The sequence below is a fragment of the Herbaspirillum sp. CAH-3 genome (genome assembly GCF_009668275.1).
GTDB classification, from domain to species: Bacteria; Pseudomonadota; Gammaproteobacteria; order Burkholderiales; family Burkholderiaceae_D; genus Herbaspirillum; species Herbaspirillum aquaticum.
This window is the reverse complement of record NZ_VSWE01000019.1, coordinates 1-57,671: the sequence shown is the minus strand read 5'-3', so window position 1 is coordinate 57,671 and position 57,671 is coordinate 1. Positions and strand designations below refer to the sequence as shown.

At 61.9% G+C, this 57,671-nt stretch carries 45 protein-coding genes (1 of these 45 running past the window's edge); 16 read left to right on the top strand and 29 right to left on the bottom strand.

Translation table 11 applies throughout. The features are described from left to right. Positions 1-746, top strand: partial view of an AEC family transporter gene (locus tag FYB76_RS22355; protein WP_088756932.1) — the 3' portion only. 190 nt of this gene lie to the left of the window's left edge; only the last 746 of its 936 coding nucleotides appear in the window; its start codon lies off the left edge, out of view; it ends in the stop codon at positions 744-746. 69 nt (positions 747-815) lie between these two features. Here the strand turns inward: FYB76_RS22355 and FYB76_RS22350 are convergent, their stop codons facing one another. The 3 genes from FYB76_RS22350 to ribA all read right to left on the bottom strand — a co-directional run bounded on the left by FYB76_RS22350 (position 816) and on the right by ribA (position 5,900). Beyond that, positions 816-3,656, bottom strand: coding sequence for an EAL domain-containing protein (locus FYB76_RS22350; RefSeq protein WP_088756933.1), 2,841 nt, complete (start codon positions 3,654-3,656; stop codon positions 816-818). Positions 3,657-3,814: 158 nt separating this feature from the next. Beyond that, positions 3,815-4,993: a GTP-binding protein gene (locus tag FYB76_RS22345; protein ID WP_154135104.1), complete on the bottom strand. Its 1,179-nt coding sequence runs from the start codon at positions 4,991-4,993 to the stop codon at positions 3,815-3,817. 220 nt (positions 4,994-5,213) lie between these two features. Further along, on the bottom strand, positions 5,214-5,900 hold the full coding sequence (ribA, locus tag FYB76_RS22340; protein ID WP_154135103.1) for a GTP cyclohydrolase II: 687 nt from the start codon (positions 5,898-5,900) through the stop codon (positions 5,214-5,216). A gap of 235 nt (positions 5,901-6,135) precedes the next feature. Between ribA and FYB76_RS22335 the strand changes: the two genes are divergently transcribed. Both FYB76_RS22335 and FYB76_RS22330 read left to right on the top strand, forming a co-directional pair. Beyond that, positions 6,136-7,767, top strand: coding sequence for a GMC family oxidoreductase (locus FYB76_RS22335; RefSeq protein WP_370516395.1), 1,632 nt, complete (start codon positions 6,136-6,138; stop codon positions 7,765-7,767). A 33-nt stretch (positions 7,768-7,800) separates the two neighbouring features. Continuing rightward, on the top strand, positions 7,801-9,219 hold the full coding sequence (locus FYB76_RS22330; protein WP_154135102.1) for a coniferyl aldehyde dehydrogenase: 1,419 nt from the start codon (positions 7,801-7,803) through the stop codon (positions 9,217-9,219). Between the two features lie 6 nt (positions 9,220-9,225). Here the strand turns inward: FYB76_RS22330 and FYB76_RS22325 are convergent, their stop codons facing one another. Then, positions 9,226-9,873 (bottom strand): Fic family protein, encoded by a 648-nt coding sequence (locus FYB76_RS22325; RefSeq protein WP_229297065.1) that lies wholly within the window; start codon positions 9,871-9,873, stop codon positions 9,226-9,228. A gap of 347 nt (positions 9,874-10,220) precedes the next feature. On the opposite strand from FYB76_RS22325, the gene FYB76_RS27140 reads away from it, so the two are divergent. Next, positions 10,221-10,865: a biosynthetic peptidoglycan transglycosylase gene (locus tag FYB76_RS27140; RefSeq protein WP_154135100.1), complete on the top strand. Its 645-nt coding sequence runs from the start codon at positions 10,221-10,223 to the stop codon at positions 10,863-10,865. On the opposite strand, the gene FYB76_RS22315 is transcribed toward FYB76_RS27140, so the two are convergent. From FYB76_RS22315 to FYB76_RS22300, 4 genes are all read right to left on the bottom strand, one after another. Beyond that, complete coding sequence (locus tag FYB76_RS22315) at positions 10,773-11,447, bottom strand: hypothetical protein (RefSeq protein ID WP_154135099.1); 675 nt, start codon at positions 11,445-11,447, stop codon at positions 10,773-10,775. The two genes, FYB76_RS27140 and FYB76_RS22315, sit on opposite strands and share 93 nt — an antisense overlap. A gap of 98 nt (positions 11,448-11,545) precedes the next feature. Next, entirely contained in the window at positions 11,546-12,538 is a 993-nt protein-coding gene (gene lipA, locus FYB76_RS22310) for a lipoyl synthase (protein WP_008333855.1), read from the bottom strand. 40 nt (positions 12,539-12,578) lie between these two features. Further along, complete coding sequence (gene lipB, locus FYB76_RS22305; protein WP_088756938.1) at positions 12,579-13,271, bottom strand: lipoyl(octanoyl) transferase LipB; 693 nt, start codon at positions 13,269-13,271, stop codon at positions 12,579-12,581. Positions 13,272-13,306: 35 nt separating this feature from the next. Continuing rightward, the gene (locus FYB76_RS22300; protein WP_195724702.1) at positions 13,307-13,621 is read right to left on the bottom strand and encodes a DUF2917 domain-containing protein; all 315 of its coding nucleotides are present in this window, start codon (positions 13,619-13,621) and stop codon (positions 13,307-13,309) included. 196 nt (positions 13,622-13,817) lie between these two features. Here FYB76_RS22300 and gcvA point away from each other — a divergent pair, with 196 nt between their 5' ends. Further along, positions 13,818-14,768: a transcriptional regulator GcvA gene (gcvA, locus tag FYB76_RS22295; protein ID WP_154135098.1), complete on the top strand. Its 951-nt coding sequence runs from the start codon at positions 13,818-13,820 to the stop codon at positions 14,766-14,768. A 67-nt stretch (positions 14,769-14,835) separates the two neighbouring features. On the opposite strand, the gene FYB76_RS22290 is transcribed toward gcvA, so the two are convergent. The 3 genes from FYB76_RS22290 to FYB76_RS22280 form a co-directional block, all read right to left on the bottom strand. After that, positions 14,836-15,117, bottom strand: coding sequence for a DUF493 family protein (locus FYB76_RS22290; protein WP_008333859.1), 282 nt, complete (start codon positions 15,115-15,117; stop codon positions 14,836-14,838). 182 nt (positions 15,118-15,299) lie between these two features. Next, entirely contained in the window at positions 15,300-16,148 is an 849-nt protein-coding gene (locus FYB76_RS22285) for a D-amino acid aminotransferase (RefSeq protein ID WP_154135097.1), read from the bottom strand. A gap of 120 nt (positions 16,149-16,268) precedes the next feature. Beyond that, complete coding sequence (locus tag FYB76_RS22280) at positions 16,269-18,044, bottom strand: ABC transporter ATP-binding protein/permease (RefSeq protein WP_154135096.1); 1,776 nt, start codon at positions 18,042-18,044, stop codon at positions 16,269-16,271. A 428-nt stretch (positions 18,045-18,472) separates the two neighbouring features. Here FYB76_RS22280 and FYB76_RS22275 point away from each other — a divergent pair, with 428 nt between their 5' ends. After that, complete coding sequence (locus FYB76_RS22275) at positions 18,473-20,170, top strand: methyl-accepting chemotaxis protein (protein WP_154135095.1); 1,698 nt, start codon at positions 18,473-18,475, stop codon at positions 20,168-20,170. Between the two features lie 66 nt (positions 20,171-20,236). On the opposite strand, the gene FYB76_RS22270 is transcribed toward FYB76_RS22275, so the two are convergent. Beyond that, positions 20,237-20,893: an HD domain-containing protein gene (locus FYB76_RS22270; RefSeq protein WP_154135094.1), complete on the bottom strand. Its 657-nt coding sequence runs from the start codon at positions 20,891-20,893 to the stop codon at positions 20,237-20,239. A gap of 370 nt (positions 20,894-21,263) precedes the next feature. Here FYB76_RS22270 and FYB76_RS22265 point away from each other — a divergent pair, with 370 nt between their 5' ends. Continuing rightward, positions 21,264-23,120 carry an ABC transporter ATP-binding protein gene (locus FYB76_RS22265; RefSeq protein ID WP_154135093.1) on the top strand — a complete coding sequence of 619 codons (1,857 nt, stop codon included), beginning with the start codon at positions 21,264-21,266 and terminating at the stop codon, positions 23,118-23,120. Between the two features lie 110 nt (positions 23,121-23,230). On the opposite strand, the gene bglX is transcribed toward FYB76_RS22265, so the two are convergent. Further along, positions 23,231-25,585, bottom strand: a complete 2,355-nt coding sequence (bglX, locus tag FYB76_RS22260; RefSeq protein WP_284078962.1) for a beta-glucosidase BglX — start codon at positions 25,583-25,585, stop codon at positions 23,231-23,233. Between the two features lie 259 nt (positions 25,586-25,844). Between bglX and FYB76_RS22255 the strand changes: the two genes are divergently transcribed. Then, complete coding sequence (locus tag FYB76_RS22255) at positions 25,845-27,401, top strand: glucan biosynthesis protein G (protein WP_154135125.1); 1,557 nt, start codon at positions 25,845-25,847, stop codon at positions 27,399-27,401. 88 nt (positions 27,402-27,489) lie between these two features. On the opposite strand, the gene FYB76_RS22250 is transcribed toward FYB76_RS22255, so the two are convergent. From FYB76_RS22250 to FYB76_RS22185, 14 genes are all read right to left on the bottom strand, one after another. After that, complete coding sequence (locus FYB76_RS22250; protein ID WP_034335237.1) at positions 27,490-28,401, bottom strand: ParB/RepB/Spo0J family partition protein; 912 nt, start codon at positions 28,399-28,401, stop codon at positions 27,490-27,492. A 64-nt stretch (positions 28,402-28,465) separates the two neighbouring features. Further along, entirely contained in the window at positions 28,466-29,236 is a 771-nt protein-coding gene (locus FYB76_RS22245) for a ParA family protein (protein WP_088756949.1), read from the bottom strand. Positions 29,237-29,256: 20 nt separating this feature from the next. Then, a complete protein-coding gene (gene leuE, locus FYB76_RS22240; RefSeq protein ID WP_154135092.1) occupies positions 29,257-29,889 on the bottom strand; it encodes a leucine efflux protein LeuE in 633 nt (210 codons plus the stop codon). A 69-nt stretch (positions 29,890-29,958) separates the two neighbouring features. Next, positions 29,959-30,510: a lipocalin family protein gene (locus FYB76_RS22235; RefSeq protein ID WP_154135091.1), complete on the bottom strand. Its 552-nt coding sequence runs from the start codon at positions 30,508-30,510 to the stop codon at positions 29,959-29,961. Continuing rightward, positions 30,510-31,172, bottom strand: coding sequence for a 16S rRNA (guanine(527)-N(7))-methyltransferase RsmG (gene rsmG / locus FYB76_RS22230; protein WP_154135090.1), 663 nt, complete (start codon positions 31,170-31,172; stop codon positions 30,510-30,512). Before rsmG ends, FYB76_RS22235 begins: the two co-directional genes overlap by 1 nt. A 52-nt stretch (positions 31,173-31,224) precedes the next feature. Continuing rightward, positions 31,225-33,153, bottom strand: a complete 1,929-nt coding sequence (gene mnmG, locus FYB76_RS22225; RefSeq protein ID WP_154135089.1) for a tRNA uridine-5-carboxymethylaminomethyl(34) synthesis enzyme MnmG — start codon at positions 33,151-33,153, stop codon at positions 31,225-31,227. Between the two features lie 304 nt (positions 33,154-33,457). Further along, entirely contained in the window at positions 33,458-34,219 is a 762-nt protein-coding gene (locus FYB76_RS22220; protein WP_088756954.1) for a TSUP family transporter, read from the bottom strand. Positions 34,220-34,519: 300 nt separating this feature from the next. Continuing rightward, complete coding sequence (locus FYB76_RS22215; RefSeq protein WP_154135088.1) at positions 34,520-35,500, bottom strand: branched-chain amino acid ABC transporter permease; 981 nt, start codon at positions 35,498-35,500, stop codon at positions 34,520-34,522. A gap of 12 nt (positions 35,501-35,512) precedes the next feature. Next, a complete protein-coding gene (locus FYB76_RS22210) occupies positions 35,513-36,397 on the bottom strand; it encodes a branched-chain amino acid ABC transporter permease (RefSeq protein ID WP_034335261.1) in 885 nt (294 codons plus the stop codon). 140 nt (positions 36,398-36,537) lie between these two features. After that, a complete protein-coding gene (locus tag FYB76_RS22205) occupies positions 36,538-37,746 on the bottom strand; it encodes an ABC transporter substrate-binding protein (RefSeq protein WP_154135087.1) in 1,209 nt (402 codons plus the stop codon). A 187-nt stretch (positions 37,747-37,933) separates the two neighbouring features. Next, entirely contained in the window at positions 37,934-38,662 is a 729-nt protein-coding gene (locus FYB76_RS22200) for an ABC transporter ATP-binding protein (protein ID WP_034335281.1), read from the bottom strand. A 29-nt stretch (positions 38,663-38,691) separates the two neighbouring features. Further along, on the bottom strand, positions 38,692-39,462 hold the full coding sequence (locus tag FYB76_RS22195; protein ID WP_034335283.1) for an ABC transporter ATP-binding protein: 771 nt from the start codon (positions 39,460-39,462) through the stop codon (positions 38,692-38,694). Between the two features lie 212 nt (positions 39,463-39,674). Next, complete coding sequence (locus FYB76_RS22190; RefSeq protein WP_154135086.1) at positions 39,675-41,294, bottom strand: GMC family oxidoreductase; 1,620 nt, start codon at positions 41,292-41,294, stop codon at positions 39,675-39,677. Positions 41,295-41,389: 95 nt separating this feature from the next. Further along, positions 41,390-42,901, bottom strand: coding sequence for a CoA-acylating methylmalonate-semialdehyde dehydrogenase (locus tag FYB76_RS22185; RefSeq protein ID WP_154135085.1), 1,512 nt, complete (start codon positions 42,899-42,901; stop codon positions 41,390-41,392). A gap of 293 nt (positions 42,902-43,194) precedes the next feature. On the opposite strand from FYB76_RS22185, the gene FYB76_RS22180 reads away from it, so the two are divergent. Together FYB76_RS22180 and FYB76_RS22175 are read left to right on the top strand one after the other, a co-directional pair. Further along, complete coding sequence (locus FYB76_RS22180) at positions 43,195-44,079, top strand: LysR family transcriptional regulator (protein WP_154135084.1); 885 nt, start codon at positions 43,195-43,197, stop codon at positions 44,077-44,079. Positions 44,080-44,528: 449 nt separating this feature from the next. After that, positions 44,529-44,834, top strand: a complete 306-nt coding sequence (locus tag FYB76_RS22175) for a 2Fe-2S iron-sulfur cluster-binding protein (protein WP_154135083.1) — start codon at positions 44,529-44,531, stop codon at positions 44,832-44,834. A gap of 815 nt (positions 44,835-45,649) precedes the next feature. Here the strand turns inward: FYB76_RS22175 and FYB76_RS22170 are convergent. Beyond that, entirely contained in the window at positions 45,650-47,686 is a 2,037-nt protein-coding gene (locus tag FYB76_RS22170) for an AsmA family protein (RefSeq protein WP_195724701.1), read from the bottom strand. Between the two features lie 129 nt (positions 47,687-47,815). Then, positions 47,816-48,775 carry a LysR family transcriptional regulator gene (locus tag FYB76_RS22165; protein WP_034330421.1) on the bottom strand — a complete coding sequence of 320 codons (960 nt, stop codon included), beginning with the start codon at positions 48,773-48,775 and terminating at the stop codon, positions 47,816-47,818. Between the two features lie 168 nt (positions 48,776-48,943). On the opposite strand from FYB76_RS22165, the gene FYB76_RS22160 reads away from it, so the two are divergent. The 6 genes from FYB76_RS22160 to gyrB all read left to right on the top strand — a co-directional run bounded on the left by FYB76_RS22160 (position 48,944) and on the right by gyrB (position 57,336). After that, positions 48,944-49,177, top strand: coding sequence for a hypothetical protein (locus FYB76_RS22160; protein WP_034330420.1), 234 nt, complete (start codon positions 48,944-48,946; stop codon positions 49,175-49,177). 640 nt (positions 49,178-49,817) lie between these two features. Continuing rightward, the gene (locus FYB76_RS22155) at positions 49,818-50,135 is read left to right on the top strand and encodes a hypothetical protein (protein ID WP_088756963.1); all 318 of its coding nucleotides are present in this window, start codon (positions 49,818-49,820) and stop codon (positions 50,133-50,135) included. Positions 50,136-50,354: 219 nt separating this feature from the next. Further along, entirely contained in the window at positions 50,355-51,122 is a 768-nt protein-coding gene (locus FYB76_RS22150; RefSeq protein WP_088756964.1) for a class II glutamine amidotransferase, read from the top strand. Positions 51,123-51,517: 395 nt separating this feature from the next. Beyond that, entirely contained in the window at positions 51,518-52,918 is a 1,401-nt protein-coding gene (gene dnaA, locus FYB76_RS22145; protein WP_008333930.1) for a chromosomal replication initiator protein DnaA, read from the top strand. Positions 52,919-53,594: 676 nt separating this feature from the next. Next, positions 53,595-54,701, top strand: a complete 1,107-nt coding sequence (dnaN, locus tag FYB76_RS22140) for a DNA polymerase III subunit beta (protein ID WP_039782907.1) — start codon at positions 53,595-53,597, stop codon at positions 54,699-54,701. Between the two features lie 136 nt (positions 54,702-54,837). After that, entirely contained in the window at positions 54,838-57,336 is a 2,499-nt protein-coding gene (gene gyrB, locus FYB76_RS22135) for a DNA topoisomerase (ATP-hydrolyzing) subunit B (protein ID WP_154135081.1), read from the top strand. Positions 57,337-57,671 lie beyond the last annotated feature (335 nt).

Sequence of the window (57,671 nt, the reverse complement as noted above, 5' to 3'; positions counted from 1 at the left end):
GCTTCATCGCCGTCTTCGCCATCGGCGTGGCGGTGGTGTTCCTGGTCACGGCCGCGCTGCGCCTGCGCCAGAAGGCGGCCGCTCCTGACGTCATCATCGACAGCCTCGGCAGCTCCTACGCCAATACCGGCTTCATCGGCATTCCGCTGTGCTACCTGGCCTTCGGCAGCGACGGCTTGCCGCCCTCGGTGATCGCCATGGTGATGACGGCCTGCCTGCTCTTTGCGGTGGCCATCGTGCTGCTGGAAACCTGCCTGCATGCCCAGGCGGCATTCGGCCAGACCGTCGCCAAGGTGGGCCGCTCGCTGCTGCGCAATCCCATCATGATCGCGCCGGTGGCCGGCATCATCGTGGCCCTGAGCGGCGTGGCCATCCCCCCTGGCGTACAGCAACTCTTCAAGATCCTGGGCGGGGCGGCCGGACCTTGCGCGCTGGTCTCGCTGGGACTGTTCCTGGCCCAGCCGGTGCGCACGGCGGGTGGCTCGCCGGTGTGGCTGCTGGTGGCCTTCAAGCTGCTGCTACAGCCGGCCGTGACCGCCGTGCTGGCCTACTGGATCCTGCCCATGCCGCGCCTGTGGGCCGACAGCGCAGTGCTGCTGGCGGCGCTGCCCATCGGCACCGGGCCCTTCATGCTGGCCGAGCTGTACCAGCGCGAAGTCACCGCCATGTCGCGCGCCATCCTCTTCTCCACCACCCTCTCGCTACCGACCATCGCGCTCATCCTGGCCTGGATTGCGCATCATTGAGCCGCATATGAAAAAGGCCGCAGCGGCATTGCCGTGCGGCCTCATTCCAGAACAGCGCGTGAAGGAAAATTACAGGATCACCCGCTCCTCGCGCAGGATCTGCTCGAACTTCTCGGCGGCCACCGGCGGACTGAACAGGTAGCCCTGGATCTCGTCGCAGCCATAGTGGCGCAGGTAGTCCAGCTGTTCATCGGTCTCCACGCCCTCGGCGATGACGCGCAGTTTCAAGTGGCGCGCCAGCGAGATGATGGAGGCGGTGATGGCCGCATCATCGGCATCGATGGTGATGTCGCGCACGAAGGAACGGTCGATCTTGAGCACGTCGATGGGGAAGCGCTTCAGGTAGGCCAGCGAGGAATAACCGGTGCCGAAGTCGTCGATGGAAAGACGGATGCCCAGCTTCTTCATGCCCGCCAGGATGCCGATGGCGTGCTCGACGTCGGTCATCATGAGGCTCTCGGTCAGTTCGATTTCCAGCGAAGCCGGGGGCAGGCCGGTATCGGCCAGCACGTCGGCAATGGAAGAGACCAGGTCCTTCTGCAGGAACTGGCCCACCGAGAGGTTGACCGAGACGCTGATGTCGTCATGCCCGGCCAGCTGCCACTGGCGGCACTGGGTGCAGGCGGTGCGCAGGACCCAGGCACCGATGGGCAGGATCAGCCCGGTCTCTTCGGCAAGACCAATGAAGCGCGCCGGTGACACCATGCCCAGCTGCGGATGCAGCCAGCGGATCAGCGCCTCGCTGCCCACCACGCGGCCCGAGGCCAGGTCGACCTTGGGCTGGTAGTGCAGCAGGAATTCGCCGTGATCGAGTGCATTGCGCAGGTCGCCTTCGATGCGCAGGCGTTCCAGCGCCTGCTCGTTCATGGCCGGGGTGTAGAACTGGAAATTGTTGCGGCCGGTCTGCTTGCCGCGGTACATGGCGATGTCGGCGTGCTTGATGAGGGTCTCGCCATCGGTGCCATCGTTGGGATAGCAGGCCACGCCGATGCTGCAGGTCATGAAGAGGGTATGGCCCCCCAGCGTCACGGGTGCGGCCACCGCATCCATGATGCGTTGCAGGCTGCGGGTATCGAGCGTGAGTTCATCCTGCTCCGGCAGGATCATGATGAATTCATCCCCGCCCAGGCGCGCCACCGTATCGGCTTCGCGCACGGCTGCGCGCAGCCGCCCGGCCACGGTGCGCAGCAAGGTATCGCCGGCCTTGTGGCCCAGGGTGTCGTTGACGAACTTGAAGCGGTCCAGGTCGACGAACACCACCCACAAGGCCTGCTTCTGCCGCTCGGCCGCGCCGATGGCCTGCTCCAGGTGATGGCGCAGCATGTGGCGGTTGATCAGGCCGGTCAAGGTATCGCGGCTGGCCTGGAATTCCAGTTCGGCTTCATAACGCTTCATCGAGGTGATGTCGTAGAGCGCGGCCACGAAGTGGGTGACCATGCCGCTCTCATCGCGCACCGGGGCGATGTAGAAATCGTTCCAGAGCTCCGAGCCATCCTTGTGATAGTTGCGCAGCACGACGTTGTGCTCGCGCTGCTCGCGCATGGCGATCCAGACGGTCTCAAACCCTTCGGGATCGCTGTCCCGCCCTTCCAGGAAACGAATGCTCTTGCCCACCGCTTCGCCGGCGCTGTAGCCGGTGATGCGGGCGAAGGCCGGGTTGACGTATTCGATGGCGTACTCCGGCGCCTGGGCCGAGAGGATCAGGATGGCATTGGCGCTGGCCTCGATGGCCTGGTGGCGCAGGCGCAGCGCGCGCTCGGCCAGGCGGCGGGCCTTGATGTCATCCGACAGCAGGGCATTGGTGGTACGCAGCTCGGCGGTCTTCTCTTCCACCAGCTGCTGCACGCGATGCGATCGCATCGACAGCGCCCGCATGTAGGCCGCGCCCAGCAGCGAAGCGATCACGCCGACCAGGCCGATGAGCAGCGAGCCGTAGTGATCGGCAAAGACTGACCGCGGCGGGATGCTGATCTCCATGTGCCAGGTCTGACCGGCGATGTCGAAACTGGTGAGGGTGGAAGAAGGATGGCGGAAGAAGCTGCCCGGCTTGATGATCTGGTCCAGCCATTGGGTTGGCTGGGCGACGCTTTCATGGCGGTAGACCAGGTTGGCCGGATCGGCCTGCGGGCCGACGTAGATGCGCAGGCCGATCTCGTGGTCGGCCATCAGGCCGGCACCGTCGAGGATCTTCTGCACCAGTCCGTTCAACTCCAGCACCGCCGTGGTATCGCCCACCAGCAGCGCGCGCCGGGCGGCGGTATCGGTCGGTTGCACGCCGCCGCGATAGACCGGCTGGATCACCAGCAGTCCGCGCTCGTCCGGCCCGGACTGGGCCAGCCGGATTGGCGGGGTGGAGGACGGCCGGCCGCTGACCACGGCCGCATCGAGCGCGCCCGTGATGGCCGCATTGCGCGAGACATCCAGCCCCAGCGCGGCTTCATTGCCGGCCACCGGTTCCACGTAATCGACCACCAGGTAGGTGGGCTGCTGCGAAGCGCGCACGGGCCGGTCGCCCTCAAGGGCGGTGATTTCGAAGCCCGGCTTGGCGCCCTGGCGCAGGGCCTCGAACACCAGCCGGTCTTCGTCGGCCACGAAACGCTGCACGCTGAAGGCACGCACGTAGGGATAGCGTTCCAGCAGCGGGCGGGTGAAACTCTCGAACTGTTCGCGCGTGGGGTCGCCCACGGTGGCATAGAAGTGATTGACCACCGATTGCACCTGGACGGCCTCTTCCAGCCCGCGCTGGATGGTGAAGGCACGCAGCCCCGCCCGGCGCTCGAAGTCCAGGTGGACGGCATCCTCTTCCAGATGGCTGGTGGCGACGAAGACCGTCACGGTGGCACATACGCCAAGCATCAGCGTGAGCGATGCCGACAACGTTGCCCCCAGCTTGTTGATCACACGCTGCATATACGAATCGTTATATCCCTAAGGTGAGCCCGATCATAATCCGGCTTATCCCTCGTTATCGGCCCAAGCGCAGTTATTTTTAATCAGGCAAGTCCCTGGTACCTGCCCGCGAGTTGCTGCACGGGAACAATGCAGCCTTTTCCCCCCTGCATGCCGGCTCAGTAGACCGGCGGCGACTGCCGTTGCTGGCGCTGCTCGCGCTCGATGGCCTGGGCTTGCATGAAGGCATCGAAAGAGCGCTCGATGGTGGCCCGCTCGATATCGCGGGTGATGAAGACGATGCGGCTGCGACGGTCTTCCGAAGGCCACTGCGGCAGCGTGGCCGTGGGGTGGAAGATGTGCTGCACGCCGTGGATGACGGTGGGCTTGTCCTCGCCCTTGAGGTTGAGGATGCCCTTGATGCGCAGGATGTTGGGGCCCTTGAAGCCGACCAGCAAGCTCAGCCATTCATCGAAGAGCACCGGATCGATGGGCTCGTCGAAGGTAAAGCAGAAGGCGCGGATGTGGTCATCGTGACGGTTCACGTCATGGGCGTGATCGTCATGATGGTGGCCATGATGATCGTGATGATCGTGATGATCGTGGTGATCATGTCCGTGGCCATGATGATGGTGCGCATGATGCGCATGGGCCTCTTTCTCGGCAAAGGCTTCCTCGTTGAGCCAGCGCGCGACGTCGGGCATCTTCTCGCCGGGCTTGAAGAGGCCCGCATCGAGCAGCTCGGCTGCAGCGATCTGGCCGACCTGCGGCTGCAGCTGGCGTGCGCCCGGATTGAGCGTGCGCAGGCGTGCCTGCAGGGCCGACAGCGTATCGGCGTCGACCAGGTCAGTCTTGGTCAGCAGCAGGCGGTCGGCGACGGCGGCCTGCTGGATCGCTTCGGGATGATGGTCCAGGGTCGACATGCCATTGACCGCATCGACGGTGACGATCACGCCATCGAGCCGATAGCGTGCCGAGATGAAGGCATCGGTCATCAGCGTGTGCAGGATGGGCGTGGGGGAAGCCAGCCCGGTGGTCTCGATGACCACGCGGTCGAACTTGCGCTGGCCGCCTTCGGCGAAGCGCCAGGTGATGTCCTTCAGGGTCTTCTTGAGGTCGCCGCGGATGGTGCAGCACAGGCAGCCGCTGCTCATCTCGACGATGGTCTCTTCCTGGCTGTGGGCCACCAGCAGGTGATCCAGGCCGATCTCGCCGAATTCGTTGATGATGACCAGGGTGTTCTTCATCTCCGGCTGGGTGATGAGATGGTTCAGCAGCGTGGTCTTGCCGCTGCCCAGGAAACCGGTCAGGAGGGAAACGGGTATCGGTGCGGCGCCAGCAGGTACGGATGGGTTCATGGTGTGAAGACGGGAGAATGGTCGATCCAGCCGTCATGCTACCTGATGCGTCAAGAGGGCTGCCTGCGCAAGGCAAAAAAAAGACGGACCGCACCGGGTCCGTCCTGGCTGCAAGCCGCGCCGGGCGCGGGCCGGCATCTTTACCTGGTTTTACCGGCTGGCGGGAATTCATCACCTGAATAGCCGCCCGCCATGCATTCACCCGGGTGATGGATGTGCATTACTCGTTGTCGTGGGCGTCCAGCGGCACTTTTTCCGGTTTCTCTTCGGTCTTGGCCAGTCCCGGCAACAGGTGGCCCAGCTTGCGCGCCTTGGTGCCCAGGTAGCCGATGTTGAAGGGATTGTGGTTGGCGATCAGGGCGATGCGCTCGGCCACGGTGATGCCGCTGTCTTCGAGCGCCTTGACCTTGCGCGGATTGTTGGTCATCAGGCGCAGGCTGGTGATCTTCAGGTGCGCCAGCATGGGCAGCACGATGGTGTAGCGGCGCATGTCGGCGGGGAAGCCCAGGCGTTCGTTGGCTTCCACCGTATCGGCGCCCTGGTCCTGGAGGTGATAGGCGCGGATCTTGTTCAACAGGCCAATGCCACGGCCTTCCTGGCGCAGGTAGAACAGCACGCCACGGCCTTCCTTGGCGATCTTCTTCAAGGCGGCCTCCAGCTGGGCACCGCAGTCGCAGCGCTGCGAGAACAGGGCGTCGCCGGTCAGGCACTCGGAGTGCACGCGGCCCAGCACCGGCTCGCCGTTGCCGACGTCGCCCAGGGTCAGGGCCAGGTGTTCCTTGCCGGAAACTTCATCGTAGAAGGCGTGCAGTTCGAAGGTCGCCCAGGGCATGGGCAACTTGCACGAACTGACGAAGACCAGTTTTTCTTCCGGCGCGGCAGCGGCCGGTGCGATCGGTGAGGACATGACAACCTGCTTTCGAATCGAATGCTCAGAACCGCGTATCTTACCTTGCGCCCAGGTTTATTTCAGCGCGCGGGCCGCTCCGGTGAAGGCAATTGTCCAATTCGTGCAGGGAATTTGAACAGGCCGGGCCGGCCGCGTCATAATGCCAGCCAGTCCGGGACACACCGGACACGGCGCCAGCCCCCAGGGCGGCGCCCCCTTGCAAGCCGGTCAACGATAAAAAAGGGAGACAACCGTGCTGTTCGATTACGTCATCGCCGGTGGCGGCTCGGCGGGTGCCACGCTGGCCGCCCGCCTGTCGGAAGATCCACGCGTCACGGTCTGCCTGCTGGAAGCCGGCGGCCAGGGCGACAGCCTCCTGGTGCGCACCCCCGCCGCCGTGGTGGCCATGCTGCCCGGCTACGGCAAGCTCAACAACTGGGCGCTGCAGACCACCCCGCAGGCGGGCCTCAACGGCCGCCGTGGCTACCAGCCGCGCGGCCGCGCCCTGGGCGGCTCCTCGGCCATCAACGCCATGCTCTACATCCGCGGCCAGCGCCAGGACTACGATGGCTGGGCCCAGGCCGGCTGCCCGGGCTGGGACTGGGAGTCGGTGCTGCCCTACTTCAAGCGATCCGAGAACAACGTGCGCGGGGCCGATGCCTGGCACGGGGGCAGCGGCCCGCTGCAAGTCTCGGAACAGAATCGCCCGCGCCCCATCACGCGCGCCTTCATCGAGGCAGCGCAAGCGCGCGGCTATCCGCTGCGCACCGACTTCAATACCGGCGACAACGAAGGTGTGGGCCTGTACCAGGTCACGCAATTCCACACGCCCGGTCATCGCGGCGAGCGCTGCTCGGCGGCGGCGGCCTATCTGCATCCGGTGATGGGGCAGCGGCCCAACCTGACCGTGCTGCGCCAGGTGCGAGCACAGCGCGTCTTGTTCGAGGGCAAGCGTGCGGTGGGCGTGGCCTATCGCCAGCAGCAGCAAGAAGCGCTGGTGCGCGCCACGCGTGAAGTCATCATCGCCGCCGGGGCCTTTGGCTCGCCGCAATTGCTGCAATTGTCCGGCGTGGGCCGGCCCGAGGACATCCTGCCGCATGGCATCGCCCTGCATCACGCCCTGCCGGGCGTGGGCCAGAACCTGCAGGATCACCTCGATTTCACGCAGGGATGGACCACCCGCGACACCGACAACTTCGGCCTGGGCGTGGTCGGCAGCCTGCGCCTCTTGGGCCAGCTGCTGCCCTGGAAGCGGCATGGGGAGGGGCTCATCGCCACCCCCTTCGCGGAGGGCGCGGCCTTCCTCAAGACCCGTGCGGAGCTGGAGCGGCCCGATATCCAGCTGCATTTCTGCATCGCCATCGTCGATGACCATGCAAGAAAGCTGCATGCCGGTTACGGCTTCTCCCTGCACATGTGCATGCTGCGTCCGCATTCGCGTGGGCGCGTGGGGCTGCAATCGGCCGATCCGATGGCCGATCCGCTCATCGATGCCGGCTATCTCTCCGACCCGCGCGACCTGGCCACCATGATCGCGGGCGCCCGCATCGCGCGCCAGATCGTCATGACCGAACCGCTGCGCCGGTACTGCCGCAGGGAACTGTTCGGCGGCCGCGAGGGCATGGATGAGGCGCAATGGGAAGCCATGATCCGCCAGCGTGCCGACACCATCTACCATCCCGTGGGCACTTGCCGCATGGGCGAGGACCAGATGGCGGTGGTCGATGCACAATTGCGGGTGCATGGACTGCAGGGCCTGCGTGTGGTGGATGCTTCGGTGATGCCCACGCTGGTCAGCGGCAACACCAATGCGCCCACCATCATGATTGCCGAGAAGGCGGCCGACATGATCCGCGCCAGCCAGGCGCATGCCGACGCGGCCTGACACCGTTCGATCACACCATGCAAGGATGCATCAATGACTGACACCACCGCTGCAGAATTGCAGCAGCTTTTCAGCGCGCAGCAGCAGGCGTTCGCTGCCGACAGTGATCCCTCCCATGCAGTGCGCATGGATCGGCTGGCACGCCTGCAGGCCTTGATGGACGAGCACGAAGCGGCCCTCATCGCCGCCATCGACGCCGACTTCGGCGGCCGCTCGCACCATGAAACGCGCATGGCCGAACTGTTCGTTCTGCGCGCCGGAATACGTCATGCGCAGTCGCACCTGAAGCGCTGGATGCGCCCGCAGCGCGTGGCCACCGCCCTGCACTTCCTGCCCGGCAGCAACCGCCTGCTGGCCCAGCCGCTGGGCGTGGTCGGCATCATCTCGCCGTGGAATTACCCGCTGCAACTGGCGCTGGGTCCAGCGCTGGCGGCGCTGGCAGCGGGCAACCGGGTGCTGCTCAAACCCTCGGAACTGACGCCCCGCCTCTCGGCCCTGCTGGCCGAGCTGGTCGCGCGCACCTACGCCCCGGGGGAAATGGCCGTGGTCACCGGGGACGCCGGCATCGGACAGGCTTTTGCCTCGCTGCCGTTCGATCACCTGTTCTTTACCGGATCGACCCAGGTCGGACGCCAGATCGCGCAACTGGCGGCGGCCAATCTCACACCCGTCACGCTGGAACTGGGCGGCAAGTCGCCCGCCATTCTTGATGCCTCGTGCCGCATGACGAGCAGCCTGCAGCGCATCGCCTTCGGCAAGCTGCTCAATGCCGGCCAGACCTGCGTGGCACCGGATTACCTGCTGGTGCCGCGCGGCCAGGCGGCCGGGGTGGCGCAGCAACTGGCCGGGGCCATGGGCCGGCTGTATCCGCGCCTGCACGACAATCCGGACTACACCGCCATCATCAGCCCGCGCCATCGGGCGCGCTTGCAGGCGCTGGTGGAAGAGGCGCGTGCGGCAGGGGCGCAGGTGATCGAGGTGAACCCGGCAGGCGAAGACCTGGGCCAGAGCCGCAAGCTGGCACCCACGCTGATCCTGGGGGCGACGGCGTCGATGCGGGTGCTGCAGGAAGAGATCTTCGGGCCGGTGCTGCCCATCCTGGAATACGACACGCCCGAGCAGGCCATCGTCCATGTGCGGCAAGGTCCGCGCCCGCTGGCGCTGTACTGGTTCGGCGAGGATGCGGCGCGGCGCGAACAGGTGCTGCGGCAGACCCATGCGGGCGGCGTGACCATCAATGATTGCCTGTGGCACCTGGTGCAGGAGGAGCAGCCCTTTGGTGGTGTCGGCGAAAGCGGCATGGGGGCGTATCACGGACGCTGGGGCTTCGATACCTTCAGCAAGCGCAAGCCGGTGTTCCGGCAGGCGCGTTGGAACGGCGGGACGCTGTTGCATCCGCCTTATGGAAAAACGTTTGAATGGGTGATGGGGTTGATCAGGCGATTGAGCTGATGCCGATCATCCGGGCGCAGGCAGCAGGTCCAGGTACAAGCGCAGCGAACGCTGCACGCTCTCGGCCACAAGGGTGGTGATGGCGGCATGGTCGCCGCTGACGCTGGCTTCATCGAGGGCGTCGTAATACGCCAGGCGATCTTCCTTGCGGATGACCGCCGGGGGATAGCCGGATTTCATCAGTTCCAGGTTCAACAGCAGGCGACCGGTGCGGCCATTGCCATCGATGAAGGGATGGATCTTCACGAAGCACGTATGCAATTGCGCTGCACGCTCGACCGCATGCAGGCTGCCGGCCTGCTGATACCACGCCAGCAAGGCGCGCATTTCATCGTTGAGATGCAGGAAATCCGGCGGGGTGGTGCTGGCGCCGGCGATCACCACGTTCTCGCGGCGATAGCGGCCGGCTTCATCGGCATCGATCCCCTTGAGCACGAGACTGTGGATGTCCTTGATGTGCGCTTCGCTCAGGGGCTCGCAGCCGGCCACGAGCTGCTCGACGAAGAAGATGGCATCGCGGTGATTGATGGCCTCGAAGTGCTCGCGCAGCAACTTGCCACCGACGGTGATGCCTTCCAGCACTACCTTGGTTTCACGCAGGGTCAGCGTGTTGCCGCTTAACGCATTGGAATGGTGAATCCAATCTAGGGCCAACTTAGTTCGAACTGCTGCGGCAGTGTATCGTGGGATAAGGCTGGCGTTAGGGAGCTTCGCGCGTGAGGCATCGATTCTTATCAGCAAATCCAAAGTTTTCCCCATCGGTGTTTTCCGCGTTCGGCAGTTACTGAAAAGCACATCGCACCTTTTCTCTAGTAACTTCCTCTATTGAAATGCCATTAGAAAAAAGGGATAGCCTAGTCAAGGCTGAAATCCTAAGTTGCACGTCACCGAGATAAACTCGAAATTAGAGGACTAGCAAACTATATTAAATTCACGCTAGTCAATTTCGGCTTAGCACAAAATTTCTTCAAACCAAATCAATTAAAGCAGAGAGAACAGAGATGAGCGTTATCGATAACAAACCCAGATGGAGGCTCTTCTCTTTACGAGAGTTTTTGCTACGTGTGCATACTGATCTCTTACAAATCGAGAGATCAATCGATCGATTTTGCATCTACGGTGCAGAGCAACTATCAGCTGTCGAACAAATGGTGTTGATACTTGAGGACCGGCGATTTTTTAAACACGGTGGAGTAGATCTAAAGTCTGTATGTAGAGAAACCTTAAAAGCGTGCTTAGGAAAACGCCACGGTGGCGCTAGCACAATCGACATGCAGTTCGTACGAACAGTAACTGGCTACCGTGAGCGGACCATTAAAAGAAAAATCTATGAGATTTTTCTCGCCAGTCTCATCCAAATCAGATACAGCAAAATAGTTATCCTGCGATCTTATTTGGGCTGTGCCTTTCTTGGCTCACATTTGCGTGGAGTACAGTCGGCATCCTTGAGGATGTTCAATAAACCAGCAGCGGATCTGAATCTGCAGGAGGCATCTACCATTGCAGCGATGCTCGTATATCCTCGTCCGCTAAGACCTACCGAAAGCTGGAACTTAAGAATTCAACGTCGAGCGGATTACGGTCAGCGAATTTATATTTCGACTAAACAGCGCCTTGAAAAGAAACCAAGTAGAAAACCTGTGTAGATTTGCTTGGGTAAAGGGAATTGCTTCTCCTTCGTACAAAACCTTTTTTCGGTCAAGCGCGACGCATAATAAATGCTTATTAAAGTTCGTAGCTTTAGCTTGAAGAGCATAGGATGACTTAAGCGCTGCGCGCGCCTCTTTGGCCAGAACCTCCTTACTTTCTGATCGTTTTTTTAGTAGATCCGAAATCAGGTCAGACAACTTTTTCAGCGAATTTTGGATACTACTTTCCAATTTATTCGCTTCACCTTCGCCCATCAAAAGGGAAAGTCGTACATAAAACGACGTAAGGCGAATATTCCAGCGCTTGATGATGTCATCGTAATCCATAAGTTTGGATTCGAGTTTCTCGTCGGGATCTTCGGCAATAGACAAAAGAACTCTTTGACTGAGATAGATCCGTTCGCCGAGGAGCTGAGCGATCTCGTCTATTAATTCTTTCAGCGCAGCATATTCTTTTTCGTTGCCATTGAAACGCTGTTGCGAGATCCAGTTACGGTTCTGCCAATGTTGCAGCAGGCGGTTCCCAATTAGCCCGCTGAGAATAAATCCCGCTACCACTGGTATTAACGAGGTGAGCATAGCCTTATCGCATCTCTTAAATATTGGAGCACGACTGCTGCAATGGCAAAACTAAGCACACCGCTGGATCTGAACAGCGTGCCTGTTCTTCAAGAAAATTAGACCAAGCCGTGCGCCTGCTGATCCGCATGGTAGCTCGAGCGCACCATCGCGCCCACGGCGGCATGCACGAAGCCCATCTTGTAGGCCTCTTCCTCGTACATCTTGAAGGTGTCGGGGTGCACGTAGCGGCGCACCGGCAGGTGGTCGCCGCTGGGCATCAGGTACTGGCCGATGGTGAGCATGTCGACGTTGTGCGCACGCATGTCGCGCATGACCTGCAGCACTTCTTCGTCGGTTTCGCCCAGGCCCACCATGATGCCGGACTTGGTCGGCACTTCCGGATGCAGGTCCTTGAAGCGCTTCAACAGGCTCAGCGAATATTCGTAATCCGAACCCGGACGCGCTTCCTTGTAGAGGCGCGGTGCGGTTTCGAGGTTGTGGTTCATGACGTCCGGCGGGGCCATCTTGAGGATTTCCAGCGCGCGGTCCATGCGGCCACGGAAGTCCGGGGTCAGGATCTCGATGCGGGTCTCGGGCGACAATTCACGTACACGCTGGATGCAGGCCGCGAAGTGGGCAGCACCGCCATCGCGCAGGTCGTCGCGGTCCACGCTGGTGATGACCACGTAGGACAGGCGCAGCTGGGCAATGGTCTTGGCCAGGTTTTCCGGCTCGTTGGGGTCCAGCGGATCGGGGCGGCCGTGGCCGACGTCGCAGAAGGGGCAGCGGCGGGTGCACTTGTCGCCCATGATCATGAAGGTCGCGGTGCCCTTGCCGAAGCATTCGCCGATGTTGGGGCAGGAGGCTTCCTCACAGACCGTCACCAGGTTGTTGGCACGCAGGATGTCCTTGATCTCGTAGAAGCGGGTGGTCGGCGAACCGGCCTTGACGCGAATCCAGTCCGGCTTCTTCAGCTTTTCGGCGGCCACCACCTTGATCGGGATCCAGGCGGTCTTGCCGGCGCCCTTCTGCTTGTCCAGCGGATTGGCGCGCGCCGAGCCGGTGGCATTGGAGGAAGAATCTGCTGCGGGAGTGAGTTCGGTAGTCATGTCGGTCGTTCCGGCCCCGGGCGCACGCGGCGCGTGGGGCTCAAGCCATGCCCGCGAAGCGGGCGATCAGTTGGTCGGCAAGCAAGTCCTGGACAGCGTCCAGCCGGGCGTGGGCAGCCCCGAGGGTCTGCATGTCCACGGTGGCCAGGCCTTCGTAGCCGCAGGGGTTGATCCAGGAAAACGGTGCCAGGTCCATCGCCACATTGAGCGAAACACCATGGTAAGTGCAGCCGTTGCCCCGTATCTTCAAGCCCAGCGCGGCCACCTTGGCGCCCTGCCAGGGGCCGTCGGCGGCGTAGATGCCGGGCGCCCCCTCCTTGCGTACACCGGCCAGATTATACGCCGCCAGCGTGGCGATCACCGCCTCTTCGATGTTGTGCACGAATTCGCGCGCGAACAGGCGCGCCCCGCTGCGGTTGCGGCGCAGGTCCATCAGCAGGTAGATCACCACCTGGCCGGGGCCGTGGTAGGTGACCTCGCCGCCGCGGTCGGTCTGGACAATGGGGATGTCGTGCGGATTCAACACATGGGCGCGGTCAGCGCCCAAACCCAGCGTGTAGACAGGGGGATGCTCGACGATCCAGAGCTGGTCGGGGGTCTCGGGGGTGCGCGTATCGGTATAGGCGCGCATGGCGGCGAAGCTGGCCTCGTAAGGCTCGACGCCGCGCCGGACGATCTCGGGCCGGCGGGCGCCAGCCACGGGTGTGCTGGCGGTGGGCAGTGCAGTTTGCATGCCCGCCAGTGTAGCGAAATTCCTCTTTGCCCGTATCAGAACCAGCGGATCAGGCCGTGCGGCAGGAGCTTGGCAATACGTACCGTATCGTCGCTAGCCCCCTTGGGAGGCAAGGGAGTGACCGTGAATTCGGCCGCACCGTTGACGGCTTCGAAGATGGCCTCGCCGCGCCCGTGAAAATCAAAGCAGCGGCCCGCCTTGAGCCAGATATCCTCGCGGCAGCCGGCAATGGTCAGCCACACCAGTCCGGAGTTCACACGGATGCGCACGCCGCCCTGCAGGCGACGGGTCTGTACCTGGCCTTCCTGCAACTGGCCCGGGAGGCTGGGATCTGTGAATGAAATTGTCATGGCGCTGGCTCCTTTGCTCGACTGCCTGATTCGCCAGGCAAGCCGCGTCCCTGCCGCGATGCCCGGGAGGGTGCGGCTGCAAGGGGGGAAATGCCTGGAATGATGTGTGATGAGCCATCATTGTAGGAAAGCCCGCAAGCGCGGCAAAACGATATATATTGGTTCTCCTTGCTAATTGAATTCACAAGGAGCCGTCATGGCCGATTTGCGCAAGCTCCCCAACCTGGCCGCCCTGCGCGCCTTTGATGCGGCCGCCCGCCATGGCTGCTTCTCGCGTGCGGCCGAAGAAGTGCACGTCACGCCCGGCGCCATCAGCCACCAGGTGCGCGCGCTGGAGGAAGACCTGGGCCTGCAGCTGTTCCATCGCCATGGCAAGCGCATTTCCATCACCGAGACCGGCGAACGCTTCGCCGCCACCATCCGCAAGGCCCTGGGCGAGATCGCGCAAGCGGCCGACCACCTGCGCAGCCAGACGCGCCAGCAGCGGCTGGTGATCTCGGCCACGCCCTCCTTCGCTTCACGCTGGCTGGCGCCGCGCCTGTGGAAGTTCATCGATGCCCATCCGGAAATCGAGGTGGTGCTGCAATCGGGCAGCCACCTGGCCGACCTGCGGCTGGACGGGGTGGACATCGGCATCCGCTTCGGGCGCGGCCAGTACGCGGGCGTAGTCACCGAGAAGCTCAGCGATGATTACTACTACCCGGTGGCCGCGCCCGGCTATCGCGGCAAGCAGAACAAGAAGCTCGCGCGCCCCGCCGACCTGGTGCATTGCACGCTGCTGCGCATGGACACGCGCGAATCCTGGCAGCCGTGGCTGACCCTGGCCGGGCTGGACCTGCCCGAGCCGCGCGGCACGCTGGTGGTAGAGGATTCTTCGCTGACGCTGCGCCATGCGGTGGAGGGCAAGGGGGTGGCGCTGTCACGCCATACGATTGCCTGGCAGGAGATCGCCAGCGGCACGCTGGTGCGGCTGTTCGACGTCGCGCAGCTGTGTGAGGAGGCACACTACCTGGTGCACCTGCCGGAGGGGCTGGAGAAGCCGGGGGTGGCGGCCTTCAGGAAATGGATCGTGGAAGAGATGCGGCAATTCCAGGCGCAGTCGGAATGGCCGGGCACGGTGCAGAAAACGTCAACCCGCAAGAAGTAATGCGGCCATGAAAAAACCGGCGCGCCTTGCGGGCTGCGCCGGTTTTCGCGAGGGGTCCTGGTCGACCTCAGAGCACGAACTTGACCATCTCGTGCGTGGAGAGCGCGCGATAGATGTTGTCGAGCTGGGCGCGGCTGGTGGCGCGCACGGTCAGGGTGAGCGAGAGGTACTTGCCCTGGGTGGAGGGACGCATCTCGACCTTGCCCGCGTGAAACTCGGGGTCGTGCTCGATGACCATGGCGACGATGGTCTCGGCGAAGGCGTCATGGGTGATCCCGACCACCTTGATGGGGAAGTCGCTGGGATACTCGATCAGGGATTCTTCAGGGGAAATAGTGGGCATAGTCATGGCAAACCGCCTTGGCGTTGTCCGCCTGGCGCTCCGGTTTCAATGCTCCCAGATGGGGATGAACCTGCGGGCTTCAAGCGGGGGGACTCGGGTGGGGAATGCCTGCATTCTACGCCATGCGGGCGGGGCGGCGTGCAGAAAACCGCAGCGCCACCCGCTGGTCATGACAAGCTGCAAATGTCTTACAGCTGTGCCTTGGCCGCCTGGTAAGCCGCATACACCTTGGCAAACACCGGCCCCGGCTGGCCGCTGCCGACCGGTTGGCCATCGAGCGTGACCACCGGCAGCACTTCCTTGCTGGCCGAGGAAATCATGAGTTCATCGGCCGCCAGCACTTCCTCGCGCGTGATGCGGCGCGACTCCAGCACGATGCCCTGCTCGGCGCACAGCTCTTCCATCAGGCCATAGCGGATGCCTTCCAGGATCAGGTTGTCCTTGGGGGGCGCTGCGATCTTGCCATCCTTGACCACCCACACGTTGGAGGACGACGCCTCCGACAGATAGCCATCGCGGAACTGGATCGCTTCGGTCACCTGGTGCTCGGCCGCGAACTGCGCCGCCAGCACATTGCCCAGCAGCGAGGTGGACTTGATCTGGCAGTTCAGCCAGCGGCGGTCTTCCATGCTCACGCAGGCCACGCCCTTCTCGATAGACGCCGCCGGCGGCAGGGCCATCGGATTGGTCATGATCAGCACCGTCGGCACCACCTCCTTGGGGAAGGCATGCGCCCGCTTGGCCACGCCACGGGTGACCTGCAGGTAGATCATCTGGTCTTCCAGACCATTGGCCTCCACCACCTGGCTGATGAGGGCGTTCCAGCCGGCTTCGTCATGCGGATTCGGAATACCGATGCTGTCGAGGCTGCGGAACAGCCGCGCCAGGTGTTGCTGGCCACGGAAGGCCTTGCGGCGATACATGGGGATCACCTCATAGATGCCGTCGCCAAAGATGAAGCCGCGGTCCAGCACCGGCACGCGGGCTTCAGAGAGGGGCGTGAGTTCGCCGTTGAGGTAGACGATGGGATCGTTCATGATGGGCTTTCAGGTAATCGAGGATGATCGGGTGAAGGCGGCAACCGTGCCGCCATGAATCCATTCTGTCACGCGGCTCCCGGCATCCCTATGCAAAAACGGTATAACGCCGCCCTGCCCTCACGCTGCAATCGGCAGCGCCTCTACACGATGCCCGGCCCCCTCGCCGTCGGCCGGTGGCACGAACTTCCAGCGCACGTCGTGGAAGCGCGCCAGCGTCTCGCGGTGGGCGATGCTGATCACGGTCACGCCCGGCAGCTCGCGCGGCAAGGCGGCATAGAGGGCTTCCTCGGTCTCACCATCCATGGCGCTGCTGGCCTCGTCCAGGAACACCAGGCGCGGACGGTTCAGGAACACCCGCACGAACGCCAGCCGCTGCTGCTCGCCCGGTGACAGCGCCTGGCTCCAGTTGGCCGCCACGTCGAGTCGCGAAGCAAGATGCGCAAGACGGCACAACCCCAGGTAACGAGTGATGAGCGCATCCTCAAAACTGCCCTCGGCGGCCGGATAGGAGAGCGCTGCGCGCAGCGTGCCGATGGGCAGGTAGCTGCGCTGGGGCAGGAACATCGCGGGCGCATCCTGGGGCAGCGCGATGCGGCCCTCGCCGTAAGGCCAGATGTCGGCCATGGCGCGGATCAGGGTCGACTTGCCGCATCCGGAGGGACCGCTGATGAGCACGTGTTCGCCCGACTCCACGCGCGCGTCCAGGCGGCGCAGCATGAGGCTGCCATCGGGGAAGGACAGCTGCACGCCGTCCAGCGTCACTGCACTGCCGCCATGCTGCGTGACGGCCAGCGTGCGCGGCATGCCGGCGGCACGTTCGACATCCGCATGGAAGCCCGCCAGGCGGTTGATGGAGGCCTTCCAGCTGGCCAGGGTAGTGAAGGCATTGATGAACCACGACAGGGCATCCTGCACCTGTCCGAAGGCATCGCTGATCTGCATGAGCACCCCCAGCGAAATGGCCCCGGAAAAATAACGCGGCGCCGATACCAGCATGGGGAAGATCACCGCGAACTGGCCGTAGAAATTGACGGCCACGTTGAGCTTCTTGGTCAGCCGCATGATGTTCCACCAGTTCGCGCGGATGTCATCCAGGCGCGCGGTCAGCTGTGCGCGCTCCTGCGGCTCGCCGCGATACAGGGCCACGGCCTCGGCATGCTCGCGCACGCGGATCAGTCCGAAACGGAAATTGGCCTCGAAGCGTTCCTGGTTGAAGCTCAAACCGACCAGCGGACGGCCGATCCACCACACCACGCCGGAGCCGATGGCGGCATAGGCGATCACGAACCAGACCATGTAGCCGGGGATGACCCACGCCTGCCCCAGCGCCTTGAAGGACAGCGGCCCGCTCACCGACCACAGGATGTGGATGAAGGAAAACAGCGTCACGCTGCTGGAAATGAACCCCAGCACCAGCGAGAGCGTATCGCTGGTGAGCGCATGCAGGTCCTCGGCGATGCGCTGGTCGGGGTTGTCGGAGAGGCGGCCCTCCTGTCCCTGCTCGATGCGGTAGTAGGCGCGATGCGCCAGCCAGCGATCGAGGTAGCGCGTACTCATCCAGTAGCGCCAGCGGATCTGCAGCGCTTGCTTGAGGTAGACGCTGTAGATGGCGATGGCCACGAAGACGAAGGCCAGTCCCGAGAACTGCCACAGCAGCGATTTGAACTGCGGATAGTCGCGCGACTGCAGCACGTTGTACATGTCGCGGTTCCAGGAATTGAGCCGCACGTTGATGTAGACCATGCCCAGGTTCAGGGCCAGGATGGCCAGCAGCAGGGCCCAGGCTTTCCATTTTTCTTCGGAGACCCAGAAGGGCTTGATGAGGCGCCAGATCTGCGCTCGCGTGGCGCGATTGGCGTGGCTGGCCTGCTGGGCCGGTGTTTGTTCGGTCATGGTGAATCCTGTGGAGGTTGTCTTCCTTGCTGCCCAGCTTGCCGCACAAGACTTAAACCAGGCTTAAACCAGGCTTGAACCCGGCTTGAACCCGGCTTGAACCGCGCTTGAACCGGTCCTGAAGCGCATGAGGAGAGCATTAAGCCCGGCTTAATGCTTCATGGATCCAGCATTCACGGCTATTGAATGCATCGAAACAATCAATCACGGCCATTTCCTATCGCGGCTAGACTGCGGTCTTTGCTGATGTTGCCTGGCATCAATGCCATCGCCGGGGTGGCCGGCTAATACTTTTGTGTCATTGGCGCCGGCCGGGCAGACCGCAATAATCCGACGCACCAGGTCCGGTTCCGTGTCCGGCCCCGTCAGCGCCACCCATCCTTGCAACGCACCGCCAGAGCATCGGCTTATATTTTCCGGAGAATCCCATGCAAGCCCTATCCCCCAAGCGCCGTTCGCTCAGCGTAGCGGCCCAACTGGCACTGAGCTTTGCGCTGGTGCTGGCCATGATGCTGGTGCTGACGGTGGCCAGCATCTCCAAGGTCAACGCCATCGAAGGCAGCCTGGCCACCGTGAGCGAAGACAACAGCGTCAAGCAGCGCTACGCCATCAATTTCCGCGGCAGCGTGCACGACCGCGCCATTGCCCTGCGTGACCTCACCCTGGTGGGCGAGGCCGAGGTCAAGGACGTGGTCGCCCTGATCAACAAGCTCGATGCCGACTACCAGCAATCGGCCCGGCCCCTCGATGCCGCCTTTTCCACCATGAAGGTCAGTGCCGATGAACGTGCCGGCCTGGAGCGCATCAAGGCCATCGAAGCCCGCGCCATGCCGCTGGCCGCCAAGGCCATCGCGCTGCGCAATGCCGGCGATGCCGAAGGGGCGCGCCAGCTGGTGCTGACCCAGGTGAAACCGGCCTTCGTCGAATGGCTGGCGGCCATCAACCACTTCATCGACCTGGAAGAAAGCATGAGCCAGGCCGAATCCGCCAAGGCCCGCAGCACGGCCCACGGCTTCCAGGCCTTCATGCTGGTGCTGCTGGGTGCGGCGCTGGTGGCCGGCGCGGTACTGGCCACCCTGATCACGCGCAGCATCCGTGGCGCACTCGGGGCCGAGCCCGATGAAGTCAAGCAGCTGGCGCTGGCGGTGGATCGCGGCGAGTTGTATCACGCCGCTGCCGCAACCCGTGGCGATGGCGGCAAGCGCCAGAGCATCATGGCCGCACTCTCGGAGATGAGCGGCAACCTGCGCAATACCGTCACCGATGTACGCGATGCCGCCACGGGCGTGGCCACCATCAGCGCCCAGATTGCCGCTGGCAACAGCGACCTCTCGGCGCGCACCGAAGACCAGGCCGCCTCGCTGGAAGAAACCGCCTCGGCCATGGAGCAGCTCACCGCCACCGTCAAGCAGAACGACGGCCATGCCCGCGAAGCCAACCAGCTGGCGCGCAATGCATCCGACATCGCCAAGCAGGGCGGCGCCATCGTCGAGGAAGTGGTCGATACCATGGCGGCCATCAATACCTCCTCGCGCAAGATCGTCGACATCATCGGCGTGATCGACGGTATCGCCTTCCAGACCAACATCCTGGCCCTGAACGCGGCCGTGGAAGCCGCTCGTGCCGGCGAACAGGGACGCGGCTTTGCCGTGGTGGCCACCGAAGTGCGCAACCTGGCCCAGCGCAGCGCCGCCGCCGCCAAGGAGGTCAAGCAGTTGATCGATGCCTCGGTCAGCAATGTGGAAACCGGTACCCGCCTGGTGGAGCGCGCCGGCGAGACCATGGAGCAGATCGTGGCCAGCGTGCAGCAGGTCACCGACGTGATGGGCGAAATCTCCGCGGCCAGCCACGAACAGAGCCTGGGCATCGAGGAAGTCAACAAGGCCATCGCGCTGATGGATCAGGTGACCCAGCACAATGCGGCACTGGTGGAAGAAGCCACCGCCGCCGTGGCCACGCTGCAGGAGCAGGCCGTGAGCCTGACGCGGGCAGTCGGTGTGTTCCAGCTGGAAGCGCCCGATGCAGCAGGCCTGGCAGTGGCCGCTGAACCCGCGCCTGCGCTCAACACCGTGCAGCTCCCGCTGCGCGTGGTACCCAAGCTGGAAGTGGTGCGCAAGGCGGCGTGATCCAACGCTGCAGCTGGCCTGTTTCGCCTCACGGCGCAAGCAGGCCGGCCGCACCGGGGCGAGAGATCAGAGCTCGTCCAGGAACTGCTCCACAAACCCCCGCATCCTCTCCTGGCGCGCCTGCGCCATGGCTGCACCGGCCGCCGTCTGGAACCCGTCCTGCAGGCGGAACAGCTTGGCCGGGAAATGATCCAGCGCATAGCGCGTATCCTGCAGCGGCCGTTGCTGCGCCTGCGGATCGAGTGCTTCGTAGAGGCTCGATCCCATTCTCCCCGCCACATAGAAACAGCGCGCCACGCCGATGGCGCCGATGGCGTCCAGCCGGTCGGCATCCTGCACGATCTTCGCCTCCAGCGTCAGCGGCGTGACCTGCGCCGAATAGCTGTGGGCCTGCACGGCATGGGCCACGCGCTGCGCGTCCTCCTGCGTCCATCCCCGTGACAGCAGGATCTCCTGTGCGCGTTGGGCGGACAGCGTGGAAGCCTGGCTGCGCAGCGGCGAATTCTTTTCCACCCGGACGCAATCGTGCAGGATGACGGCCGCCAGCAGAATGCGCAGGTCGCCGCCCTCCTCGGCCTGCAGGCGGCGGGCGTTGTTCCATACGCGCAAGAGATGCGAGAGATCGTGCGAGCCATCGCCGGCGTCATCCTCCACCTGCGGCAACAATTGCGCGGCCAGCGTGTCGAAGGGGCGGAAGGTGGCGGCAACCTGGGAAAGATTCATGATTCAAACAGATACATGGGTGACAATTCATCAGTATCGCAGATCAATCGCAGGGGCCGGAAAACGCGGCGTGGTTCACCATTCCGATTTTCCGACAAGTGTTTTCCCATGGCTCTGCTACACGCAAGCCGTTCGCATGTGAGATGATGCGGCTTCCATCAATTTCGCGGCCTGCCCCGGGATCACGATAGCGGCCCTGCTGCCGCAGCGATCTGCCCGCCGCGCATGAACGGCATACCGCACGCGCAACATTCCCTTCCGGTACGCCACAGTAACAACGCCCGACCGCGCCGCTACGCTGGTGGCTGCCTCGCTGGCAGCCTGCCTGGCGCACCGCCGTCGGCCCTGATCCGATTTTTGGAGTTCCCTGATGTTCAGCTGGTTTGAAAAACTGGTCCACCCCTACCCCGAGTCGCAGCCGCTGCCGCCGCCGCGCGGCTTCATGCGCTTCATCTGGTTCTGTACCAAGGGCGTGCGTCCCTATATCGCCGCCATGACCCTGATGACGGCCATCATCGGTGTCTTCGAGGCGCTGCTCTTTGCTGCGCTCGGCCGCATCGTCGACTGGCTGGCCAAGATCGAGCCGGCGCAGCTGTGGGCACAGGAAGGCCATACCCTGGTGTGGCTGGTGGTGATCCTGGCGGCCAGTCCGCTACTGATCGCGCTGCAGACCATGTACAAGCACCAGACCCTGGCGGGCAATTTCCCCATGCTGCTGCGCTGGAATTTCCATCGCCTCATGTTGAGCCAGAGCATGAGCTTCTACCAGAACGAGTTCGCCGGACGGGTGGCCACCAAGGTCATGCAAAGTGCGCTGGCGGTACGCGACTTCTGCATGATCGTGGGCGACATCCTGGTCTTCATCGCCATCTACTTCGCCACCTTGATCGGTGTGGTCGGCAGCTTCGACATGTGGATGCTGGCCCCCTTCTTCGTCTGGCTGGCCGCCTTTGCGGTGGCGCTGCGCTACTTCGTGCCGCGCCTGTCGGCCGTGGCGCGCAACCAGGCTGATGCGCGCTCGCTGATGACCGGGCGCATCACCGATGCCTATACCAACATCGCCACCGTGAAGCTGTTCTCGCATGCCGGGCGCGAAGCCGATTACGCCCGCAGCGCCATGCGCGAATTCCTGACCACGGTCAATCGCCAGATGCGTCTGGTGTCGGGCTTCGAGGTGGTCAATCACATCCTGAACATGGTGCTCATCATCGGCGCCACCGGGGTCTCGCTGTATCTCTGGACCCAGGGCAAGGTCGGTGTCGGTGCGGTGGCAGCCAGTACCGCCATGGCGCTGCGCCTGAACGGCATCGCGCATTGGGTGATGTGGGAAATGTCGTCGCTGTTCGAACACGTAGGCACGGTGCAGGATGGCATCAATACGCTCGCGCGTGCGCACGAGGTCAAGGATGCGCCGGACGCCAAACCGATCAAGGTCAGCCAGGGCGAACTGCGCTTTGAAGGGGTCAGCTTCAGCTATGGCGGCTCGGCCCCGCGCCCGGTGGTGGACAAGCTGGACCTGGTGATCCGCCCCGGTGAGAAGATCGGCTTGGTAGGCCGCTCCGGCGCGGGTAAGTCGACCATCGTCAACCTGCTGCTGCGCTTCTACGATATCGAGGGCGGCCGCATCACCATCGATGGCCAGGACATCGCCCATGTCACCCAGGACAGCCTGCGCGCGCAGATCGGCATGGTCACGCAGGACACCTCGCTGCTGCATCGTTCGGTGCGGGAGAACATCACCTATGGCCGTCCCGATGCCAGCGATGCCGAGATGATCCACGCCGCTGAGCGGGCCGAGGCGCATGACTTCATCGGCACCCTGGCCGATGCCAAGGGCCGTACCGGTTACGACGCGCACGTGGGCGAACGCGGCGTGAAGCTCTCCGGTGGCCAGCGCCAGCGCATCGCGATTGCCCGCGTGATGTTGAAGGATGCCCCCATCCTGCTGCTGGACGAAGCCACCAGTGCACTCGATTCGGAAGTGGAAGCGGCCATCCAGACCTCGCTCTACAAGCTCATGGAAGGCAAGACCGTGGTGGCCATTGCGCACCGCCTCTCCACCATTGCGGCCATGGACAGGCTCATCGTGCTGGACCAGGGCCGTATCGTCGAGCAAGGGTCGCACGCTGAACTGCTGGCGGCCAATGGCTTGTATGCGCGCTTGTGGTCGCATCAGAGTGGCGGCTTCCTCGGTGAAGAGGAAGAGGATGCCGCCGAGATGGCGTGACCCCGGATCGTCAAACATCCAATCGTTATAAATGATTTAAATCATTGATGGCGGCTGCAAAAAAAATGGGCGCACTGTCGAGTGCGCCCATTTTTCTTTCCTGCACGGCTTTATTGCAGATTGAACGAAGCCGTCTTCACATCCTTGGAATCCAGTCCGATCTGCACCTGGAATTCACCCGGCTCGGCCACGTAGTCCAGCTTGGCGTTGTAGAAGGACAGCGCCTTGCGATCGATGCTGAATTGCACCTCTTTCTCTTCACCCGGCTGCAGCATCACCTTGCGGAAATCCTTCAACTCCTTGACCGGGCGCACCACGGATGCGGCCACATCACGGATGTACAACTGCACCACCGTAGCACCCGCGCGACGGCCCGTGTTCTTCACCGTCACGCTGGCCTGCACCTTGCCATCAGCCGTCATGCTCGGCTGCGACAGGCGCACCTCCGAGAGCTTGAACTCGGTGTAGCTCAGACCGTATCCGAACGGATACAGCGGGCCATTGGGCTCATCGAAGTACTGCGAGGTATAGTTGCCCGGCTTGCCCTCGGTAAAGGGACGGCCCACGCGCGGATGGTTGTAGTAGCTCGGGATCTGCCCGACCGAACGCGGGAAGGTGATGGGCAGCTTGCCGGACGGATTGACGTCGCCGAAGAGAAGATCGGCAATCGCATTGCCGCCCTCGGTGCCGGTGTACCAGGTTTCCAGGATGGCCGAGGCATTCTCGCGCGCCCAGTTCAGGTCCAGCGGACGGCCATTCATCAGCACCAGCACCAGCGGCTTGCCGGTGGCCTTGAGCGCCTTGAGCAGATCAAGCTGGCTCTGCGGCAGCGATAGCGAGGTGCGGCTGGAGGATTCGTGCGACATGCCGCGCGATTCGCCTACGGCGGCCACGATCACCTCCGCATTGCGCGCCGCCTTCACGGCTTCATCGATCATGGCCTTGGGGCTGCGCTTGTCCTGCACCACTTCCGGATCATCCCAGTTCAGGAAGTTGAGGTAGTCGACGATGTGCTTGTCTTCGGTGATGTTGGCACCGCGTGCGTAGACCAGCTTGCCCTGCCCGCCCATGGCCGCCTGCAAACCCTGGCGTAAGGTGATGGTCTGCTTGTCCTTGCCCGCAGCGGACCAGCTGCCCAGCATGTCGATGTGCGAATCGGCCAGCGGTCCGACCAGTGCGATGCGCGCATTCTTCTTCAGCGGCAGCGCGGCATTGCGATTCTCCAGCAGCACCATGGACTGCTGCGCCACTTCGCGCGCATCGCGGCGATGCAGGCGGCTATCGGCATAGACGTCGGCCGGATCATCGGCCGCACGGCCAATGCGCACATACGGATCCTTGAACAGGCCCAGGTCATACTTGGCCCCGAGGATGTCGCGCACGGCGTTGTCGAGTTCCTGCTGAGAGACCTTGCCCGAGCGCACCAGCTCCGGCAATTGCTTGATGTAGACCTGGTCGGCCATGCTCATGTCGGTACCGGCTTTCATGGACAGGCGCGCGGCTTCGGCATCGTTCTGCGCCACGCCATGATTGACCAGTTCGGTGATGGCACCGTGGTCAGACACGGTCAGGCCCTTGAAGCCCCAATCGCGGCGCAACAGGTCCTGCAGCAGCCAGGTGTTGGAGGTGGCCGGTGCACCGTTGATGGAATTGAGCGCCACCATGACCGCCCCTGCGCCAGCATCGATAGCGGCGCGATACGGCGGCAGGTAATCGTTGTACATGCGCTGCGGATCCATGTTGACGACGTTGTAGTCGCGCCCGCCTTCGACCGCACCGTACAGCGCAAAATGCTTCACGCTGGCCATCACGCGGTTGGCGGCAATGGGCTTGGTGTCGCCCTGCAGGGCGCGTACCGAGACCTCGGCAATGCGCGAGACCAGGTAAGGATCTTCACCAAAGCCTTCAGACGTGCGGCCCCAGCGCGGATCACGGCTGATGTCGACCATGGGTGCAAAGGTCATGTCGATGCTGTCGGCCGCAGCTTCCTCGGCGGAGATGCGCATGGCGCGCGCAACGGTCTCCATGTCCCAGCTGGAGGCCAGTCCCAAGCCGATGGGGAAGGTGGTGCGGTGGCCGTGGATGACGTCATAGGCGAAGAACATCGGGATCTTCAGCCGCGAGCGCATGGCGCCGTCCTGCAACGGGCGATTCTCGGGACGGGTCACGGAATTGAAGGTGCCCCCGACGCGGCCGGCGGCCAGTTCCTCAGCCAGTTTCTTGGCGGGCATTTCGGGGCCGATGCTGATCAGGCGCAACTGCCCGATCTTTTCTTCCAGCGTCATCTGGCGCAGCAGGTCATCGATGAAGGCAGTCTTGTCTCCGAGCAAGGCGGGATTGGCTTGCGCATGGGCAGCCGGGCCGGTGAGCACGGCGCTGCAGGCCAGCGCGCACAGCGTCATGGCAAGAGCCAGGCGCGGACGGCGCGCGGGCGCGGCTTGCCGCTTGGTAAGCTGGTGGGGCACGGGTTTCCTCTCTCTTTTTTAAACTTTGGCGGCGGTCTGCCCTCTACTCTGTGACCTGCACAAGCGGGACAGCAGCCGGGGCGGCGGGAGCAATTATTGCTTGCATTGTTTGATGCTTAGCCAGCCGGACGGTTCGCTATATTATTCTGTTTTGATGCCTGCGGGACACGCAGGCGCATGGCGGCGTCGAAGGTTCTCATGCCTGCGCGCCGTTTCTTCGTGGAGAAATGCATTGATCAGACATGGATTGAAATGGCCCCTGCTGCAGGGACTGGTGCTCTCGGCGACCCTGCTGGCGGCTTCCGCACAGGCACAAAGCGCGCAGAGTTTCGACCTCAACCAGGCCGTGGCGCGCGCCAGGGAAATGGCCGCCAAACCCTACCAGAAACCGGTGAGCAATCTCTCGCCGACCTTCGCGGCGATGCAGTTCGCCGATTACATGAAGATCCAGCCCAAGAGCGAGAAGTTCGAATGGCGCGACCAGAAGACGCCCTTCAAGCTGGCCTTCTATCACCAGGGCATGCAATTCAATGCCCCCGTAGCCATCCACGAGATCATCGATGGCCGCGTGCAGGATGTGGGCTACAGCACCGACCGCTTCAACTTCGGTGACCTGGCGCTGGCCAAGGACAGCACGGCGCACCTGGGCTATGCGGGCTTCCGCGTGGTCTATCCGCTCAACCGCGATGACAAGGAAGATGAAGTCATGAGCGTGCTGGGCGCGAGCTACTTCCGCGTGATCGGCAAGGGACAGGTGTACGGACTCTCGGCGCGCGGGCTGGCCATCGATACGGCCATGATGAGCGGCGAGGAATTCCCGAACTTCACCGAGTTCTGGATCCAGCGTCCGGCCCCGGGCGAAAAGCAGCTGACCTTCTACGCGCTGCTGGATTCGCCGCGCGCAACAGGCGCCTACAAGTTCACGCTCACGCCCGGCAAGGATGCCCTGCTCGATGTGCAGGCCCGCGTGTTCCTGCGCGCTGATGTCGGCCGCCTGGGCATTGCGCCGCTGACCAGCATGTTCCTGTTCGGACCGAACCAGCAATCCTCGCGCCGCAACTTCCGTCCGGCCATTCATGATTCCAACGGGCTGGCGATCCATACGGGCAATGGCGAGTGGCTGTGGCGTCCGCTGAACGATCCGCAGAACGTGGAGGTGAGTTCCTTCGAGGTCACCAATCCGCGCGGCTTTGGCCTGCTGCAGCGCGGCCGTGAATTCTCTTCCTATGAAGACCTCAAGGACCGCTACGACCTGCGTCCCTCGGCCTGGATCGAGCCCAAGGGCGACTGGGGCAAGGGAGCCGTGCAGCTGGTCGAAATCCCCACGGCCGATGAGACCAACGACAACATCGTGGCCTACTGGGTGCCTGCGCAACAGCCGGCACGCGGCACGCCGCTGGCCTATGACTACCGCATCCACTGGACCATGGATGAGCCCGCCATCCTCAACAATGAAGTCGGCTGGGTCAAGCAGACCTTCCATACCGATGGTGAGCTCACGCAAGCCAACCTGATCCGCGCCTTCGACGGTACCACCGCCCTGCTGGTGGACTTCACCGGTGGCCCGCTGGGCTCGCTGCCCGCCGGGACGGCGGTACAGCCGCAGGTGAGCGTTTCCAACAATGGCGAACTGATCGATGCCCAGCTGCAGCCCAATCCGGCCATCAACGGTTGGCGCCTGACGCTGCGGGTGAAGATTCGCAACGTGGCCCAGGCGGTGGAATTGCGCGCAGCGCTGACCGCCAATGGCAAGCCGCTGACCGAGACCTGGAGCTATCAGCTGCCGCCGCGTTCGGATGTGCAGCGGACTTTCTGATGTCGCCGTAAATTATTTATATCAATAAAAAAAGGGGCTGTTCCGAATGGAGCAGCCCCTTTTTCTTTGATGCGTAAAGATGACGCGATCAGCTCTCCACCGACTCCCCGCGCAGGCGCGCGATGACGCCATCGAGCGCATCGAGGTCATTGAAGTTGATGATGAGCTGTCCCTTGTTGCGGGCACCGGTCTTGATGCTGACCTGGGTAGCCAGCAGGTCCGAGAGTTCTTCTTCCAGGCGTGCGATATCGCGCGACTTGTCCTTGGCTTCGCGCGGCTTGGCAGCCTGCTCGGCGCTGGCGCGGGTGACCAGTTTCTCGGCATCGCGCACCGACATGCGCTTGGCCACGATCTGGTTGGCCAGCTGGATCTGGGTCGCCGAATCGACGGCCAGCAGCGCACGGGCATGGCCCATGTCGATGTCGCCGGCCATGAGCATGGTCTGCACCGGCTTGGCCAGGTTCAACAGGCGCAGCAGGTTGGAGACGGCGCTACGCGAACGTCCCACGGCCAGGGCTGCCTGCTCGTGGGTGAAGGCGAAATCGGTGATGAGGCGATGGATGCCCTGGGCTTCTTCCAGGGGATTCAAGTCCTCGCGCTGCATGTTTTCGATCAGGGCCATGGCGGCCGTGGTCTGGTCGTCCACGTTCTTGACCAGCACCGGCACCTCGGTCAGGCCGGCGATCTTGGCGGCGCGGAAGCGGCGTTCGCCGGCGATGATCTCGTAGGTATCCTTCCCGTTCTTCTGGCCGATGGCGCGGATCAGGATGGGCTGCAGCAAACCCTGTTCCTTGATCGAGGCCGCCAGTTCATTGAGCGCCCCTTCATCCATGCGGGTACGCGGCTGGTACTTGCCGGCCTGCAGTTCGGTCACGGCCATTACCGTGGGCAAGCCCTGCGCGGCTTGCGCCTGGGCTTCTTCGGTGATGTCGGAGGAGCCGCCGAGAAGCGCGTCCAGTCCGCGTCCCAGCCCCTTGGATTTTTTCGGTAGAGTTGCCATGCGATTGCCTGATGAAAACGATGCGTGATGACGATGCGGGTTACAGCGCGAATGACTGCGCGAATTACAGCGTCTTGATGCGCTCGACCATTTCTGCGCCGAATGCGATGTAAGCCTGTGCGCCCTTGGACGAAGGATCGAAGGTCACACCGGGCAGACCATACGACGGCGCTTCGGCCAGTCGCACATTGCGCGGGATGACGGTCTTGAAGACCTTGTCGCCGAAGTGCTGTTCCAGCTGGTCCGAGACCTGCTGCGAGAGCGTCATGCGCGGATCGAACATCACGCGCAAGAGGCCAATGACCTTCAGCTCCGGGTTCAGCTTGGCATGCACCTTCTTGATGGTGTTGACCAGGTCCGACAGGCCTTCCAATGCGTAGTACTCGCACTGCATCGGGATGATGACGCCATGCGCCGAGCACAGGCCGTTCAAGGTCAGCATGGACAGCGCGGGCGGGCAGTCGATGAGGATGAAGTCATAGTCCTCGGCGACGGCGGCGAAGGCGATCTTCAGGCGCGCTTCACGCTGTTCCAGTTCCACCATTTCCACTTCGGCACCCGCCAGCTCGCGGTTGGCGGGCAGCACGTCGAAGCCACCGGCCTCCGAACGCTTGCGCACGGCGCGGATGTCGGACATGCCCAGCAGCACTTCATAGATCGAGGCTTCCAGCGTCGCCTTGTTGATCCCGGCCCCCATGGTGGCATTGCCCTGCGGGTCGAGGTCGGCCAGCAGCACGCGCTGGTTCAGTTGTGCCAGTCCAGCCGCGAGATTGACTGCGGTAGTGGTCTTGCCTACGCCACCTTTCTGGTTGGCGACACAAAATATTTTTGCCATAGTTCGTTCTTATAAGTGCGTTATTGCGTAGTCAACTTGATGCCGAAACCGATCAGGAATACGCCGGCTGCCCGTGACGCCAGCTTGGCGATGGTGCGATTGCGGGCCATGCGGCGGGCGGCGGCATTGCCGACGATGACCAGGAAACTGCCATACAGGAGGGTGCAGCTGCTGATGACTGCGCCCATCGTGAAGAAGGTCAGCGCGCCTTGCTGCGTGGCCGGATCCAGGAACAGCGGGAAGAAGGCCATGTAGAACACGATGGCTTTCGGGTTGAACAAGGTGACCAAAAAGCCGCGCCGGAAGTCAGCGGCATTGGAAAAGGGTACGACTGTACCACCGCCCTCGCCTCTTGCAAACAGGAGACGTCCGCCCAGGTAGGCCAGATAGGCCGCGCCCAGGTATTGCAGACCTTGGAACAGCAAGGGATTGGCATGCAGCAAGGCAGCCACGCCGGCCGCGGCCATGAACATCAGTACGATGTCGCCCAGCATGAGACCCGCCTGCGCCATGAAGCCGCCGCGCAAGCCGCCCTTGGCCGCGCAGGTGAGCACACAGAAGGTACCGGGACCAGGCAGGAGCAGGAACACCATGGTGGCCGCAATCAGTTGCCAGATGTCGGTGATGCCGAGGGTGTGAAAGATCGCCTGCATGGTGGGTCTCCTTGAATGTGAGCGGCCCGGGTTGCTGCCCGGGCCGCTGGCCTGATGTGAGGTACCGTGTTACGGCTTGCTCTTGACCACCCGCGCGGTATCGAAACCTTGCTTGGTGGCGTTGTTGAGTGCGTTCTCGTATTGCTCGTCACTGATGGTGGGCGTGCGCGAGAGGATCCACAGGTATTCGCGCGAGGGGCTGCCCACGGTGGCCAGGGTGTATTGATCGTCCAGGTCCATGATCCAGTAGTCGCCCCACACCATCGGTACCCACGACAGCCAGGCCGGCGCAAAGCGCACTTCCAGCTTGCTGTTGTTGCTGCGCGGGACCACCCGCGCCACGCCCTTGGCTTCATCCATGCCGTCGGCCGTCTTGCAGCGGTTGACGACATCGATCATGCCATCATCGCGCGCGGAATATTCAGCGCTGGTGCTGGAAATGCATTTTTTTTGGAAGCTGTTGGGAATCTTGGCGATTTCGTACCACTTGCCGGCGTAACGCTTCAGGTCCACCGAGGGCACCGTCTTGACCTCCTGGGCGCTGGCCGAAGCCATGCCCAGGCCGCCATAGGCTGCCATCGAGACCATGGTGGCCACCAGGGCCAGTTTCAGTTTGTTCATCAGGTCGTTGTTTCCATGAAGATGAGATGCCGTTCGGCATCCAGGCCCGGTACCTGCAGGGGCTGCACTTGCTGCACCTTCCACCCCGCCGGCAACCGGTCGATTTCCTCCTGCGGCAGCACGCCCTTGAGGGCGATGTACTTGCCACCTTGTTGCAGGAGGTGGTTCGACCATGTGACGAAGTCCTTCAGTTCCGCAAAAGCACGCGAGGTGATGACATCGTATTGTTGCTCGACAGGCAACTGCTCGACCCGCGCATGCAGCACCGAGACATTGCCCAGGTGCAATTGGGCCTTCACCTGATTGAGGAAGGCGGTTTTCTTGGAGACCGTATCGACCAGGGTAATCTGCATCTGCGGCTGCGCCTCGGCGGCCCAGATGGCCAGCACAATGCCCGGCAGGCCGCCACCGGCACCCACATCCAGCACACGCTGGGCACCGGCGAAGGCCGACACCGCCGAGAGCGAATCGAGCAGGTGGTGCGTCACCATCTGCGCCGGATCGCGCAAGGCGGTCAGGTTGTAGACCTTGTTCCACTTGGCCAGCAGGGCCTGGTAGGCCATCAGCTTGTCGATCTGGGCAGCGGACAGCGCCAGGCCCATGGACTTGGCGCCTTCCTCCAGGGTGCGGGTCAGATTGTTCAGGTCTGCAGTGTTGCTCATCCGTGATGCCTTGGTATTGATCTGGTTCGGGACTGGGGTCCGGTATTTTTCTTCACGCAGCTTGGTTGTCAGCGCCAGCCGCCTGTTTCAGGCCGCCCTTCTTCAGGTGCACCAGCAGCAGCGACAGTGCTGCCGGCGTCACGCCGGAAATGCGGGAGGCCTGGCCCAAGGTTTCCGGGCGATGCTTGTTGAGCTTCTGGCGCACTTCGATGGACAGTGCTTTCACGTCCATGTAATCGAGGTCGGCCGGCAGCTTCAGGTTTTCATTGTGATCCTGGCGGCTGATCTCATTGGCCTGGCGCGCGATGTAGCCGGCGTACTTGACCTGGATCTCGACCTGTTCACGCACCGGGCCATCTTCGATGCCGGGGCCGGCCAGCGCCTGGCCTTCGCTGCCGGTCAGGCCCATGAGGCTGTCATAAGTCACATTGGGACGACGCAGCAGGTCCAGCAGGTTGTATTCGCGCTCGATGGCCTTGCCCAGCACGCGCTCGGCTTCAGCGGCGGCCAGGATGCGCGGGTTCACCCAGGTCGACTTCAGGCGTTCCATTTCACGTGAAACGGCTTCGCGCTTGCGCTCGAAGGCTTCCCATTGCGCATCGCCGACGCAGCCGAGTTCGCGGCCGATTTCGGTCAGGCGCAGGTCGGCATTGTCTTCGCGCAGCGAGAGGCGATACTCGGCGCGGCTGGTGAACATGCGGTACGGTTCCTGCACGCCCTGGGTGACCAGGTCGTCGACCAGCACGCCGAGGTAGGCTTCATCGCGGCGCGGGGTCCAGGCTTCACGTCCCTGCGTCTGCAGGGCGGCGTTGATGCCGGCCAGCATGCCTTGGGCGGCCGCTTCTTCATATCCGGTGGTGCCGTTGATCTGGCCGGCGAAGAACAGGCCTTGGACCTGGCGGGTTTCCAGCGAGGACTTCAGGCCGCGCGGATCGTAGTAGTCATATTCGATGGCGTAGCCGGGGCGCAGGATGTGGGCGTTTTCCATGCCCTTCATCGATCGCACCAGTTCCAGCTGCACGTCGAACGGCAGGCTGGTGGAGATGCCATTGGGGTAGAACTCGTGGGTGGTCAGGCCCTCGGGTTCCAGGTAGATCTGGTGCGAATCCTTGCTGGCGAAGCGGTGGATCTTGTCTTCGATGGAGGGGCAGTAACGCGGGCCCACGCCTTCGATGACGCCGGTGTACATCGGGCTGCGATCCAGGCCGCCACGGATGATGTCGTGCGTGCGGCTGTTGGTGTGGGTGATCCAGCACGGCATCTGGCGCGGGTGCATGGCGGCGTTGCCCATGACGGAGAACACCGGTACCGGGTCCAGGTCGCCGGGCTGCTCTTCCAGGATCGCCAGGTTGATGGTGCGACCATCGATGCGCGGCGGGGTGCCGGTCTTCAGGCGCCCTTGCGGGAGCTTCAACTCCTTCAGGCGCGCCGACAGCGAGACCGCAGGCGGATCACCGGCACGGCCACCGGAATAATTGTTCAGGCCCACGTGGATCTTCCCGTCCAGGAAGGTCCCGGCGGTCAGCACTACGGCACGGCCGGCAAAGCGGATACCGGCCTGGGTGATGGCGCCCACGACGCGGTCGCCTTCCAGCATCAGGTCGTCCACGGCCTGCTGGAACAGCCACAGGTTCGGCTGGTTCTCCAGGCGCGAGCGGATCGCCGCCTTGTACAGGATGCGGTCGGCCTGGGCGCGGGTAGCGCGCACGGCCGGACCCTTGGAGGAGTTCAGGATGCGGAACTGGATGCCCGCCTCATCGGTGGCGATCGCCATCGCCCCACCCATGGCATCGACTTCCTTGACCAAGTGGCCCTTGCCGATCCCGCCGATGGAGGGATTGCAGGACATTTGGCCCAGGGTTTCGATGTTGTGCGTCAGGAGCAGGGTTTTCTGGCCCATGCGTGCTGCGGCCAGTGCAGCTTCGGTGCCGGCGTGACCGCCGCCAACGACAATGACGTCAAATTGTGTGGGGAATAGCATGATGCGGGCCTCGCGTAGAGGTGAGAACAGAGGCGAGATTATAAGACCTTTTATCTGGCGGGGTCGGAGGCGGGGTCGGTAGCTGTTGGTTTACCGCACTTCCCCGCCCTGCTGGACACTATCGGGCGGCGGATTCGATAGGCTTAACTGATCAATGAAACATCGACTCGGATTGTTTCACGTGAAACAGCGGGCTGGCTTTGGGGGTCGAAGTCAGAATATGAATAAAAAAACGGAGCATCGCGCTCCGTCTTTTGTGTCGGGGGCCGGATGTTTCACGTGAAACACCCGGTGAAGTTTTCTGCTATTTGAGGAAGGCGTCGTAACCCGACTTCAAGATCAATGCCCCCACCACGACCAGGAACAACTTGCGCACGAAGACGCTGCCATGTTTCATGGCCAGTCGTGTACCCACCAAGGAGCCCCCGATGTTGAACACCGCCATCAGCAAGCCCAATTGCCAGATAACGTGTCCGCTATACCCGAACCAGCACAAGGCTGCCAGGTTGGTCGCAATGTTGACGAACTTGGAGACCGCCGATGCCGAGAGGAAGTCATAGCTGAATACCCGCACGAACAGGAACACCAGGAAGCTGCCCGTACCCGGACCAAATACACCATCGTAGAAACCCACTGCCCCACCGATCAGCGCGGCGTACACGATTTCCCGGGTGCCGGTCAGCGTGGGCGCATGGGTGGTACCGAAGTCCTTCTTCTTCAAGGTGTAGAGGGCAACTGCGATCAGGACGAAGGGTAAAGCCTTGCGAATCAGCTCGGTCGGGATATGGGTAACGACATAGGCCCCGAAGAAGGAAAACGCAAAAGCTGCCATCGCAGCCGGGGTCACGGTACTCCACCTCACGGCAACCTTGCGCGCAAAGTTGATGGCCGCCGCACTCGTGCCCATCACTCCCGCGACCTTGTTCGTCCCCAGCAAGGTCGCCGGGGCAGTATTGGGAAATACTGAGAACAAGGTCGGCACCAGCACCAGTCCACCTCCTCCCACCACTGCATCGATCAAGCCGGCCACGAAGGCGGCGCTGCACAACACCACATAGTCCAGCATCACTTGCCCTCCGCTGACGAAGTGAAGAAAGGAGCGGAAGCATCGGCAAGGGATGAAACAGGGATGAGCATGGGACGAGGGGAAATGAATGGACGGTGAAATGAACAAGGGAGCAGCCGGGCCACATTCTACCGCCCTGCCCCGCCCGGCATCAGCCACAGAGATGAAGCTTTGGGGACTGTTGCGGAACACATCCCTGCTGTTCTGGCTGGCCCGTCATGAAGACAAAAAATTACCGCCGGGAAATCACCCTGGGGTGACTTGCCGGCGGCAGATGAAGTTTTAAACTTCAGCGAAACACTAGTGCGATCCCTTGGCCTGCCCCTTCCCGGCCAAGGCCAGGATCTCGCCCACGATGCCCTTCCGGAAAGCCAGCACGCAGACGATGAAGATGAAGCCGGTCACAATCGTCACCGAATCTCCCAAGGTATTGAACCAGTCGATGCTGGTGACGTTGGCCAGCCAGGCACCGATATCACCCAGCTTGTTCTCCAGCATGATGATGATGATGGCGCCGACGATGGGACCAACGATGGTACCCAGGCCACCCACCAGGGTCATCAGGACCACCAGGCCGGACATGCTCCAGTGCACGTCGGTCAGGGTCTCGAAGCCCAGCACCAGGGTCTTGGTGGCACCCGCCAGACCCGACAAGCCCGCCGACAGCACGAAGGCCAGCAGCTTGTAGCGCGCCACGTCATAGCCCAGCGAGATGGCGCGCGGCTCGTTCTCCTTGATCGCCTTGAGCACCTGGCCAAACGGGGAATGGATGGTCCGCACGATCAGCGCAAAGCCCGCTACGGCAATGGCCAGCACGACGTAGTACAGGGTCATGTCGCTGGTCAGGTCGATCATGCCCAGCAGCTTGCCGCGCGGGACACCTTGCAGGCCGTCCTCGCCACCGGTGAACGGTGCCTGCAAGGCGACGAAGAACAGCATCTGCGCCAGCGCCAGGGTGATCATGGTGAAGTAGATACCCTGGCGACGGATCGCCAGCAGCCCCATCACCAGGCCGATCAAGGCACCCGTCAGGGTACCGATGACCAGGCCCAGCTCGGTCGGCAAACCCCACACCTTCAGCGACTGGCCGCACATATAGCCCGCCCAGCCGAGGAAGGCCGCATGGCCGAAGGACAACAAGCCGGTGTAGCCGATCAGCAGATTGAAGGCGCAGGCGAACAACGCGAAGCACAGCATCTTCATCAGGAACACCGGGTAGATGCCGAACGGTGCCGCCAACAACAATATTAGTAAAACAGCAATTCCGATTTTCTTGTTCATGCCGGTCTCCGATTATTTCTCTTTGCCGAACAGGCCGGCCGGACGGACCATCAGGACGATGGCCATGATGATGAAGACCACGGTGGCCGACAGTTCCGGGTAGAACACGCGGGTCAGGCCTTCGATCAGGCCCAGCACCAGGCCGGTGATGATCGAACCGAGGATGGAGCCCATGCCGCCGATGACCACCACCGCGAAGACGGTAATGATCAGGTTGGAACCCATCAGCGGCGAGACCTGGATCACCGGGGCGGCCAGCACGCCGGCGAAGGCCGCCAGGGCCACGCCGAAGCCGTAGGTCAGGGTCACCATCAGGGGGACGTTGATGCCAAAGGCTTCCACCAGCTTGGGGTTCTCGGTGCCGGCGCGCAGGTAGGCACCCAGGCGCGTCTTCTCGATCACGAACCAGGTGGCAAAGCAGATCACCAGCGAAGCCACCACGACCCAGGCGCGATAGTTGGGCAGCACCATGAAGCCGAGGTTGGTCGCGCCCTGCAGCAGGTCAGGCACCGAATACGGCTGGCCCGAGACGCCATAGATGGAGCGGAAGATGCCCTCGATCATGAGCGTGATGCCGAAGGTCAGCAGCAGCCCGTAGAGGTGGTCTAGCTTGTAGAGCCAGCGCAGCATGGTCTTTTCGATCACGATGCCGAACAGGCCCACCAGGATCGGTGCCACGATGAGCATGACCCAGTAATTGAGTCCCAGATAGGTCAGGCCCATCCAGGCCAGGAAAGCGCCCAGCATGTAAAGCGTGCCGTGCGCGAAGTTGATCACGTTGAGCAAGCCGAAGATCACCGCCAGGCCCAGCGAGAGCATGGCGTAGAAGGAGCCGTTGACCAGGCCCAGCAGCAGCTGGCTCAACAAGGCTTGCAGGGGTATGCCGAATAGTTCCATAAAAACCCGTTCATCCAGATGGGTGAAGAACGCCACCGCTTACAGCAAAAATCTGCCATCCCCGCGTGAACAGAAATGACAGATTTTGCTGGCTGTGCGATGGCCTTACTGCTTGATGCGTGCAGCTCGATGCGAAAGGATTACTTCCAGGCCGCGCACTTGGATTCGGCCTTGGTGGTCCACGCCTGCTCTGCCGGAATGGTCTGCACCAGCTTGTAGTAGTCCCACGGATACTTCGAATCAGCCTGGGCCTTCACCTGGTACAGGTACATGTCGTGCACCACGCGGCCGTCGGCGCGCAGGTAGCCGTTCTTCTGGTACATGTCGTTGAACTTGGCCTTGCGCAGTGCCGCCATGACCTTGTCGGAATCATCGGTACCGATTTCCTTGACGACCTTCAGGTACTGCAGCGCGGCCGAGTAATCGCCAGCCTGCAGGGAAGACGGCATTTTCTTGCGCACGGCGAAGTAGCGCTTGGCGAAGGCACGGGTTTCCTCGTTGGAGTCCCAGTACCAGCTGTCGGTCAGGTACAGGCCTTCAGTGTTCTTCAGGGTCAGCGAATGCACGTCGTTGATGAACACCAGCAGGCCCGCCAGCTTGGCCGTCTTGGTGATGCCGAACTCGTTGGCCGCCTTCACCGAGTTGATGAAGTCGCCACCGGCGTTGGCCAGGCCGATGATCTGGGCCTTGGAGCTCTGTGCCTGCAGCAGGAAGGAGGAGAAGTCGGAGGCGCCCAGCGGGTGCTTGACCGAGCCCACCACGGTGCCGCCGGAGGCCTTCACGACGTTGGCGGTATCGGATTCCAGCGAGTGGCCGAAGGCGTAGTCAGCGGTCAGGAAGAACCAGCTCTTGCCGCCCTGCTTCACCACCGCCGAACCGGTGCCCTTGGCCAGGGCCACGGTGTCGTAGGCGTAGTGCACGGTATAGGGCGAGCACTCTTCATTGGTCAGACGGGCGGTGCCAGCACCGACCGAGAAATAGACTTTCTTCTTTTCGGCTGCGACCTTGGCGCTGGCCAGGGCGGTGCCGGAGTTGGTGCCACCGATCAACACATCCACGCCCTGCTGGTCGAACCATTCACGGGCCTTGCTGGCGGCCACGTCGGCCTTGTTCTGGTGGTCGGCCACAACCAGTTCGATCTTCTTGCCGTTGATGGAACCGCCCATGTCGGCGATGGCCATCTTGATGGCTTCGGCGCCACCCTGGCCGTCGATGTCCGAATACACGCCCGAGATATCGGTAATGAAACCGATCTTGATCACATCACCCGAGATCTGTGCCGAAGCCGGCGCGGTCGCGAATGCCGCAGCAGCTGCGGTAACGGCCAGTGCCATTGCCTTGAGTTTCATTTTCATCTCCTCTGTTATGAAGCCCGCTTGATGATTTCGATGCGAGACAACTTGGTGGAACGGGGAGAGGATCGCTCACCCCGCGGACGTACTTGTTGGCAGTACTTCTTCTAGTCGTGAAGCTGGTGATACCGGAAAAATCTGGAGGCCGGACCCGGCAGTGCAGTGCATTGCCGGGGAGCGGTGCTTAAACGCCGAGCAGTTCGTTCAGGGTCTGCATCTTCGCTTCCAGCTGGGAGGAGGCGAAGGATTCGACGATCTGGCCGTGTTCCATCACATAGAAGCGATCAGCCAGCGGCGCGGCGAAGCGGAAGTTCTGCTCGACCATGACGATGGTGTAGCCCTTGGCCTTGAGCGTAGTGATCATGCGGGCCAAGGCCTGCACGATGACCGGGGCCAGGCCTTCGGAGATCTCGTCGAGCAGCAGCAGGCGGGCACCGGTGCGCAGGATGCGCGCTACCGCCAGCATCTGCTGTTCACCACCGGACAGGCGCGTGCCCTGGCTGTTGCGACGTTCCTTCAGGTTGGGGAACATCTCGTAGATTTCGTCGATGGACATGCCTTTGTCCGTCTTTGAAACAAAGGGCGGCAGCATCAGGTTTTCTTCGGCCGAGAGCGAGGAGAAGATGCCCCGCTCTTCCGGGCAGTAACCCACGCCGTAGTGGGCGATCTTGTGGGTAGCCAGGTTGATGGTTTCCTGGCCGTTGATCTTGATGCTGCCCTTGCGGGTACCGACCAGGCCCATGATGGAACGCAGCGTCGTGGTGCGGCCGGCGCCATTGCGGCCCAGCAGCGTGACCACCTCGCCCTGGTGGACGTTGAGGTTGACGTTGTGCAGGATGTGCGATTCGCCGTACCAGGATTGCAGATCGCTGATCTGCAGCACCAGCGGCGCGGAAGAAGAAGACGTCGTCATGGCATCAGCATTCATGGTGGCGGTACTCATCAGTGAGCCCCTTGCAGTTCGGCCGAGGTGCTGCCCATGTAGGCTTCCATCACCTGCGGATTGCGCGAGACTTCTTCATAGCTGCCTTCAGCCAGCAGCGCACCACGTTGCAGCACGCTGATGCGGTCGCAGATACCGGAGATCACGCTCATGTTGTGCTCCACCATGAGGATGGTACGGCCGGCCGAGACCTTCTTGATCAGTGCGGTGACGCGGTCCACGTCTTCGTGGCCCATGCCCTGGGTCGGTTCGTCCAGCAGCATCAGTTCCGGCTCCATGGCCAAGGTGGTGGCGATCTCCAGGGCGCGCTTGCGGCCGTAGGGAAGGTCCACCGTGGTGGTGCGGGCAAAACTGGTCAGGTCCACTTCTTCCAGCAGCTGCATGGCGCGCTCGTCGAGCTGCTTCAGGCTCTCGCCGTTCTTCCAGAAATGGAAGGAGGTACCGAGCTTGCGCTGCAGGCCGATGCGCACGTTTTCCAGCACGCTCATGTGCGGGAAGACGGCGGAAATCTGGAAGGAGCGAATGATGCCCTGGCGCGCGATCTGCGCCGGCGCATCCATGGTGATGTCTTTGCCGTTGAACAGGATCTGGCCCGAGGTCGGTACCAAGAACTTGGTCAGGAGGTTGAAGCAAGTGGTCTTGCCGGCGCCATTGGGGCCGATCAAGGCATGAATGTGACCGCGCTCAATTTGCAGGTTGACCGCGCTTACTGCCGTGAAACCCTTGAATTCCTTCGTCAGGTTTCGTGTCTCCAGAATGACGTCTGTCATGGTCTCTTCTTTCCCTTTGATGCCCGCGCCGGTGGATCCGGTCGTCAAGGCCTGCCTGCTGCGGACAAACTGAATCTTTTGGATTCAGGAACCGCGTTGTTTACCTGGCGAATCGAGAAGCTAGTTTTAATATTTGGCGCATAGTAGCCGGTTCGTACCATTCATACAATACGTATAAGTACCGTATGGTCCAGCGGCTGGGAATTGCCGTCTCAAGCCCGGGAAAGCAGGCTGGACGCGACTTTCTCGGCGATCATGACAGTCGGGGAATTGGTGTTGCCGGAGGTGATGGAGGGCATCACGGAGGCATCGGCCACGCTCAATCCTGACACGCCGCGCACCCGGCATTGGGCGTCGACCACGGCCATCGCATCATCGCTGCGGCCCATGCGGCAGGTACCGACCGGATGGAAGATGGTGGTGCCCACATCACCGGCAGCGCGATACAAATCGGCTTCACTTTCATACTGCGTGCCGGGCTTGTATTCCTCGGGGCGATAACGCGACAGCGCCGGCGAGGCCGCGATGCGGCGGGTCAGGCGCAGCGCGTTGGCGGCAACCTTGAGGTCTTCTTCGGTGGAGAGATAGTTGGTGGTGATCCTGGGTGCCAGGGCGTGATCGGTCGAGCCCAGGCGCACGTGGCCGCGCGAGGTCGGACGCAGGTTGCACACGCTGGCCGTGAAGGCCGGGAAGGCATGCAGCGGGTCGCCGAATTTTTCCAGCGACAGCGGCTGAACGTGATACTGCAGGTTGGCGCTGGCCTGCTGCGCATCGGATTTGGCGAAGGCGCCCAGCTGCGAGGGCGCCATCGACATCGGCCCGCTTTGCATGAGCAGGTATTCCAGCCCGATCTTCATCTTGCCGACCAGGGTCGAGGCCATGGCGTTGAGGGTCCTGGCACCATCGACCTTGAAGACCATGCGCATCTGCAGGTGATCCTGCAGGTTCTCGCCCACGCCCGGCAGCGCGTGCACCACCGGGATCTGGTGCTGTTGCAGCAGTGCTGGATCGGCGATGCCCGACATCTGCAGGATATGCGGCGAACCGATGGCCCCCGCGCACAGGATGGTTTCCCGGGCTTCGGCAAACCAGGCGCTGCCACCGCCGGTGAATTCGACGCCGGTGCAGACCGGCCCCTGTTCGCCCTGCTCCATGCGCAGGCGGCTCACGTGCGAGCCGGTCATGATGGTGAGGTTGCCATCCTTCATGGCAGGCCGCAGGAAGGCCTTGGAAGCGTTCCAGCGCACGCCGCGCTTCTGGTTGACGTCGAAGTAGCCACAACCCTCGTTGTCGCCACGGTTGAAGTCCTCGACCTTCGGAATGCCATTCTCGGCGGCCGCATCGCGGAAGGCATCGAGGATGTCCCAGCGCAGGCGCTGTTTCTCCACGCGCCATTCACCGCCGGCACCGTGGAACTGGCTGGCGCCGAGGTGGTAATCCTCGCTCTTCTTGAACAAGGGAAGCACGTTCTGCCAGCGCCAGCTGTCGTCGCCCGTGACCTCGGCCCAGTGATCGTAATCACGTGCCTGGCCACGCATGTAGATCATGCCGTTGATGGAAGAGCAGCCGCCCAGCACCTTGCCGCGCGGGTAGATCAGGCTGCGGCCGTTGAGGCCCGGATCGGCCTCGGTGCGGAACATCCAGTCGGTACGCGGATTGTTGATGCAGTAGAGATAGCCGACCGGAATATGGATCCAGATGTAGTCGTCCTTGGCACCCGCTTCCAGCAGCAGCACCTTCTTGCCGGTCTGGCGCGAGAGCCGGTTGGCCATGACGCAGCCGGCAGTGCCGGCGCCAATGATGATGTAGTCGTATTGCCCTGCCGATTGCATGGTGTCTCCGCTGGCTTGTTCTTGTGATCTTGTGATCTTGTGATCTTGTCGTCTGCCGCCGCCCCTGCCCTGGCAAGAGGCGGCCGCCACCCTGCTTACTTCGCCACCGGCATGGTGAACTCGGCCCCCTTGCCGATGGTGGCCGACCAGCGCTGCATGATGGACTTGTAGCGCGTGTAGAAGCGGATGCCCTCTTCGCCATAGGCATGGGTATCGCCAAAGAGCGAGCGCTTCCAGCCGCCGAAGGAGTGCCAGGCCATCGGCACCGGGATGGGCACGTTGATGCCGACCATGCCGACCTGGATGCGGCGCGAGAATTCATGCGCGGTGTTGCCGTCGGCCGTAAAGAGCGAGACGCCATTGCCGTACTCATGCGCGTTGATCAGTTGCACGGCTGAAGCGAAGTCCGGCACGCGCACCACGCACAGCACCGGGCCGAAGATTTCTTCCTGGTAGATCTTCATCTCGGTGGTGACATGGTCGAAGAGCGTGCCGCCGATGAAGAATCCTTCCTCATGGCCCGGCACCTTCAGGCCGCGGCCATCGACCAGCAGCTTGGCACCGGCATCCACGCCGCTCTGGATATAACCCTCCACCTTGGCCTTGTGGGCGGCGGTGACCAGCGGGCCCATCTCGGCGTCGTCTTCCATGCCGTTCTTGACCTTGAGCGCCTTCACGCGCGGGATCAAGGCTTCCACCAGCTTGTCGGCCACGCTGCCCACGGCCACCGCCACCGAGATCGCCATGCAGCGTTCGCCGGCCGAACCATAGGCCGCACCGATCAGGGCATCCACGGCTTGTTCCAGGTTGGCATCGGGCATGACCACCAGGTGGTTCTTGGCGCCGCCCAGGGCCTGGGCGCGCAGCGGGAAAGTGCCGGCGCGCTCGGTGGCCTTGCGGTAAATGTATTCGGCAATCGGGGTGGAACCAACGAAGGACACCGCCTGTACCTCCGGATGCTCCAGCAGCGCATCCACGGCCACCTTGTCGCCCTGCACCACGTTGAAGACGCCATCGGGCAGGCCGGCGCGCTTGAACAGTTCAGCCAGCATCAGTGAAGGTGAAGGATCGCGCTCGGAGGGCTTGAGCACGAAGCTGTTACCGGTGGCAATGGCAATCGGCGCCATCCACAGCGGCACCATCACCGGGAAGTTGAACGGCGTGATGCCGGCCGTCACGCCCAGCGGCTGGCGCAGGTTCCAGTTGTCGATGCCGCCGCCGATGTTGTCGGTGAACTGGGTCTTGAGCAGTTGCGGGATGCCGGTGGCGAATTCGACGATCTCCAGGCCGCGCGTGACCTCCCCTTTCGCATCCGAGAACACCTTGCCATGTTCCAGCGTGATCGCCTTGGCCAGGGCATCGTGGTTCTGCTCGATCAGCTCCTTGAACTTGAACAGCACCCGCGCCCGCTTCAACGGTGCCGTCTCGGCCCAGGCCGGTGCCGCAGCACTGGCAGCGGCGACGGCCGCATTGACCTCCTGCACCGAGGCCAGGGACACCTTGCCCGTGGCAGCGCCGGTGGCCGGGTTGAAGACATCCTGGCTGCGGCCGCTCTCGGAGCGGGAAATCTGGCCATTGATGAAGTGATCGATCTGCGGGAGGCTCATAAGGTTTCCTTTGGTGTTTTCAATGAAGGTGGAAGGCGCTGTCTCCTGCTCCCTCCTGCAAGCGGGCCAGTCCGTCACCCCGACGGACGATTGCCATGGAAGAGCAAGAATAGTCGCCTGCCGGCTTCGCATCCAATGAGGAATTATCAAGAGCAATATAAAGAATGCTTATAATTAGCTCCTGATTGTTCACACGCTACCCACAAGATCCTCACAAGCTATACACCGGGATATCCACGGGCTTATCCACATCCCGGCTTGCTTGAAATGCAGAGCGATCACGGACGAAGACCATGGATCTGACGCAATTACGTGCTTTTATCGCAGTGGCCCACGAAGGCAACCTGACCCGGGCCGCCGAAAAACTGCACCTGACCCAGCCCGCGGTGAGCCTGCAGATCAAGGCGCTGCAGGAAAGCCTGGGCCTGGCCTTGTTCAATCGGAGTGCATCCGGCATGGTCCTCACCGCCGAGGGCAATACCTTGCTCCCGTTCGCCGAACGGGTGCTGGGCGATGTGCAGGAATTGCGGCGTCATGCGACCGGATTGCGTTCCAGCGACAACCTTCTTTCCGGCAGCCTGGCCATCGGCACCATCCTCGATCCGGAATTCATCCGGCTCGGTGCTTTCCTGAAGTTGCTGGTCGAGCGGCATCCGCAGTTGTCGACCCAGTTGTCGCATCACATGTCGGGTTCGGTTCTCAACGAAGTGCGCGCGGGCCAGCTGGACGTCGGATTTTTCCTGGGCGACCCGGGCAAGGGCTTTCATGCCATGACGCTGACTTCATTCAGCTACAACGTCATCGCCCCGGCTGGCTGGAAAAATCGCGTGTCGGGGAAAGGCTGGAAAGAACTGGCGCGCTTGCCGTGGATCTGGACCCCGCCAGAATCCGCACATCATCGCCTATTAAGCAAGATCTTCGCTCAAAATCAGACAAAACCGCAGACCGTTGCCCTAGTGGACCAGGAATCCTCCATGCTCGACCTGGTGAAATCCGGGGTCGGGCTTTCGCTGGCGCGGGAGTCCATCGCCTTGAGCCAAGCGCACGCCCATGGGTTGGTGATTGCGGATGCGGTCGAACTGTCGACCGAACTGAGCTTCATTACATTAGAAAAAAGACAACATGAAGCGGCCATCAAGGCTGTTTTCCAATTGCTGCAACAAGTCTGGCAAAGCTGAAACTGTAAAGAAACTTGCTTTGAAGACATCTCCGGTGGTTGCTCCATGGAAATCATGCTCTGAAATCCCCGTCTTCCTGCCGAACCTGAAGGACTTTTCTAGCTGATCAGCGGCTTGCCAAGGGCTTTTCAGCGGGTTTTGGTGTTTGAAAGCCAATTTTTTGGAAAGATGTCCACTGCGCACGCGCTTTCGGTTCTTTAATTTAGATGTGGATATATATAAGTAGTAGTAGTAGTTAACGTCGCCGAAAACTGTGGATAACTCGGTTTACACGAAAAAAATCAAGACTTTAGCTTTCTGATAAACGCTTGGTAAGCTTCTGCATTGCCGAGGCACAGATTCTGGACAATTTTTCGGCCGTGGATAAATCAGCGAGATATACCCAAAACGCCCAGCGGATATGCAGAGACTTATCCACAGGCGGCCTTCAAACCCCGGAAAATCACGGCATGGACCCCAAAAAAACATTCTTGATAGAAATCCAGCCCGCGGGTTTGCAATTTGAACAAGTTGCTGGAATGTCCTTGTTGCAATCTGGCTTGCGAGCCGGCGTCCGGCTCCCCAACTCTTGCCGCAATGGCACTTGCCGGACCTGCATGTGCAAATTGTCCACAGGCGAGATTGAATACCAGATCGAATGGCCCGGTCTTGCACGCGAAGAAAAGGCCGAAGGCTGGATCCTGCCGTGCGTGGCCGAGGCCCGCAGCGACCTGGTGCTCGATGTCCCGGGCGCGGTCGACCTGAAGGCCGGCTGATTTATCCACTGCGGTCATCAGCACGGGCCGTTATTGAGCTCACACCCCCATCCCGCCCTCTCCTGTGGATAAAAAAAGCTGGCGAAGGCACCGTACAGGGCCTTGGCTGGCTTTCTTTCCCACAGCGCTCTGCACCCTGCGTTCTTTTTGCTGGCGTTGCGCACGGGCTCGTCCAGGGCAGCTGCGGGCAATCCCCCCTGAAAACCTGCGTGCAGCCGCTTTTTTCTGCCGGTTCCAGCGCCTGGATCCCCGAATGACGGCGTTTTGGCCAAGTCAGTCGTGCCTCCGGTGTCCTGGTGACCAAGCCGCGTCGCGTGCGAAAGCGCGCGCGCTTAGGCTTTAAATCTAAGCTGTTTATAAAATTAGTAGTGATGGTTAACGTCCCGGGGGTACTGTGGATAACTTGGTTTACACAAGAAAAATCAGCCGTTTACGCAAAGGACAAAGCCTTGGGCAAGCTCTGTATGAGCCCATAACCGATCTTGGATAAAAATCCGCCTTTGGATAACTTTTTGACTTTTCCCCAAACGATGAAAAAGTTATTCAGAACTTTATCCACAGGCAGTTCCGAATTTGATGGATTCGATGCTGGCGGATAAAGATTTTCGAGAAGTCACCGATTTCGGACATTTGGTCACCGATTTACCCCCGTCGGACCGCCCAAAAGGGGAGCTAGCCCCGGGTTTGAGGGGATTTTCTCCACAGGCATCAAAAGCGTACGTACTGCAAGCGACAAGATGCAGCCCTGAAATGACACCGGGCCAGGGAAGTTATCCCCTGGCCCGGCGGCAAGAATCTTCACGTTTTGCAGCTGCCTAATTTTTAGGCGCGCGCTTTTGCACAGTGCTTTTGCCCGGTGGAGGCGCCTGCGGTGCTTTCTTCACTTCTTCCAGTAATTGGCCACACTCGGCCTTCTGGTCACCGTCGATATTGATGAGGGGCAGGATGGCCGTCACCGGTGCCAGCAGGCCCAGTGCCACGGCACCACCGGCACGCAGGGCCAGTACCCCCTTATCCACGCCCACATCCGGATTCTTGAAGCTGCCCTTCACGTACAGCGGGGAGCGCAGCGAGATGATGCGCAAGCCCTTGCTGCGCGGATGAACGTTCAGGTCCAGCAGTTCGCGCTTCATGTCGATGCTGCCATCGACCACGATCAGGGCATCTTCGGTGTCCAGCAGCAGGGTCTTCACGGTCATGACGCCGTCATGCACCGGCAGGTCGCCGGCAAGGCAATTGAGCTTGACCTCCTTGTCGCCGAACAGCTTGCTGATGACCACGTTGCCCACATTGAGCCCGGCCGCCTCCAGCAGGAATTTGCTGATGGCGCCTTGGTTGACCAGGGTCTTCACTTCGCCATTGGCCGAACCCAGCATGGCGGCCACCGAGTTGCCGGTGGCGCTCAGCTTCGCATCGCCGTTGATCTCGCCGAAGCTGGTGCGCGAGGCATCGAGCTGGGGATAGAGTTTCTGGATCTTCAGCTTGCGTGCAGAGAGCTTCATCTCGGACTTCATCCGCGCCGCCTGGCCGTCCAGCCGGATGGTGGAGGTGAGATTGCCGCCGGCCACGCCGAAGTTCAGGGGATCAAGCGTGAGCACCTTGTCCTTGAGGATCAGGTGCGCCTGCAGGTCGCTGATGGGCAGTCCCTTCTGGCGGGTGATGCTTTTTCCCGTGAAGCGCACATCCGCATCCAGCGCGCCCCAGGCATCGGTACTGAAGGTCTTGACCGGCAGCACCTTGTCACCGGGCTGGCGCTCCTCCGCGCCGCGCTGGGCTTTCTCGGCGTTGGAGTCGGCGCCGATCAAAGGGGCCAGGTCGTCAAAGCGCAGCACATTGGACGTCAGCGCGCCAGTCAGTTGGGGACGTGCGCCACCGGTCAGGTAGTCCAGGCTGCCGTTGAGATCGCTGTCGCCGACCTTGCCGCTGAAGTCCTGGTAATGCCATTCGCTGCGTTGCGGCGAGATCTTGCCGATCAGGCGACCCTCGGTGGCAAAGGGCGGCGTTTCCGGCAGCAGCACGCCGGTCAGCGGATAGAGATTGCCCATGCTGGCACCCGCAATCGAGAGCCGCAAGTCCAGCGCGGCCAGTTCAGCCGGCTTGGTCAGGGTGCCGCGCACGCCGATGGCGGTCTTGCCGACCTTCACCTGTGCTTGCAGCGGATACGGTTGCTGCTGGTCCTGCAGCGAAAGTACCCCGCCGGCCTTGCCCTCTCCCGACACCGGCGCGCCGTTGAAACTGCCGGCCAGCTTCCAGCCCAGTCCGTAGACTTTTTCCTTGTCGGGATCGAGGGTGTCGATGTCGGCCTTGATATTGATCTTTTGCACAGCGTCGTCGAGCGCAAGCTTGCCCTGGCGCAGGCTGATGCGGCCCAGTTGCAGCTGCCAGGAAGACGGCGTGCCGTTGTCGGTCTTGAAGGTCCAGTTGTTCACAGCCTCGCGGTTGCGCAGCAGCGATACGGAAGGATCCTGCACCTCCAGCGACGGCAGGGAAATCTTGTGCACAAGCAGCGGCAAGGGATTGAGCGTGAAAGTGACCTGCCGCACCGTCGCCATCTGCCCCGAGCTGGCGAAGGCTGCCGGATTGCCCAGGCGCAGGTTCTCCGCCTGCAGGCGCGGCCACGGTACCCAGCGCGCCCAGAATCCCGCCGGCGGGGTGGTCGGCTCCGGCCGATGCCAGTGCAGGGAGAGATTGCCGTCGATGGCGAATTCGCGCCCGGTGGCCTCGGAGACGCGGGTATTGATCCAGGGCTTGGCCCGGTTCCAGTCGAAGGTGAGGATGAAAATGACCGCGGCGGCGATCACGAGGAGGAGGCTGGCAAGCAGCCAAAGGAGGATTCTGGTCAGGCGCGGCATCGGGTCGGCTTCCCTGGTTGGGGTGATCAACAGGCGCCGATGCCCGCGCGGGGCGGCTTTCCGGGCGCCTGTCTCAGGGACGCCTGTGGATGAATCAGTTCGGAAAAGCCCTTTGCCGCACGCGCTGCTTCAGCGCTTCATGTTGATACGACCGAATTCGTCGTGGGTTGTTGCAGACAAGTGCGCACGCAGCCACTTGTGGGCCGGATTGCGGGCGTCGCGTTCATGCCAGAGCATGTCCACGTGTTCTTCCGGGGTCTGGAAGGGCAATTCCTTCACCACCAGCGCCTCGGCCATGCCGGTGGCGGCCACCAGGTGGCGCGGCAGCACGGTGATGAGCTCGGAGCTGGCCACGATGCGCCCGGCCGTGAAGAACTGGTTCACCGTCAGCAGGATCTTGCGCTCGCGGTTCATGCCCGCCAGCACGTCATCGATGACCGCATGGGGTTTGCCGGACAGGCTCACCAGCAGGTGGTCGGCGCTGCAATAACTGTCCAGCGTCAGCGGCTGGCCGGCCAGCGGATGGTTCTTGTGCATCACGCAGACATATTGCCCGGTATAGAGCCGCGCATGGCTGATCTGGCTCTTGGCCATGCCCTGGCCATCGGCCAGCTGCGCGGTCACGCCGGGGAAGAAACCTACGGCCAGGTCGATGTCGCCGCGCAGCAGCATGGCGCGCGGGTCGCGGGTCGTCAGCGGCATCATGCGGATCTTGATGCGCGGGGCGTCGCGCATGATGGTGCGCACCAGCGAGGGCAGCCACAGCGCGGCCGTGGCATCGACCATCGCCATCCGGAAGGTGTTCTGGGCGCGCGAAATGTCGAAGCTTTCCGGCGCGATCACCGCTTCCAGCTCCGAGAGCGCCCGGCGCACCGTCGGCCACAGCTCTTCGGCGCGCGGCGTGGGCTTCACACCGTGGGCGGTGCGAATGACCAGGTCATCGTTGAGGGTGTCGCGCAGGCGGCGTAGCGCATTGGAGACAGCCGGCTGCGTCATGGCCAGCAAATTGGCGGCGCGCGTGAGGTTCTGCTCGGTCATGACGGCGTCGAATACGCGCAACAGGTTCAGGTCCAGGGTGAGAAAGCTCATAGGGCGGGCCTTTGCGGCGGTAAGGAGAGGCAGTGTGGACGCCGGTGATCGCCGGCAGAAAGATTATTCACAGATTATATAACTGATATCCGAAACGGAAAGTGGGCAAACAAATGTGAGTTCACTACACTGCAATGCAACATAACACACAACGTCAAGGATCGAATCATGGCAACCATCGCACAAAGCACCAACAGCACCTTCAAGAGCAAGTTCGCCGCCGTCATGCGCAACATCTTCATCCACTTCGTCAAGGCCCACGAGCTGCAAGCCGTTGCTCTGGTTGCCGCCGAACAGGATCGCGCTACCGGCGCCCGCCAGCTGAACCGCATGGCCGACAAGTTCGAAGCCACCCAGCCGAACCTGGCTGCTGAACTGCGCTTCATCGCTTCGCGCGGTTAATTGAAGGTTTCTGCTTCACCAGATTCAAGTTTTACCGGTCGCGCATGACTTCTGCGTGACCTTGGCATCAGCCCCGAGCGGCCGATGCCGGTAGTGAAGGATTTCGGTAGTTCCCGGCGCGTACGGCGCTTATGTTGACGCTGATTCGATCAACGCGTCAGGACACCGATCCGTTGTCTCCTCCTCCCTCTTTAGGAAGGATTAACCCCGCAGGCCCAGCCTGTGGGGTTTTTTTTCGTGGGTCCGCGACAAGCCGCAACCGGCGGACTTCCTGTCCTTGGAGGCTTCATCTCCGCATCGCCGGATATGAGCGTTTCGCCCGATTCCCCATGCCAGATATTCAGCGCGCCCGGCCTTGGCGTCAAACCCCGTTGTAAATCTGCATCAGTGCCGTCAAGAAAGGGCCGCCCGGACGACTGCATCGGCACACGCTGGTGATCTTGTCTCCCGCTTGAAGCGGGTTCCGGGGCGATATGAAGAATTTTGTGGCCAGAAACCGCTTTATTCACAAACGCTATAACTGATATGAGAACTCTAAAGTAGTCATACAGGAGGCGAACCATCATACTGCGACGCAACAACAGTGAACTTGAACGCCGCGCAATCGTGCCGCGGCCTGATTATCAGAGGTAGAAATATCATGTCCTTCCTGAACCTGGCCTTTCCCGCAGAAGCAGCCCTGCCCTTCGCGCAGTCCTTCCTCGGTTTGATGGCGGCTTATGTCCGTCCGGCGCTGGGTCTGGGTGCACTGGTGACCCTGGTGATGGTGTTCAAGCCGCTGATCCTGGGACTGGCGCAAGCCGCCGTGCTGCTGGTCAAGCCGCGCAAGTCGCTGGAGCAACGCATCCTGGCGCACAAGTTCAGCGGCAAGATGATGTTGAACCGCATGGCCAACGAATACAGCCTGTCCCAACCAAGTTTTGCCGCCGAACTGCGCAACATGGCCGCGCGTGACTGATCCAGTCCCCGCCTGACCGTAGTTCGAGGCCCACCGGCTTCTGGTCGTGTAGTTGAAGTTTTGTAGTACGTACTGTGTCTCCTCCTCCCTCTTTAGGAAGGATTAGCCCCGCCAGCGCAAGCTCGCGGGGCTTTTTTTGTCCACAGCCCGCGTCATGGGCGGCGGCAATCGTGATAACTTGTCCATCTGACTATCCTTACAGCCTTACCGCAAGACATCATGTGCCAGCTTCTCGGGATGAACTGCAACACCCCCACCGACATCGTCTTCAGCTTCACCGGCTTTGCCACCCGTGGCGGGCTGACCGACCATCACCGCGATGGCTGGGGGATCGCCTTCTTCGAGGGCTCCGGGGTACGCACCTTCGTCGATCACCAGGCCGCCGTGGATTCGCCGGTGGCCGAGCTGATCAAGCGCTATCCGATCAAGTCGCAGCATGTCATCGCCCATATCCGCAAGGCCACCCAAGGCCGCGTCACGCTGGCCAACTGCCATCCCTTCGTGCGCGAACTCTGGGGCCGCTATTGGGTGTTTGCCCACAATGGTGACCTGAAAAACTTCACCCCCACGCTGGACGGGCCTTTCCGGCCGGTCGGCACCACCGATAGTGAACTGGCCTTCTGCTTCATCCTGCAGGAGATGCGCAAGCGCTTTGGCGATACCCTGCCCTTGCTGGCCGACCTGCGCGTGGCGTTGCGCGAGATCGTCGACGGCATCGCCAGCCATGGCACCTTCAACATGCTGCTCTCGGATGGCTCGGCGCTGTACACCCACTGCTCCACCAATCTCTATTACATCGTCCGCCAGCATCCCTTTGCCAAGGCCAAGCTCTCGGATGAGGATCTGTCGGTCGATTTTTCGGAAGTCACCACCACCCATGACCGGGTGGCCGTGATCGTCACCCAGCCGCTGACCAATAATGAAGTCTGGACGCAATACCAGGCCGGTGAAATGAAGGTCTTTGTCGACGGTGCCGTGGTCGATTGAGGCCGGCCAGTTATCTTGTCCACAGCCTGAATTTCACGGCATTTCATTTGTCCACAGGGAAAATCGGGGACAGGATCCAGCCTGCTCCCGTGTTTTGCACAGGCTGTTACAAAAAACCTCGTCCCCAAGGATGAGCTTGCGTTTTCCACAAGCGCACCACTCTGTCCCCCTATCACCCGCCCCTCAAGCGCCTTTGCGTGAACGCGACGCAGATGGCTGCTGCGCAGCCTGTGGATAGATCAAGTTTTTCAGGGTTTTTTGCCGGTTCGCCTGTGGATAACTTCAGTTTACCGGAGTAGAATGCGTCCCTCGTTTCGCGCCCGGACGACTTCGTCCACAGGCCCGTCCGCAGGACGCGGCAGTCGGGCGCCGCAATCATCCGACAAGAAAGCTTCATGGAAAACTTCTGGCAGGCCTGCTCCCACAAACTTGAGCAGGAGCTGACGCCTCAGCAATACAGCGCCTGGATCAAGCCGCTGGTCCCGCTCGACTTCGAGGACGGGCTGCTGCGCATTGCCGCGCCCAATCGTTTCAAGCTGGACTGGGTCAAGACGCAGTTCGCCAACCGCATCACCGCGCTGGCCTGCGAATACTGGGACGCGCCCACCGAAGTGCAGTTCGTGCTGGACCCGCGCGGCAACCAGGGCCGCCGCCCGGCCGCCAATGCGCAAGCCAATGGCGGTGGCGCCAGCGGCCTGGGCCTGCCCAACCACGAGCAGCTGCACCTGGATCCGGAACCGGCCCAGCCGGTACGCGCGGTGGCCCCGCGCCAGGAACAGTCGCGCATCAACCCGGTGCTGACCTTCGACAACCTGGTCACCGGTAAAGCCAACCAGCTCGCGCGCGCAGCGGCTACCCAGGTGGCCAACAACCCCGGCACGTCCTACAACCCGCTGTTCCTGTACGGCGGTGTGGGCCTGGGTAAAACCCACATCATCCACGCCATCGGCAACCAGGTGCTTGTGGATAACCCGGGCGCCAAGATCCGCTACATCCACGCCGAGCAGTACGTGCGCGACGTGGTGACGGCCTACCAGCGCAAGGGCTTTGACGATTTCAAGCGCTATTACCACTCGCTGGACCTGCTGCTGATCGACGATATCCAGTTCTTCGGCGGCAAGAGCCGCACCCAGGAAGAATTCTTCTACGCCTTCGAAGCGCTGATCGCGGCCAAGAAGCAGATCATCATCACCAGTGATACCTATCCCAAGGAAATCAGCGGCATGGATGACCGCCTGATCTCCCGCTTCGACTCCGGCCTGACGGTGGCCATCGAGCCGCCCGAGCTGGAGATGCGGGTGGCGATCCTGATGAAGAAAGCCTCCGCCGAAGACGTGGTGCTGTCCGACGACGTCGCCTTCTTCGTGGCCAAGCACCTGCGTTCGAACGTCCGCGAGCTGGAAGGCGCGCTGCGCAAGATCCTGGCCTACTCCCGTTTCCACGGCAAGGACATCACCATCGACGTGGTCAAGGAAGCCCTGAAGGACTTGCTCTCGGTGCAGAACCGCCAGATCTCGGTGGAAAACATCCAGAAGACCGTGGCCGACTTCTTCAACATCAAGGTCGCGGACATGTATTCCAAGAAGCGCCCGGCCAACATTGCCCGCCCGCGCCAGATCGCCATGTACCTGGCCAAGGAGCTGACCCAGAAGAGCCTGCCGGAAATCGGCGACCTCTTCGGCGGGCGCGACCACACCACCGTGCTGCACGCGGTGCGCAAGATCGCCGCCGACCGTGCCAAGAGCCCGGAATGCAACCACGAACTGCACGTGCTGGAGCAAACCCTGAAGGGTTGATCCGGCCAGCAAGGGCGCGAAAACGCCTGTGGATAAATCGACATGCCGCCCGCTTCCAGCGTGAACCGGGCGGCATTTCTTTTCCCCAGGCAATGCAGCAAAACGACGGTGAATTTGGTCAAAATCGCCTGTGGATAATTGAAAAATGCCGCCTTCGGCGGCATATGGAAGAAAAGACAACACGCCCGTCCTCCCCTCCTTTTTTGCCTTCGGCCGGCCCTCCCTGCCCCCTGCCGCACTACTCCGAAGAGGGGATGATTGGTACAATGGAAGGCGTTATTTCGCAGGCGGACGCAAGGGCCGGCCATGGAGTAGGAAATCCGCGAAGTAGCACGGAAACTTCGAATAAATACCCGGCAAGATCCGGCAAAAGTATTCAAATGTTCCAAACGTATAGCCAAGTGGTTCTGGCTGCCCGGGTTTGTCAGGCGCAGATGGACAATGCCGGGTCGCTGTATCACCAGCTCTTCGGGAACGGGTATCGGACCGGCAGCGGCCGGTCATGCACTAGCAGGAGCGTTGCGTATTTCAGGAAGTGAGTTCTGCAGTGCGTCGGGCAGGTTGCACTGCAGGCAGCAGCTGTTTTTCACCAGAGGAGGAACACGCGCGACATGGGCATGACTGAACGCCGGCCAACGGCGCCCTTTAAACCACTATTAGCAAGGACAAACTGACTATGCAATTGGTTAAAACCCAACGAGACACGCTCCTGCGTCCTCTGCAGATCGTGAGTGGTATTGTCGAGCGTCGGCACACATTGCCGATTCTGGCCAATATTCTCATTCGCAAGGACGGCGAGAAGGTGTCTTTCCTGTCCACCGACATCGAAGTGCAGATCACCACGCACGCCGACGTCGGTTCGGGTAGCGAGTCCACGGCCACCACGGTGGCTGCCCGCAAGCTGCTCGACATCCTGCGCGCCCTGCCGGATTCCGGTGAAGTGTCGGTCTCCCTCTCCAACAAGCGTCTGACCGTGCAATCGGGCAAGTCCCGCTTTGCCCTGCAGACCCTGGCCGCCGAAGAGTTCCCGACCGTCGCCCAGGCCGAGCACTACAACGCCCAGGTCAACCTGCCGCAGAAGACCCTGAAGCACCTGTTCAACATGGTTCACTTCGCCATGGCCCAGCAGGACATCCGTTACTACCTCAACGGCCTGCTGCTGGTGGTGGAAGGCAAGAACGTCATCGCGGTCGCCACCGACGGCCACCGCCTGGCCTTCTGCCAGGTCGAGACCGAGCAGGACTTCCCGCGCCAGGAAGTCATCATCCCGCGCAAGACCATCATCGAGCTGCAACGCCTGCTCGACGACAGCGATGATGAAGTCCAGCTGCAGATCGCCAACAACCAGGTCAAGCTGACCTTCGCCGACATCGAGCTGATCTCCAAGCTGGTGGAAGGCAAGTTCCCCGACTACACCCGCGTGGTGCCCAAGGGCTACAAGAACAGCTTCACCATCAGCCGCGACCAGCTGCTGCGCTCGCTGCAACGCGCGGCCATCATGACCAGCGACAAGTTCAAGGGCGTACGCTGGGTGATCGCACCGGGCAGCCTGAAGATCAGCTCCACCAATGCCGACCAGGAAGAAGCGGTCGAAGAACTGGAAATCGACTACGGCGGCGACACCGTCGACATCGGTTTCAACGTCAGCTACCTGCTCGACGTGCTCAACAACCTCAAGAACGACTACGTCAACATCGCCCTGGGCGATGCCAACTCGTCGGCCCTGATCACCATTCCTGACAACGCCGACTTCAAGTACGTCGTCATGCCGATGCGGATCTGAGCAAGCCCGCTCCATGCGCCCGAGGGGCCGTCCCAGACGGCCCCTCGGTTGCTTTTAAGAATTCCAAAGATTCGTCCCCAGAATTCCGTTTTTTGCAGCTCCCTAGTCGTTTGGCTAGCATTTTCAGAAGGTAACCATGTCCTCCAGCCCCGCAGACAACACCAATTCCGCGCAACAAAGCTATGGCGCTTCTTCCATCCAGATCCTGGAAGGCCTGGAGGCGGTGCGCAAGCGTCCCGGCATGTACATTGGCGACACCTCTGACGGCACCGGCCTGCACCACCTGGTGTTCGAAGTGCTGGACAACTCGATCGACGAAGCCCTGGCCGGCTACTGCAGCGAGATCCACGTCACCATCCACGCCGACAATTCCATCTCGATCACCGACAACGGCCGCGGCATTCCCACGGGCCTGAAGATGGACGACAAGCACGAACCCAAGCGTTCGGCCGCCGAAATCGTGATGACCGAACTGCACGCCGGCGGCAAGTTCGACCAGAACTCCTACAAGGTCTCCGGCGGCCTGCACGGCGTGGGCGTGTCCTGCGTGAATGCACTGTCGAAGAAGCTGAAGCTCACCATCCGCCGCGACGGCCGTGTCCACGCGATGGAATTCGCCAAGGGCATCGTGCAGAACCGCGAGCTGGAGATGATCGATGGCGTGCAGGTCTCCCCGATCAAGGTCGTGGGCGAATCCGACAAGCGCGGCACCGAAGTCCACTTCTGGGCCGACGAAGAAATCTTCACCCACGTTGAATTCCACTACGAGATCCTGGCCAAGCGTATCCGTGAATTGTCCTTCCTGAACAATGGCGTTCATATCAAGCTGACCGACCAGCGTACCGGCAAGGAAGAGGACTTCGCCTTCGAAGGCGGCACGCGCGGCTTCGTGGAATACATCAACAAGAACAAGAGCATCCTCAACCCGACCATTTTCCAGGCCACCGGCGAGAAGCAATCCGACCAGGGCACGCTGGTGTCGGTGGACGTGTCGATGCAATGGAACGACGCCTTCAACGAGCAGGTGCTGTGCTTCACCAACAACATCCCGCAGCGTGACGGCGGCACCCACCTGACCGGCCTGCGCGCCGCGATGACCCGCGTCATCAACAAGTACATCGAAGAAAACGATCTCGCCAAGAAGGCCAAGGTCGAGATCTCCGGCGACGACATGCGCGAAGGCCTGACCTGCGTGCTGTCGGTGAAGGTGCCGGAACCGAAGTTCAGCTCGCAGACCAAGGACAAGCTGGTCTCCAGCGAAGTGCGCGGCCCCGTGGAAGAAATCGTCGCCAAGACCCTGACCGACTTCCTCGCCGAGAAGCCGAACGATGCCAAGATCATCTGCGGCAAGATCGTCGAAGCCGCACGTGCCCGTGAGGCCGCCCGCAAGGCACGCGAACTGACGCGCCGCAAGGGCGTGATGGATGGTTTGGGTTTGTCTTCCAAGCTGGCCGATTGCCAGGAACGCGACCCGGCCCTGTGCGAGCTGTACATCGTCGAGGGAGACTCCGCAGGTGGCTCGGCCAAGCAAGGCCGCGACCGCAAGTTCCAGGCCATCCTGCCGCTGCGCGGCAAGGTCTTGAACGTGGAGAAGGCGCGCTTCGAGAAGATGCTCTCTTCCGAGCAGATCACGACGCTCATCGCGACCCTGGGCACGAGCATCGGTGCTGACGAATTCAATCCGGACAAGCTGCGTTACCACCGCATCATCATCATGACCGATGCGGACGTTGACGGCGCTCACATCCGCACGCTGCTGCTGACGCTCTTCTATCGCCAGATGCCGGCGCTGGTCGAACGCGGCCACATCTACATCGCTCAGCCGCCGCTGTACAAGGTCAAGGCAGGCAAGGACGAGCGCTACCTGAAGGACGACTTCGAGGAAGCGCAGTACATGATGCAGATCGCCCTGAACGACGCCGAGATCAAGCCTTCCGAAGGTGCTGCGCCGATCAGTGGCGAAGCGCTGGTGGAACTGGCACGCCAGTACAACACGGCCAACGCGATCATCATGCGCCTGTCGCGCGCCATCGATGAATCGGCCCTGAACGCCATCATGACCGGCGGCGTGGCGCTGAAGATGGACAACATCGAGCAGGCCACCGCCACCGCGGAAGAACTGAAGAAGGCCATCAACGACATCAACATCGACGTGCAGGCGCGCGTGGATGAGCATAGCGAGAAGGTGGCGCTGCATATTCATCGTCGCCAGCATGGCAACATCAAGGCGACCGTGATCGATGCGGACTTCGTGAGCGGCCCGGATTACCAGCAGCTGTCGACGGCGGCCGAGACCTTCAAGGGACTCATCGGCAAGGGCGCCATCGTGGCGCGCGGCCAGGGCGAGAAGCGCAAGGAATCGGTCATCACCGAATTCCGCCAGGCCATGGCCTGGTTGCGTGATGAGGCTGAGCGTGGCGTCAACAAGCAGCGTTACAAAGGTCTGGGTGAGATGAATCCCGAGCAGCTGTGGGAAACCACCATGGATCCGACCGTGCGCCGTTTGCTGAAGGTGCAGATCGAGGACGCGATTGCTGCGGATCAGATCTTCATGACCTTGATGGGCGATGATGTGGAGCCGCGTCGGGCGTTTATTGAATCTAATGCGTTGCAGGCGGGGAATATTGACGTTTGACTTTTTGTGTAGATAGACACATAACCTGAGAAAAAAGGGTTCATATATGAGAAATATATGAACCTTTTTTTTTGTGCTATCAGCTCTGCATGATGCTCAGTTTCCATATTTTCCGGCGGCGCTGAACTGAATACTGATAGGAATTCACGGAGATTGGCGCTCTACCAATTCGAAGAAATAATTGTCTTAGGGCGTGTATCAACTGAATATTGTTGATTTGCTCGCGGATTTGACCCTCTCCATTTGACCCACCTTCCACCGTCTACCAAAGGCGGCCACGCGGTCGTACGACCCTTCATATCCCAGCTCTTTTAAATCCAGGAACATCTGTTTCA

What these genes read in the sequence shown, in the direction of transcription:
- FYB76_RS22350 (WP_088756933.1), bottom strand. Translation starts at nt 3,656, where the DNA reads ATGCAGCGTGTGATCAACAAGCTGGGGGCAACGTTGTCGGCATCGCTC.
- FYB76_RS22345 (WP_154135104.1), bottom strand. Translation starts at nt 4,993, where the DNA reads ATGAACCCATCCGTACCTGCTGGCGCCGCACCGATACCCGTTTCCCTC.
- ribA (WP_154135103.1), bottom strand. Translation starts at nt 5,900, where the DNA reads ATGTCCTCACCGATCGCACCGGCCGCTGCCGCGCCGGAAGAAAAACTG.
- FYB76_RS22330 (WP_154135102.1), top strand. Translation starts at nt 7,801, where the DNA reads ATGACTGACACCACCGCTGCAGAATTGCAGCAGCTTTTCAGCGCGCAG.
- FYB76_RS27140 (WP_154135100.1), top strand. Translation starts at nt 10,221, where the DNA reads ATGAGCGTTATCGATAACAAACCCAGATGGAGGCTCTTCTCTTTACGA.
- FYB76_RS22315 (WP_154135099.1), bottom strand. Translation starts at nt 11,447, where the DNA reads ATGCTCACCTCGTTAATACCAGTGGTAGCGGGATTTATTCTCAGCGGG.
- lipA (WP_008333855.1), bottom strand. Translation starts at nt 12,538, where the DNA reads ATGACTACCGAACTCACTCCCGCAGCAGATTCTTCCTCCAATGCCACC.
- lipB (WP_088756938.1), bottom strand. Translation starts at nt 13,271, where the DNA reads ATGCAAACTGCACTGCCCACCGCCAGCACACCCGTGGCTGGCGCCCGC.
- FYB76_RS22300 (WP_195724702.1), bottom strand. Translation starts at nt 13,621, where the DNA reads ATGACAATTTCATTCACAGATCCCAGCCTCCCGGGCCAGTTGCAGGAA.
- gcvA (WP_154135098.1), top strand. Translation starts at nt 13,818, where the DNA reads ATGGCCGATTTGCGCAAGCTCCCCAACCTGGCCGCCCTGCGCGCCTTT.
- FYB76_RS22290 (WP_008333859.1), bottom strand. Translation starts at nt 15,117, where the DNA reads ATGACTATGCCCACTATTTCCCCTGAAGAATCCCTGATCGAGTATCCC.
- FYB76_RS22285 (WP_154135097.1), bottom strand. Translation starts at nt 16,148, where the DNA reads ATGAACGATCCCATCGTCTACCTCAACGGCGAACTCACGCCCCTCTCT.
- FYB76_RS22280 (WP_154135096.1), bottom strand. Translation starts at nt 18,044, where the DNA reads ATGACCGAACAAACACCGGCCCAGCAGGCCAGCCACGCCAATCGCGCC.
- FYB76_RS22275 (WP_154135095.1), top strand. Translation starts at nt 18,473, where the DNA reads ATGCAAGCCCTATCCCCCAAGCGCCGTTCGCTCAGCGTAGCGGCCCAA.
- FYB76_RS22270 (WP_154135094.1), bottom strand. Translation starts at nt 20,893, where the DNA reads ATGAATCTTTCCCAGGTTGCCGCCACCTTCCGCCCCTTCGACACGCTG.
- FYB76_RS22265 (WP_154135093.1), top strand. Translation starts at nt 21,264, where the DNA reads ATGTTCAGCTGGTTTGAAAAACTGGTCCACCCCTACCCCGAGTCGCAG.
- FYB76_RS22250 (WP_034335237.1), bottom strand. Translation starts at nt 28,401, where the DNA reads ATGGCAACTCTACCGAAAAAATCCAAGGGGCTGGGACGCGGACTGGAC.
- FYB76_RS22245 (WP_088756949.1), bottom strand. Translation starts at nt 29,236, where the DNA reads ATGGCAAAAATATTTTGTGTCGCCAACCAGAAAGGTGGCGTAGGCAAG.
- leuE (WP_154135092.1), bottom strand. Translation starts at nt 29,889, where the DNA reads ATGCAGGCGATCTTTCACACCCTCGGCATCACCGACATCTGGCAACTG.
- FYB76_RS22235 (WP_154135091.1), bottom strand. Translation starts at nt 30,510, where the DNA reads ATGAACAAACTGAAACTGGCCCTGGTGGCCACCATGGTCTCGATGGCA.
- rsmG (WP_154135090.1), bottom strand. Translation starts at nt 31,172, where the DNA reads ATGAGCAACACTGCAGACCTGAACAATCTGACCCGCACCCTGGAGGAA.
- mnmG (WP_154135089.1), bottom strand. Translation starts at nt 33,153, where the DNA reads ATGCTATTCCCCACACAATTTGACGTCATTGTCGTTGGCGGCGGTCAC.
- FYB76_RS22220 (WP_088756954.1), bottom strand. Translation starts at nt 34,219, where the DNA reads ATGCTGGACTATGTGGTGTTGTGCAGCGCCGCCTTCGTGGCCGGCTTG.
- FYB76_RS22215 (WP_154135088.1), bottom strand. Translation starts at nt 35,500, where the DNA reads ATGAACAAGAAAATCGGAATTGCTGTTTTACTAATATTGTTGTTGGCG.
- FYB76_RS22210 (WP_034335261.1), bottom strand. Translation starts at nt 36,397, where the DNA reads ATGGAACTATTCGGCATACCCCTGCAAGCCTTGTTGAGCCAGCTGCTG.
- FYB76_RS22205 (WP_154135087.1), bottom strand. Translation starts at nt 37,746, where the DNA reads ATGAAACTCAAGGCAATGGCACTGGCCGTTACCGCAGCTGCTGCGGCA.
- FYB76_RS22200 (WP_034335281.1), bottom strand. Translation starts at nt 38,662, where the DNA reads ATGACGACGTCTTCTTCTTCCGCGCCGCTGGTGCTGCAGATCAGCGAT.
- FYB76_RS22195 (WP_034335283.1), bottom strand. Translation starts at nt 39,462, where the DNA reads ATGACAGACGTCATTCTGGAGACACGAAACCTGACGAAGGAATTCAAG.
- FYB76_RS22190 (WP_154135086.1), bottom strand. Translation starts at nt 41,294, where the DNA reads ATGCAATCGGCAGGGCAATACGACTACATCATCATTGGCGCCGGCACT.
- FYB76_RS22185 (WP_154135085.1), bottom strand. Translation starts at nt 42,901, where the DNA reads ATGAGCCTCCCGCAGATCGATCACTTCATCAATGGCCAGATTTCCCGC.
- FYB76_RS22180 (WP_154135084.1), top strand. Translation starts at nt 43,195, where the DNA reads ATGGATCTGACGCAATTACGTGCTTTTATCGCAGTGGCCCACGAAGGC.
- FYB76_RS22175 (WP_154135083.1), top strand. Translation starts at nt 44,529, where the DNA reads ATGGACCCCAAAAAAACATTCTTGATAGAAATCCAGCCCGCGGGTTTG.
- FYB76_RS22170 (WP_195724701.1), bottom strand. Translation starts at nt 47,686, where the DNA reads ATGCCGCGCCTGACCAGAATCCTCCTTTGGCTGCTTGCCAGCCTCCTC.
- FYB76_RS22165 (WP_034330421.1), bottom strand. Translation starts at nt 48,775, where the DNA reads ATGAGCTTTCTCACCCTGGACCTGAACCTGTTGCGCGTATTCGACGCC.
- FYB76_RS22160 (WP_034330420.1), top strand. Translation starts at nt 48,944, where the DNA reads ATGGCAACCATCGCACAAAGCACCAACAGCACCTTCAAGAGCAAGTTC.
- FYB76_RS22155 (WP_088756963.1), top strand. Translation starts at nt 49,818, where the DNA reads ATGTCCTTCCTGAACCTGGCCTTTCCCGCAGAAGCAGCCCTGCCCTTC.
- FYB76_RS22150 (WP_088756964.1), top strand. Translation starts at nt 50,355, where the DNA reads ATGTGCCAGCTTCTCGGGATGAACTGCAACACCCCCACCGACATCGTC.
- dnaA (WP_008333930.1), top strand. Translation starts at nt 51,518, where the DNA reads ATGGAAAACTTCTGGCAGGCCTGCTCCCACAAACTTGAGCAGGAGCTG.
- dnaN (WP_039782907.1), top strand. Translation starts at nt 53,595, where the DNA reads ATGCAATTGGTTAAAACCCAACGAGACACGCTCCTGCGTCCTCTGCAG.
- gyrB (WP_154135081.1), top strand. Translation starts at nt 54,838, where the DNA reads ATGTCCTCCAGCCCCGCAGACAACACCAATTCCGCGCAACAAAGCTAT.